This window comes from Streptomyces sp. BK79, from assembly GCF_044142145.1.
Classification (GTDB): Bacteria; Actinomycetota; Actinomycetes; order Streptomycetales; family Streptomycetaceae; genus Streptomyces.
Window position 1 is genome coordinate 1 of record NZ_JBHVOC010000034.1, and the last position, 57,671, is coordinate 57,671.

51 protein-coding genes and 2 pseudogenes (1 of these 53 running past the window's edge) are annotated in these 57,671 nt (G+C 69.1%); 23 read left to right on the top strand and 30 right to left on the bottom strand.

Going from position 1 to position 57,671, the window contains the following annotated elements:
- Positions 1–627 precede the first annotated feature (627 nt).
- Complete coding sequence (locus tag ACFIF2_RS32590; protein ID WP_395576885.1) at positions 628–3,150, top strand: Helicase associated domain protein; 2,523 nt, start codon at positions 628–630, stop codon at positions 3,148–3,150.
- Between the two features lie 228 nt (positions 3,151–3,378).
- On the opposite strand, the gene ACFIF2_RS32595 is transcribed toward ACFIF2_RS32590, so the two are convergent.
- The 4 genes from ACFIF2_RS32595 to ACFIF2_RS32610 all read right to left on the bottom strand — a co-directional run bounded on the left by ACFIF2_RS32595 (position 3,379) and on the right by ACFIF2_RS32610 (position 8,795).
- A complete protein-coding gene (locus ACFIF2_RS32595) occupies positions 3,379–5,082 on the bottom strand; it encodes a hypothetical protein (protein WP_395576886.1) in 1,704 nt (567 codons plus the stop codon).
- Positions 5,083–6,203: 1,121 nt separating this feature from the next.
- A complete protein-coding gene (locus ACFIF2_RS32600; protein ID WP_395576887.1) occupies positions 6,204–6,869 on the bottom strand; it encodes a hypothetical protein in 666 nt (221 codons plus the stop codon).
- Positions 6,866–7,468 (bottom strand): sigma-70 family RNA polymerase sigma factor, encoded by a 603-nt coding sequence (locus tag ACFIF2_RS32605; protein ID WP_395576933.1) that lies wholly within the window; start codon positions 7,466–7,468, stop codon positions 6,866–6,868. The genes ACFIF2_RS32600 and ACFIF2_RS32605 overlap by 4 nt, the downstream gene beginning before the upstream one ends.
- Before the next feature lie 601 nt (positions 7,469–8,069).
- Positions 8,070–8,795 carry a hypothetical protein gene (locus tag ACFIF2_RS32610; protein ID WP_046248943.1) on the bottom strand — a complete coding sequence of 242 codons (726 nt, stop codon included), beginning with the start codon at positions 8,793–8,795 and terminating at the stop codon, positions 8,070–8,072.
- Between the two features lie 110 nt (positions 8,796–8,905).
- Here ACFIF2_RS32610 and ACFIF2_RS32615 point away from each other — a divergent pair, with 110 nt between their 5' ends.
- Both ACFIF2_RS32615 and ACFIF2_RS32620 read left to right on the top strand, forming a co-directional pair.
- The gene (locus ACFIF2_RS32615; RefSeq protein WP_388091327.1) at positions 8,906–9,712 is read left to right on the top strand and encodes a hypothetical protein; all 807 of its coding nucleotides are present in this window, start codon (positions 8,906–8,908) and stop codon (positions 9,710–9,712) included.
- Between the two features lie 10 nt (positions 9,713–9,722).
- Positions 9,723–12,965, top strand: coding sequence for a tetratricopeptide repeat protein (locus ACFIF2_RS32620; RefSeq protein ID WP_395576888.1), 3,243 nt, complete (start codon positions 9,723–9,725; stop codon positions 12,963–12,965).
- 195 nt (positions 12,966–13,160) lie between these two features.
- On the opposite strand, the pseudogene ACFIF2_RS32625 reads toward ACFIF2_RS32620, so the two are convergent.
- Together ACFIF2_RS32625 and ACFIF2_RS32630 are read right to left on the bottom strand one after the other, a co-directional pair.
- Positions 13,161–13,531, bottom strand: a pseudogene (locus ACFIF2_RS32625) (Ku protein); the annotation flags it as partial.
- Between the two features lie 505 nt (positions 13,532–14,036).
- On the bottom strand, positions 14,037–14,861 hold the full coding sequence (locus ACFIF2_RS32630; RefSeq protein ID WP_395576889.1) for a hypothetical protein: 825 nt from the start codon (positions 14,859–14,861) through the stop codon (positions 14,037–14,039).
- A gap of 190 nt (positions 14,862–15,051) precedes the next feature.
- Between ACFIF2_RS32630 and ACFIF2_RS32635 the strand changes: the two genes are divergently transcribed.
- The 5 genes and pseudogenes from ACFIF2_RS32635 (at position 15,052) to ACFIF2_RS32655 (ending at position 20,512) form a co-directional block, all read left to right on the top strand.
- Entirely contained in the window at positions 15,052–15,207 is a 156-nt protein-coding gene (locus tag ACFIF2_RS32635) for a hypothetical protein (protein ID WP_395576890.1), read from the top strand.
- A gap of 398 nt (positions 15,208–15,605) precedes the next feature.
- Positions 15,606–15,780: pseudogene (locus tag ACFIF2_RS32640) on the top strand (hypothetical protein); the annotation flags it as partial.
- Positions 15,781–15,878: 98 nt separating this feature from the next.
- On the top strand, positions 15,879–17,015 hold the full coding sequence (locus tag ACFIF2_RS32645; protein ID WP_046249387.1) for an AAA family ATPase: 1,137 nt from the start codon (positions 15,879–15,881) through the stop codon (positions 17,013–17,015).
- A gap of 27 nt (positions 17,016–17,042) precedes the next feature.
- Positions 17,043–19,262 (top strand): S8 family peptidase, encoded by a 2,220-nt coding sequence (locus ACFIF2_RS32650; protein ID WP_395576891.1) that lies wholly within the window; start codon positions 17,043–17,045, stop codon positions 19,260–19,262.
- 308 nt (positions 19,263–19,570) lie between these two features.
- Positions 19,571–20,512 (top strand): RNA-binding protein, encoded by a 942-nt coding sequence (locus ACFIF2_RS32655; RefSeq protein ID WP_395576892.1) that lies wholly within the window; start codon positions 19,571–19,573, stop codon positions 20,510–20,512.
- Positions 20,513–20,640: 128 nt separating this feature from the next.
- Here ACFIF2_RS32655 and tpg read toward each other — a convergent pair whose 3' ends face one another.
- The 6 genes from tpg to ACFIF2_RS32685 form a co-directional block, all read right to left on the bottom strand.
- A complete protein-coding gene (gene tpg, locus ACFIF2_RS32660; RefSeq protein WP_395576893.1) occupies positions 20,641–21,195 on the bottom strand; it encodes a telomere-protecting terminal protein Tpg in 555 nt (184 codons plus the stop codon).
- A 140-nt stretch (positions 21,196–21,335) separates the two neighbouring features.
- Entirely contained in the window at positions 21,336–22,895 is a 1,560-nt protein-coding gene (locus ACFIF2_RS32665; protein WP_395576894.1) for a hypothetical protein, read from the bottom strand.
- Between the two features lie 125 nt (positions 22,896–23,020).
- Positions 23,021–23,440: a DUF4259 domain-containing protein gene (locus ACFIF2_RS32670; RefSeq protein ID WP_395576895.1), complete on the bottom strand. Its 420-nt coding sequence runs from the start codon at positions 23,438–23,440 to the stop codon at positions 23,021–23,023.
- A 62-nt stretch (positions 23,441–23,502) separates the two neighbouring features.
- Positions 23,503–24,156, bottom strand: coding sequence for a transposase (locus ACFIF2_RS32675; RefSeq protein WP_395576896.1), 654 nt, complete (start codon positions 24,154–24,156; stop codon positions 23,503–23,505).
- Positions 24,146–25,090 carry an ISL3 family transposase gene (locus tag ACFIF2_RS32680; RefSeq protein ID WP_395576897.1) on the bottom strand — a complete coding sequence of 315 codons (945 nt, stop codon included), beginning with the start codon at positions 25,088–25,090 and terminating at the stop codon, positions 24,146–24,148. The genes ACFIF2_RS32675 and ACFIF2_RS32680 overlap by 11 nt, the downstream gene beginning before the upstream one ends.
- A 396-nt stretch (positions 25,091–25,486) precedes the next feature.
- Entirely contained in the window at positions 25,487–26,080 is a 594-nt protein-coding gene (locus ACFIF2_RS32685) for a hypothetical protein (protein WP_395576898.1), read from the bottom strand.
- Between ACFIF2_RS32685 and ACFIF2_RS32690 the strand changes: the two genes are divergently transcribed.
- Positions 26,079–26,303, top strand: coding sequence for a hypothetical protein (locus ACFIF2_RS32690; RefSeq protein ID WP_395576899.1), 225 nt, complete (start codon positions 26,079–26,081; stop codon positions 26,301–26,303). The two genes, ACFIF2_RS32685 and ACFIF2_RS32690, sit on opposite strands and share 2 nt — an antisense overlap.
- 15 nt (positions 26,304–26,318) lie before the next feature.
- Positions 26,319–26,444 (top strand): hypothetical protein, encoded by a 126-nt coding sequence (locus ACFIF2_RS32695; protein WP_395576900.1) that lies wholly within the window; start codon positions 26,319–26,321, stop codon positions 26,442–26,444.
- A 137-nt stretch (positions 26,445–26,581) separates the two neighbouring features.
- On the opposite strand, the gene ACFIF2_RS32700 is transcribed toward ACFIF2_RS32695, so the two are convergent.
- The 5 genes from ACFIF2_RS32700 to ACFIF2_RS32720 all read right to left on the bottom strand — a co-directional run bounded on the left by ACFIF2_RS32700 (position 26,582) and on the right by ACFIF2_RS32720 (position 31,104).
- Positions 26,582–28,618 carry an NACHT domain-containing protein gene (locus tag ACFIF2_RS32700; RefSeq protein ID WP_395576901.1) on the bottom strand — a complete coding sequence of 679 codons (2,037 nt, stop codon included), beginning with the start codon at positions 28,616–28,618 and terminating at the stop codon, positions 26,582–26,584.
- Between the two features lie 401 nt (positions 28,619–29,019).
- Positions 29,020–29,781: a hypothetical protein gene (locus ACFIF2_RS32705; RefSeq protein WP_395576902.1), complete on the bottom strand. Its 762-nt coding sequence runs from the start codon at positions 29,779–29,781 to the stop codon at positions 29,020–29,022.
- Between the two features lie 130 nt (positions 29,782–29,911).
- Positions 29,912–30,097, bottom strand: a complete 186-nt coding sequence (locus tag ACFIF2_RS32710; protein WP_395576934.1) for a DUF3732 domain-containing protein — start codon at positions 30,095–30,097, stop codon at positions 29,912–29,914.
- Positions 30,091–30,291: a hypothetical protein gene (locus ACFIF2_RS32715; protein ID WP_395576903.1), complete on the bottom strand. Its 201-nt coding sequence runs from the start codon at positions 30,289–30,291 to the stop codon at positions 30,091–30,093. Before ACFIF2_RS32715 ends, ACFIF2_RS32710 begins: the two co-directional genes overlap by 7 nt.
- 75 nt (positions 30,292–30,366) lie before the next feature.
- Positions 30,367–31,104 (bottom strand): phosphotransferase, encoded by a 738-nt coding sequence (locus tag ACFIF2_RS32720; RefSeq protein WP_395576904.1) that lies wholly within the window; start codon positions 31,102–31,104, stop codon positions 30,367–30,369.
- Between the two features lie 212 nt (positions 31,105–31,316).
- On the opposite strand from ACFIF2_RS32720, the gene ACFIF2_RS32725 reads away from it, so the two are divergent.
- The 4 genes from ACFIF2_RS32725 (at position 31,317) to ACFIF2_RS32740 (ending at position 35,735) form a co-directional block, all read left to right on the top strand.
- Positions 31,317–33,914 carry a protein kinase gene (locus ACFIF2_RS32725; protein WP_395576905.1) on the top strand — a complete coding sequence of 866 codons (2,598 nt, stop codon included), beginning with the start codon at positions 31,317–31,319 and terminating at the stop codon, positions 33,912–33,914.
- Between the two features lie 182 nt (positions 33,915–34,096).
- A complete protein-coding gene (locus tag ACFIF2_RS32730; RefSeq protein WP_395576906.1) occupies positions 34,097–34,369 on the top strand; it encodes a hypothetical protein in 273 nt (90 codons plus the stop codon).
- A gap of 163 nt (positions 34,370–34,532) precedes the next feature.
- Positions 34,533–35,201 (top strand): HNH endonuclease family protein, encoded by a 669-nt coding sequence (locus ACFIF2_RS32735; RefSeq protein ID WP_395576907.1) that lies wholly within the window; start codon positions 34,533–34,535, stop codon positions 35,199–35,201.
- 189 nt (positions 35,202–35,390) lie between these two features.
- Entirely contained in the window at positions 35,391–35,735 is a 345-nt protein-coding gene (locus tag ACFIF2_RS32740; RefSeq protein ID WP_395576908.1) for a DUF6207 family protein, read from the top strand.
- A gap of 94 nt (positions 35,736–35,829) precedes the next feature.
- Here the strand turns inward: ACFIF2_RS32740 and ACFIF2_RS32745 are convergent, their stop codons facing one another.
- The 4 genes from ACFIF2_RS32745 to ACFIF2_RS32760 form a co-directional block, all read right to left on the bottom strand.
- Positions 35,830–36,060 (bottom strand): helix-turn-helix domain-containing protein, encoded by a 231-nt coding sequence (locus ACFIF2_RS32745; RefSeq protein WP_395576935.1) that lies wholly within the window; start codon positions 36,058–36,060, stop codon positions 35,830–35,832.
- Positions 36,061–36,257: 197 nt separating this feature from the next.
- Positions 36,258–36,524: an RNA polymerase sigma factor gene (locus tag ACFIF2_RS32750; RefSeq protein ID WP_395576909.1), complete on the bottom strand. Its 267-nt coding sequence runs from the start codon at positions 36,522–36,524 to the stop codon at positions 36,258–36,260.
- Complete coding sequence (locus ACFIF2_RS32755) at positions 36,476–36,832, bottom strand: RNA polymerase sigma factor (protein WP_395576910.1); 357 nt, start codon at positions 36,830–36,832, stop codon at positions 36,476–36,478. Before ACFIF2_RS32755 ends, ACFIF2_RS32750 begins: the two co-directional genes overlap by 49 nt.
- Positions 36,833–37,306: 474 nt before the next feature.
- Complete coding sequence (locus tag ACFIF2_RS32760; protein ID WP_395576911.1) at positions 37,307–37,930, bottom strand: GyrI-like domain-containing protein; 624 nt, start codon at positions 37,928–37,930, stop codon at positions 37,307–37,309.
- Positions 37,931–38,044: 114 nt separating this feature from the next.
- Between ACFIF2_RS32760 and ACFIF2_RS32765 the strand changes: the two genes are divergently transcribed.
- Positions 38,045–38,326 (top strand): hypothetical protein, encoded by a 282-nt coding sequence (locus ACFIF2_RS32765; protein ID WP_395576912.1) that lies wholly within the window; start codon positions 38,045–38,047, stop codon positions 38,324–38,326.
- Between the two features lie 16 nt (positions 38,327–38,342).
- On the opposite strand, the gene ACFIF2_RS32770 is transcribed toward ACFIF2_RS32765, so the two are convergent.
- The gene (locus ACFIF2_RS32770; protein WP_395576913.1) at positions 38,343–38,516 is read right to left on the bottom strand and encodes a hypothetical protein; all 174 of its coding nucleotides are present in this window, start codon (positions 38,514–38,516) and stop codon (positions 38,343–38,345) included.
- A gap of 39 nt (positions 38,517–38,555) precedes the next feature.
- Between ACFIF2_RS32770 and ACFIF2_RS32775 the strand changes: the two genes are divergently transcribed.
- Both ACFIF2_RS32775 and ACFIF2_RS32780 read left to right on the top strand, forming a co-directional pair.
- Positions 38,556–38,954, top strand: coding sequence for a DUF6415 family natural product biosynthesis protein (locus tag ACFIF2_RS32775; protein WP_395576914.1), 399 nt, complete (start codon positions 38,556–38,558; stop codon positions 38,952–38,954).
- Between the two features lie 80 nt (positions 38,955–39,034).
- A complete protein-coding gene (locus tag ACFIF2_RS32780) occupies positions 39,035–39,937 on the top strand; it encodes an aminoglycoside phosphotransferase family protein (protein WP_395576915.1) in 903 nt (300 codons plus the stop codon).
- Between the two features lie 735 nt (positions 39,938–40,672).
- On the opposite strand, the gene ACFIF2_RS32785 is transcribed toward ACFIF2_RS32780, so the two are convergent.
- From ACFIF2_RS32785 to ACFIF2_RS32810, 6 genes are all read right to left on the bottom strand, one after another.
- On the bottom strand, positions 40,673–41,401 hold the full coding sequence (locus ACFIF2_RS32785; protein ID WP_395576916.1) for a pyridoxamine 5'-phosphate oxidase family protein: 729 nt from the start codon (positions 41,399–41,401) through the stop codon (positions 40,673–40,675).
- On the bottom strand, positions 41,398–43,455 hold the full coding sequence (locus ACFIF2_RS32790) for an FAD-dependent oxidoreductase (protein ID WP_395576917.1): 2,058 nt from the start codon (positions 43,453–43,455) through the stop codon (positions 41,398–41,400). The genes ACFIF2_RS32785 and ACFIF2_RS32790 overlap by 4 nt, the downstream gene beginning before the upstream one ends.
- Positions 43,448–45,058, bottom strand: a complete 1,611-nt coding sequence (locus ACFIF2_RS32795) for a methionine--tRNA ligase (RefSeq protein WP_395576918.1) — start codon at positions 45,056–45,058, stop codon at positions 43,448–43,450. The genes ACFIF2_RS32790 and ACFIF2_RS32795 overlap by 8 nt, the downstream gene beginning before the upstream one ends.
- On the bottom strand, positions 45,055–45,423 hold the full coding sequence (locus tag ACFIF2_RS32800) for a cupin domain-containing protein (protein WP_395576919.1): 369 nt from the start codon (positions 45,421–45,423) through the stop codon (positions 45,055–45,057). Before ACFIF2_RS32800 ends, ACFIF2_RS32795 begins: the two co-directional genes overlap by 4 nt.
- 229 nt (positions 45,424–45,652) lie before the next feature.
- Positions 45,653–46,999, bottom strand: a complete 1,347-nt coding sequence (locus tag ACFIF2_RS32805) for an APC family permease (RefSeq protein WP_395576920.1) — start codon at positions 46,997–46,999, stop codon at positions 45,653–45,655.
- 377 nt (positions 47,000–47,376) lie between these two features.
- Positions 47,377–48,156, bottom strand: coding sequence for a helix-turn-helix domain-containing protein (locus ACFIF2_RS32810; protein ID WP_395576921.1), 780 nt, complete (start codon positions 48,154–48,156; stop codon positions 47,377–47,379).
- Between the two features lie 239 nt (positions 48,157–48,395).
- On the opposite strand from ACFIF2_RS32810, the gene ACFIF2_RS32815 reads away from it, so the two are divergent.
- The 6 genes from ACFIF2_RS32815 (at position 48,396) to ACFIF2_RS32840 (ending at position 55,376) form a co-directional block, all read left to right on the top strand.
- Entirely contained in the window at positions 48,396–49,088 is a 693-nt protein-coding gene (locus ACFIF2_RS32815; RefSeq protein ID WP_395576922.1) for a DUF4097 family beta strand repeat-containing protein, read from the top strand.
- A 29-nt stretch (positions 49,089–49,117) separates the two neighbouring features.
- Positions 49,118–49,618 carry a GtrA family protein gene (locus ACFIF2_RS32820; protein WP_395576923.1) on the top strand — a complete coding sequence of 167 codons (501 nt, stop codon included), beginning with the start codon at positions 49,118–49,120 and terminating at the stop codon, positions 49,616–49,618.
- 313 nt (positions 49,619–49,931) lie between these two features.
- Positions 49,932–52,202, top strand: coding sequence for an MMPL family transporter (locus tag ACFIF2_RS32825; RefSeq protein WP_395576924.1), 2,271 nt, complete (start codon positions 49,932–49,934; stop codon positions 52,200–52,202).
- Between the two features lie 749 nt (positions 52,203–52,951).
- Positions 52,952–53,623: a DUF4097 family beta strand repeat-containing protein gene (locus ACFIF2_RS32830; RefSeq protein WP_395576925.1), complete on the top strand. Its 672-nt coding sequence runs from the start codon at positions 52,952–52,954 to the stop codon at positions 53,621–53,623.
- A gap of 14 nt (positions 53,624–53,637) precedes the next feature.
- Positions 53,638–54,594, top strand: a complete 957-nt coding sequence (locus ACFIF2_RS32835; RefSeq protein ID WP_395576926.1) for an ATP-binding cassette domain-containing protein — start codon at positions 53,638–53,640, stop codon at positions 54,592–54,594.
- Positions 54,591–55,376 carry an ABC transporter permease gene (locus ACFIF2_RS32840; RefSeq protein WP_200262076.1) on the top strand — a complete coding sequence of 262 codons (786 nt, stop codon included), beginning with the start codon at positions 54,591–54,593 and terminating at the stop codon, positions 55,374–55,376. Before ACFIF2_RS32835 ends, ACFIF2_RS32840 begins: the two co-directional genes overlap by 4 nt.
- 179 nt (positions 55,377–55,555) lie before the next feature.
- Here the strand turns inward: ACFIF2_RS32840 and ahcY are convergent, their stop codons facing one another.
- Both ahcY and metF read right to left on the bottom strand, forming a co-directional pair.
- Positions 55,556–56,959, bottom strand: a complete 1,404-nt coding sequence (gene ahcY / locus ACFIF2_RS32845) for an adenosylhomocysteinase (protein WP_395576927.1) — start codon at positions 56,957–56,959, stop codon at positions 55,556–55,558.
- On the bottom strand, positions 56,949–57,671 hold the 3' portion of the coding sequence (gene metF / locus ACFIF2_RS32850) for a methylenetetrahydrofolate reductase [NAD(P)H] (RefSeq protein ID WP_395576928.1). Its footprint extends 135 nt past the window's final position; the window shows 723 of its 858 coding nt (coding positions 136–858); its start codon lies beyond the right edge, outside the window — the gene reads right to left on this strand; the stop codon is at positions 56,949–56,951. The genes ahcY and metF overlap by 11 nt, the downstream gene beginning before the upstream one ends.

The window sequence follows — 57,671 nt, forward strand, 5'->3', positions numbered from 1 at the left end:
CCGCTCCCGCTCCGCGTGAGCGGATGCGGCTCGCTCCGCTCACCGCCAGGCGGCACGCGCTGCGCGCGCACCGCCAACCGCAGGGCACCCGGGCCGCGTTGCGGCCCGGGACCGGCCTCCGGCCGACCGGTGGCCTCCGCTGCGCTCCAGCCACCCACCATCCCACCGCCTGACCCCACGTCACCCGCCGTACCACGGGGCGCGCCACGCTCCGCGCGGCCCACCCACGGGCCTCACGGCCCGAGCAGTAGCAAAGGGAGGAGGGGTGACGCGGGGTCGGGGCCGGCCACCCGGAGGAGCGGGTGGGTTTGAGGGGGCGTCAAGGTTTCGGATTGGCTTGCTATAAGGCAAGACTAACAGCTTTCAGCCACGTTCGGGGGAATCTCGGCATTCTTTGTGCTTCATTTCTGATAGCGAGATAGACTCTGGACTCAGAGCACACCACCCCGGACCGCTCCGAAGGGTTATCGAGATCCACCCGGCCGCCTTGCCGGTGCTCCGGTGGGGCGGATCGACCAGCCGATCGCTTCAGTCCAACCGTAGCCCTTGCGGCTCCTCTAAGTGCAGGTTTCCCGTTTCCCGCCGCTCGAATCGACCGGACGGCACCGCAGGAGAAGGCAGGCGAATATGTCGAGCACTGACCGCGCTGATCAGCGCGAGGCAGCCCAGCGAGAAGCCATTGACGCGGTCGTGCGCGCCCTCGAATTGCCTGCAAGATCGCTTGTGCCCGAGCGGGGGCTTCGAACGCAGGTGATCATGGCGACCGGGTCCGGGAAGACCCGGGTGGCGGTCCGCAGTGCGGAGGAGCTCCACGCGGGCCGTGTGCTGGTGCTCGTGCCCTCGCTGGACCTGCTCGCCCAGACCGAGGCCGCGTGGCGCGAGGGAGGCCGCCGGGGGCCGATGATCGGGGTGTCCTCGCTGCGCGGTGAGGAAGTGTCCTTCCCCAACACCACGGACGTGGACGAGCTGGTGGAGTGGACGCGGGGCCTGGACAAGGTGACCGTGTACGCCACGTACGCCAGCCTCGGTCTGGGCACGCTGGAGCGGGCGCACGCCGGGGGCCTCGCGGCCTGGGACCTGATCGTCGTGGACGAAGCCCACCGCGTTTCGGGCCGGATCGGGAAGCCGTGGGCGGTCGTCCACGACAACCAGAAGATCCCGTCCCTGCGCCGCCTCTACATGACGGCCACGCCCCGGCTGTGGCAGCTCGGGGACGAGGACGAGGCCGGCGCCCCGGGCGAGCTGGTGGCGAGCATGGAAGACGACCCCGAGGGCCCCTTCGGCAGCCGCTGCTTCACCCTGACCCTCTCGGAGGCCATCGACCGGGGAATCTGTGCCCCGTACCAGGTCGTGTGCGTGGACGTCACCGACACCGCGCTCCAGGCCGCGCAGCTCCTGGGCGCCGAAGGCCGCTCGGCAGAGGTCCGCGGGGCCCGGCTCGCCGCGCTCCAGACCGCCCTGGTGAAGGCGTCGGCCGAGGAGGGCTTCCGCAGGACGCTCGTGTTCCACCACCAGGTCCGCGAGGCCGAGGCGTTCGCGGCCGGCCTTCCGGGCGTCGCCGCGCAGCTGCATGCCTCCGACCCGGAGCTGTACCCGAAGACGATCTGGGCGGACTGGCTGTGCGGCGACCACAAGCCGCTCCACCGGCGCCGGCTGCTGGGCGAGTTCGCGGCCGGGATCGCCACGGACGGCACCGTGGTGGAGAAGTGCTTCCTGTGCTCGGTGAAGGTCCTGGGCGAGGGCGTCGACACCAAGCACTGCGACTCCGTGTACTGGGCGGACGTACGCGGCTCCATGCCGGACCTGGTCCAGGCCGTAGGCCGGGCGCTGCGGATGCAGCCAGGCGAGGGCAAGGTGGCCTCGCTCGTGGTGCCCGTGCTGCTCGGGCCGGGCGAGACGGCGGATAACATGCTCACCTCCAGGGCGTTCGGCGGCCTGGCGAAGCTCCTGGAGGCGCTGCGGGCCCACGACGCCCGGATCGTGGAGACCCTCGCGGAGCGGCAGGCACCGAGCCGCTACAAGCGCGTCAGCAAGGACGACAGCGGGAAGAGCACGGGCGGGAGCGGCGAGGGCTCCGGAGGCGTCAGCGCCCCCGCCAAGGCCCTGCTGAAGTTCTCCACGCCCCGCGACCCGGCCGCCCTCGCGGCGTTCATCAACCTGCGCGTCCTCAACCCCGAGCACGAGCACTGGCGGCGCGGCGTGGAGGCCGCCGTCATCTACGCACGCGAGCACGGCGACTTGAAGGTGCCGTTCACGTTCCGGGTGCCCGCCGTCGAGGACCAGGAGGCGGAGGGCGAGGGGTGGCCGGCCGCGCTCGCAGGGTTCCCGCTGGGGCAGTGGGCCGCCGACGCTCGCCGGTTCTACGCCCGCGGCAACATGGACGAGGACCGCGTCGCGCAGTTGGAGAAACTCGGCATGATCTGGTCGCACTACGACGTCGCGTGGGAGGAGGGCCTGTCCGCCGCGCGCGGGTGGGCGGCCGAACACGGGCACCTCCTGGCCCCGCTGGACGCCACCTACCAGGGATACCGGGTGGGCATCTTCCTGAAGAACGCGCGGGCCGCCGCCAGGAAGGCGCAGGACATCGAGCAGCGGCGTGCCGAGGGGCTCCCGGTGGAATCGTCGGCCGGGGCGCTGTCGGACGAGCGGCGCGAGCAGCTGGAGGAGATCGACGCGTCCTGGTGCCCTTCGTGGCCGGTGACGTGGCAGCGGTGCTTCCACCTGGTACGGATGCATCTGGACGCCGGTGAGGCGCTGCCCACCGAGGCGGGCGACGTCGTGCGCCAGGGCGAGGACCTCGGCCGGTGGGTGCAGTCGGTCCGGCTCGGCTGGGACCAGCTCACCACCGTGCAGCAGTGGATGTGCGAGCAGGTCCTCGGGATCACACCCGCGAGCGAGGACGAGAAGCCGCGCCCGCGCCGTACGCAGGCCGACAAGTGGGCGATGAACTACGAGGCCGCCAAGCAGTTCTACGAGCGCGAGGGCCACCTCCAGGTCCCGCGGAAGTGGGTTGAGCGGATCGTCGGCGAGGACCAGGAGGAACGGGAGCACAAGCTGGGCGCCTGGATCGGGAACCAGCGCTCCCGGGCCGCGACACTGACGCCGGAACGGATGGAGCAGCTGTCCGCCATCGGCATGCGGTGGGCGTAGGGGGTGGGTACGTCGGAGGGCCCCCGGCCGCTGGGCGCGGTCGGGGGCCCTCCGACGTACCAGGGTGGAGCGTGGTCAGTCGTCTCGTCGTACGACGGTGCGCATCGGGTGCGAGCGCAGGATGCGCCTGTTGGCGGGGGGCGCGCCGGGCGAACTGGTGGCGAGCATGGAAGACGAATGGAAGACGATCCGGACGGGCCGTTCGGTAACCGAGCGTTAGTCGGTGAATTAGTCCGCCACTGGGTTTCCGGTGTCTCCCAGTATGGTGCCGCAATTGGGACACTGAACGTAGCCCATGAGTAAGGGTGCCTTTGATAGGTGGATTTCACGAGTGCAGTAGGGACACATAGTTACATTTCCAGGGATTATTTGGTCACTGCCCAAGATCACGGATGTTATGGAGGCTGGATTAGCAGGATCCGCTTCCTGAATCTGCCGTAAACGGTATGCCATAGCAACCTTCTCGGCATCCGCGCGGCGTAGGTTTCGCAGAGCCGCCTCAATAGGCGGTAACTCGGCCATAGGGCGTTTTGTGCAAGCTACGTGGAGTACTCGATTAGCCATGCGTTTGTCCAGTCGCGCCAAAAGTTTCAGCAGCTCCACAGGCGAGCAGCGCTCTCCTGCAGTTTCCAGGACGTGGAGGCCAGCGTCGGGATCGTCGGTCAGCAGAGGTAATGCGACGTCGGCGATATCGGCAGCTGACCGTAGTAGCACGACCCGCTCGGCAATCATTCGTGAGTCCGCAAACCGCCTTTTCCTGCTCATTTCTGCGATCGCCGACGCCGTATCTGCGAGTGGCGATGACAACACCTTTTGGGATACGAACTCGAAAGCCGGATCGCCGAGTTTTTCTCGACGCAGCAAAGCCGCTGTTTGAAGGACATCGGGGAAGGAAAGCTGATGCGCCATGCGTGAGAGCAGCGACTGAAGGGTCACGTCATCTCTGACGGGGTTGTCGGACGCTGCGTAGTTTCGGATACCGGCGACCGCTTCCTCGGGCGTCAGCGTAGGAGGCACCGGCTTGTCCGGAAGGATGTCCGCCACATCATGCGAGGTGAGCGGGTTGTCCACTGAGTTGTCCAGACGTAGCTCGCTGGCGAGCTGATCTAGACGGTCGGCACGGTCATCCAGATGTCGGGCTGCTTTCGAGAGGGCGAGATCGATGTCGTCGCTGCCGGCATTCATGGGTTCCTGCATCACAGGTGCTGCAAAGGGCGGCTCCGAGGCAGCGGCGCCGGATGTTGCGCCACGCAACCGTTCCAGTTCCTCGGTGAGTGCACGGACCTGCTCAGCAGCCTCTTCCGCGAGTTGGTCTGCCTTCTGACGTTCAGCCTTGGCCCGTGCCAGCTCTGTCTCGGCGGTGTCGCGTTGTTGTTCGGTCCTGGCCAAGCGTTCATAGACCTGAGTTGGGTCCGCACGGGCAGGATCGGAAACGCGTCGACGGTCGCGTTCGCGGGCCAGGTTGGTGATGTCTCGTTGCAGTTTGTCCACCATGGACAGCAGGATCAGTACCATCTGGTTGGCGTCATTGCGTTCCCGCTCGAGTTGCTGCTGGCGCTCCAGTGCCCGTAGCAACCGGTCGGATACCTCTATCGAGCGCTGCTGAACAAGCACCAGTTGCGTATCGGGCGGTGCAGACTCTTCGTTCTTCTCCGTACGGGCTTGCAGACGGGTGGCCTGCACCTCGGCAAGCCGCTGCCTTCTGCGCACATCGTTGGGTGAACAGATATCCGCAATGGCTTCGATAAAATCCTGCCGCAGCGCTAGACCCGCCAGTCTTTCCGACAATGCACTACGACTAGGAATGCGCCCGTCCGTGAAGTGCTCGGGTGTCAGCTTGTCACGGATGTCATCCATACGCATGCCGGCTTCGTCCAGCCACTGCCGCAGCAAAGCGGCCGCAGCGTTGTCCTCGGCAGACTGCCCCTTCAACGGCCCCCACGGGCGTGTCCGTCGGCCCACGTCACCCCTCGGCTCTCTCCGAACTGCTCTGACCTTATCCAAGCTTGTCCGGACCGAAGGCCGAACAAGTGGACCAGGTCTGTCACGAACGGAGAACTTGGAGGCGTCGCCAAGCCCAGGAATCAACGACATCGAGCAGGAGACATCCGGTGAACCCCTCTCTGCAGCACGCCCTCGACATCGTCATGCAAGGCATGCTGACGGAGCTGCCTGCACAGTTCGTCACCGCATCCGTAGCAGCAGTTGCCACATGGCTACGCGCTCGGAAGAAGGCAGGGGCCAGACGCCCGCCCCACTCCGGTGCCGACGCAAGGCCGACCTGCTCCATCCCGGCGGAAAACGCAGCAGTCGGCACTGATGAGAAGACGACCCAGTCCCCTCCCTCGGCAGGATCTCAGCTCCCATGACGGCCAGGCAGGGCCGAACCGCAGGTTGCCGCGGACGTCGGTGGGCCCGTCATGCGACGGGCCCACCGCGTTGTCAGTGACGTGTCTGCCACCACAGGATCAGCAGCGTCACGGCGCCACTGCCCAGCTTGTACGCCACCCCCTGGAGGAATTCTCTCGGGAGGTTCCGTCCCTGTTGGCGTACCCATGTGCGCAGGTGAGTGGTGGTTGCAGCACGCGGCCTGTCCCGGCGGCGTGGGTGCTTACGCCGGCGTTTGGCGCTACTGTCGTCCATACGGAGTTCCTCTCGTTGATGGCGTGCGGAACACCGCGCAGGGAGCCCTCCCAACTCAGAGGCCTAGGAAACCTGTTGGGGTGTAGGGCTCCTTCTGCGCGTTCTCAGGGAGTGTAGCCACGGTCACCGACGCACTGGGGCATCCGCGCGTGCGGAGGCAACCAGAGGCAACCAGGGTCAACATCGAGCGTCATCCAGTGACATCGAACGACTCGGCGCCGTCGTTGCAGCGCAGGTCAGAGGGTGCCGAATGGCGCACCGTGTGAGTGTCGTCACGTGTGCTGTCTGCGGTGTGTCTCTGATCTGCTTTTCTCGTCATCCTCGAACTCCTCATCCGCACGGTGAGCGAGACTCCACAGCAGTGGCTTCGGATGGCGTCCGGGATCCGCAGTGTGAGCGAGGGGCCGCGGTCAGCGGCGGGTGAAGTCGTGGAGCCGGTCGGCCAGGCGCCGGTCGGGGCGCTGGACGATGATGCAGGAGCCGGTGTCGGTGGCGGCCAGGCGGTCGATCTCCATCTCCAGGCCGGCGGTGGGGGCGTTGGCGCTGCTGGTGCCGGTGCGTCGGACGTAGGCGGCGACCGCTTCGAGGGTGGCGAGGAAGACGTCGTTGGGGGTGTCGGTGTCGATGACGTCGTCGGTGACGACGTAGAGCCAGTGGCGTGCTTCGCGGGTCTCGCCGAGGGCGAGGTGGTGCAGGTGCAGGCAGTAGGCGGCGGCGCGGTGTCCGGCGCCGGCGGCGAGCTGCCACCAGAACTGGGCGCTCTCGTGGTGGTCGGTGAGGTGGAGGAGGCAGGCGAAGACGAGGGCGCCGTCGACGTCGAGCTGGTCCTCGGTGGCTGCGTCGGGGTCCTGGGCGAGGCGGTCGACGTGGTCGGCGGCGTCGGGCTTGTTGAGGATCCACCGGCAGATCACCGACAGGCGCTGTCCGGCCTGGGCGGCCCGCAGGGTGTCCGGGTGGGGTGCGGTGGCGAGGGCCGCGTCGGTGGCGAGGCGGCGCAGGGCGGCGCCGACGTCGAAGCCGTCGTGGGGTGCGGTGGGGATGCGGGCGTCGGCCAGGAGGTCGTCGATGACGGTCACCGTCCTGCCCCCTTCCTGTTCTTGCTTTCCGGTGCGGGCAGGCCGAGCCGGATGCGGAGGCGTTCCTTGCCCTTGCGGCCGTGATAGTCGACGGTGCGGGTGTCCAGGCCCATGAAGCGGGCGATGCGTTTGGTCGGGTAGCCCAGCAGGTAGCGCAGGGCGATCACGGTGAACTGGCGGGTGGGCAGTTCCAGGATCGCCTCGTACAGGCCGCCGGCCGCCTGGTTGAGTTCGAGCTCGTTGCGGACCGCCTGGAGATTGAGCGCTATGGGCCCGTTGATGAGGAAGGCCGGCGGGCGGCCGTCCTGCGCCAGCCGACGGGTGACGCCGCGGTGCAGCACCGCGAGGGTCTGCTGCTCCAGGTCGCCTTGCTGCAGCAGCGAGTCCCAGCCGCTCAGGATTTCCAGGAACACCTCGTGGACCACCTGTTCGGCTGCGCGCCGGGTGCCGAGGTGGATCTCCGCGAAGTCGTGGAAGAACTCCTGGTGACCGAGGTAGAAGGCCTCGAAGTCCAGAGGCAGGTCGGGAGGGGCCTGGACGGGCTGGCCGTGGCCGCCGTCCTGGGGCGATACGCCAGTGCTGACGTCGCCGTTGCCCATGTAGTCCTCCAGGCGGTGCGAGCACAGGCCCTCTCCGTTGAAGACCGGTGCGCTGGGAACGCAGGCCAACTGACCTACGTGGGAAGCCAGTTGGTTGGCCTCCCTGGCACCACCCTGTCGATTTTCGGGGACGGAAACTCATGCCGCTCCAGGAAAATTACTACGCAGAGATCATCTTCGTAAGCGGAACGTGAGTCCTCTCGTGGTGTACGTGTTCGATGCGTGCCCTGTGAGCTGCACCTTCGCACCCCCGCCTCTGACGGCGCCGGTCAACAGGCGTCCCGTCCGTGGCGTACCTCACACGCACGCCGAAGCTACCCGGGCGCAGGGCAGAGCGATCCCGTCAGCTCCGAGCCGACTGCTGACACAACCGATCGGCCCTCACCCGTTCGAGTGCGCACAAAAGCGAGCCCTGCCCCGGCGCCACCACCAGCCGCGGCCGTCACCACCGCAGGAACGACGGAAGCCCGGCTCCCTCCAGACGAGGAGTCGCTTCCCCTCCGGTCGCCGCACAGGCCAGGCCACCCCCTCATCGCCCCGCTCACACTGCCTGCGCCCGCGGCCAGAGACTCGCCTAAGCAGACGGTTCTGCTGGACGGCTCTATGCACTGAGCGGTGTTTGAGCGGCGTGCGTGACGTCAGCCACGAGCTCGGTCATGTCTGGGCCGTAGGCGTCGGAGTTGGTCACTTTGAGCAGCAGGCAGAAGGAAGAGTTCTTGTGCTTCCGAGCGAGCTGTTCGAGGTGGCGGGCAAGGTAGCGGGTGGCGGCTTGGTTGGTGATGGCTACCTGTCCGCAGAAGAGGAACACCGGCCGGGCACCGGCTTGTGCAACGAGTCGGGCGAGCAGCACGTACTCGCTCGTCCCGATCTCCAGTGGGTACCGTTCCTGCCCTATCTGGAAGACACACTGGTCAGCGGCCTCACTGGGGTCGAGACCAGCATTGACTCTGACTCCCGGCAGCAGGGTCTGCAGGTGCGCTGCCATGCGTTGGTTGGAAACCGGCCCGCCGAGGCAGAACTCCGTGTCCTCGCCAATGCCCTGTCTCACGGACGTATGCGTTACCAACGTGATGCGTGCGCCGCACTCCTTGACCAGCGCTGACAGTTCCGAGAGGGCGTACACGTCGTGGTCCTGCACCGACTGAGGATTCCCGCCGGCCTGCCGGTTGATGACAAGAAGAGCATCTGAGCCATCCGGCAACCCCAAGAACTGCTGTCGTCGCCGGAGCCTGACGCGCCACAGGTACGTGCGAGCGATCCATGCCAACGTCGCGCTGATGCCTGCAGCCACCAGGCCCAGCAACACGTCACGCAAGTCTTCTGTCATGAACACGCATCGTAACGGTCTCCGGAATACCGAACCCTGGCGTCCGTAGAGGGTGAGTGCGCCCGCAGCTTGCCCGGCAGCCGAACGCACCCAGGCGCTGGATCTCGCGCATGCTGTCGAATGCCGGCGAGGGGGTTGAGGTGTTCGTCAAGGAGCACGTTGCCTTCGGGGTCTGTCAGGCTGACCTGTACGGCCCATGGATCAGTGAGCGCGGTGGTTTGCACGTCCAGTACGACCAGGCGGCGGTCGGCGAGGATGCCGCGGGCCCATCTCCGGGCGTGTCCGTGGTCGGCATGCCAGGAGGCGGGCCGACGCATCGCCCGGATGGCATCGTCCAGGCGGGCGTGCTGTTCCCGGAGCGACTGCACGTGCCAGTGTCGGCCGGTGTCGTACTGAGCGTGGACGGTGCCCAGGTAGCGGGTGTCCTCGTACACCGCCCAGGTGGGCCGCTCGGTGTCGCCGGGCCGTACGAAGCGGACGTCGGCGTTTCCTGGTTCAGGCGACAGGTGCGCGAGACAATTCGAAGTGACGGGTCGTCGAATACGTGGCGACCGCTGTGTTGGAGCGAGGGGGGAGCTGCTGTGTCGCAGGCATGGAAGATCACGGTGATCGTGCTGGCGGCGGGTGGCGTGCTGTCCACCCCGCTGATCTGGCTGCTGGACAGCCCGGGGGCGGGGCAACTGGCCGGTGCCACGGTTCAGGCTGCCGTCGGCATCGCGGCGCTGGTCTGGGCCCTGTTTCAGCGTCCGCCCTCTGCCGGGCCGACGGACAAGGCTTCCCGGACTGGGAAGGCCAGCCGCGGCGGCGTCACCGGCATCCGGCGGCCCGGCGCCCGGGGACGTGGCTCGGCCACAGCTGAGCGCACGGGAGAAGCCAGCGGCACGAACTCGGTCTCCGGCATCGACTACTCGAACTAGGCCCAGCGCCATGAGTAAGAAGCCTGAAGCGTCAGTGACCGCCGAGGACACTGGTCGAGCTATGGCCGCCGGCGATGAACCGGCCGTGACCGGCTATCGTGGCCCGGCCCCGGGAAGCACCCCTGGTTCCCCCACCTCCGTCCACCTGTCTCACACCGGAGACGCGACCGCCACCAACGGCGGAACTGCCATCAGCGGCTACGTTCACACGCTGACTGTGCAGCGCGCGCCGCGGGAACCGGCTGCCTGGCCGCACCAGGTAGGCGTGATCCCCTCCGAGGCCAGGTCGTTCCAGCACCGTGCCGAGGCGGACCGGCTACGGACGGCGGTCGAGGGCGGAGGCACCGCCGTCCTCACCCAGGTGCTGACCGGAATGGGCGGGGTCGGCAAGACCCAACTCGCCGCCGACTACGCCCGCGCCGCGTGGAATGACGGCGACCTGGATGTCCTGGTCTGGGTTACCGCGAGCGCCCAGTCGGCCGTGGTGAGCGCATACGCGCAGGCTGGTGTCGAGCTGTGCCGGGCCGACCCCGACGATCCTGAGCGGGCAGCGAAACAGTTTCTGGCCTGGCTGGTTCCCAAGCCCGGGCAACGTCCGTGCCGGTGGCTGATCGTCCTGGACGATGTCGCCGACCCCAGCGACCTCATCGTCCACCCCGACGATCCCGGCACTCGCTACAGCCTGTGGCCTCCCGCCAGCCCGTACGGCCGGGTGTTGCTCACCACCCGCCGCCGCGACGCCGCGCTGTTCGGTGACGGCCGCCGGCGGATCGAGGTGGGCCTGTTCACTCCTGCCGAATCAGTCGCCTACCTCACTTCGGTCCTGCATGCCTGCGGCCGCACCGAGCCCGGCGACCAGCTCACCGCTCTCGCCGCCGACCTCGGGCACCTGCCCCTGGCCCTGGCCCAGGCCGCCGCCTACCTCATCGACTCCGGCGAGAGTGCGGCCACCTACCGCGATCTGCTGGCCGACCGCGCCACGGCCCTCACCGACCTCGCCCCCGACGCCCTGCCCGACGAACAAGCCACCGCACTCTCCGCCGCCTGGTCCCTGTCCATCGACCGCGCCGACACACTGCGCCCCGCCGGCCTGGCCCGACCCATGCTCCACCTGGCCTCCCTCCTTGATGCCAACGGCATCCCCCAGTCCGTCCTGACCAGCCTGCCCGCCCTCACCTACCTCGACCTGCACCGGACCGCTTCGAGCACCGTGCAGGCGCGGCGCCCGAAGTGGTGGCCGAGCCGGCGGCAACGCCCCGCGCCACCAGTCACTACCGACAAAGCAATCGGCGCCCTGCGCGCCCTGGACCGGCTCAGTCTCATCGACCACACACCGCAGACTCCACACCAGGCCGTCCGCGTCCACAGGCTCATCCAGCGCGCCACCCGCGACACGCACACTCCCAACCAGCACGACCAGGCCGCGCGCAGTGCTGCCGATGCCCTGGTCGCGGCCTGGCCCGAGATCGAACGCGATACCGGCCTCGGCCAGGCTCTGCGCACCAATAGCGACGCCCTTACCCATCACGCCGAAGCAGCCCTATACCGGCCCGGCGCACACACAGTGCTGTATCGCCTCGGTCGCAGCCTCGTCCAATCCGGCCAGGTAGCCAGCGCGATCGACCACTTCGAGCACTTGGTCGCGACTACCAACAGCCACCTAGGAGCCGAGCACCCCGACACCCTCATCGCCCGGGGGGACCTCGCTTCCGTTCGGGTAAGTGCAGGGGACGCAGCTGCGGCCGTCGAGGAATTCGCTGATCTCCTGGACCACAAGAGGCGGGTACTCGGCCCCGACCACCCCCACACCCTCACTACCCGGCACAACCTCGCCTCCTCGCGGGGAAGGGCGGGAGACGCGGCCGGAGCGGTGCAGGAATTGGCCAACCTACTGCCCGACCGAGTACGGGTACTCGGCCCCGACCACCCCCAAACCCTCACTACCCGGCAAAACCTCGCCTTCTGGCGGGGAAAAGCGGGGGATGCGGCCGGAACCGTCCAGGCGCTCGCCGAGCTTCTATCCCGCATGACGCGGGTATTCGGCCCCGACCACCCCCACACCCTCATCACCAGGAACAACCTCGCCTCCTGGCGAGGAGAAGCAGGGGATGCGGCCGGAGCGGTGCAGGAATTGGCCAACCTACTGCCCGACCAGGTACGGATACTCGGCCCCGACCACCCAAGCACCCTCCGCACCAGGAACAACCTCGCCTCCTCGCGGGGAGAAGCAGGGGACGTGGCCGGAACCGTCCAAGCGTTCGCCGACCTCCTGCACGACCAACTACGAGTCCTCGGTCCCGACCACCCCCAAACCCTCACCACCCGAAACAACCTCGCCTTCTGGCGAGGAAAGGCAGGGGACATGGCCGGATCCATGCAGGAATGCGCCGACCTCTTGGACCATATGACGCGGGTATTCGGCGCCGACCACCCTGATACTCTCAGCACCCGAAACAACCTCGCCTTTTCGCAGCGAAAGGTAGGGGATGCGGCCGGAGCGGCACAGGCATTCACCGACCTCCTGCACGACCAACTACGAATACTCGGCCCCGACCACCCCGACACCCTCACCACCCGGAGCAACCTCGCCTCTTGCCAGGGAGAAGCAGGGGATGCGGCCGCAGCCGTCCAGGCACTCACCGACCTCCTGCACGACCAACTACGAATACTCGGCCCCGACCACCCCGACACCCTCACCACCCGAAACGACATCGCCTACTGGCGAGGGGAGGCAGGGGATGCGGCCGCAGCCGTCCAGGCACTCACCGACCTCCTGCACGACCAACTACGAATACTCGGCCCCGACCACCCCGACACCCTCACCACCCGAAACAACATCGCCTGCCGGCGGGGAGAAGCAGGGGATGCGGCCGCAGCCGTCCAGGCACTCACCGACCTCCTGCACGACCAACTACAGGTACTCGGGCCCGACCACCGCACCACCCTCAGCACCCGGTACAACATCGCCTATTGGCGAGGACAAGCAGGGGATGCGGCCCGAGCTGTCCAAGCATTCACCGACCTGCTGCCCGACCAACTACGGATACTCGGCCCCGACCACCCCGACACCCTCAGCACCCGATACAACCTCGCCTCCTCGCGAGCCGAAGCGGGGGATGCGGCCGGAGCCGTCCAAGCACTCGCCGACCTCTCGGACCACATGACGCGACTGCTTGGCTTCGACCACCCCGACGTGCAAAGGGTTCGGCGAAGTCTCAACCACTGGCAGAAGCAGGCGCAGAACTTCGGATAACGATCGTTCACGGGATCCCGGGTCGATCGGCCGGACAGAACGGCGGCGGTGCGATGGCAGGCTTCCTCGGTGTTGCCGTACCGGGTCGTCGCCGGCGCTCTGGACGAGCGCGGCCACGATCACGGCCGCGAGGCAACCCGCCAGGCACCGTCGGCCCAATGGCCTGGCCCCCGGCCCTGATGAAGCCCTGCCCCGCCAGGGCTTCGCGGCGACCTGGCCGTCGGGGTGGAGGTAGTAGCCGTCGCCGATCCGGATCGGATCCACGGACTCCAGCGGCACGAACGCCACGATCTCGATCGCCTTCGCCGTCGGCAACGGCAACTCCCGCAGCTCCTCATCCGTCACCGGGACGACCCGCTCCTCGGTGAGCAGGTAACCCTTGCCGATCTCCGACGGGACACCTCGCGGTCCTCCAGCTCACAGATCTTGCGGGTACGAACGCGGCCCATGTCCGACTGGTGATACAAGTGAAACTTGGTCGAGTGGTCCTCGGTGGCGCTGACGACGTGGATCGGCACCGTGACCAGGCCAAAGGAGATGGCGCCGGACCAGATGGTGCGGGGCATGGGGATACCTCCGGGACAGCCCCGAGCACGTCCAGGCTATGTCAGGCCCAACGGAGCAGCACCTCAACCAGGAATGCGGTTCGCGGCCGGATGACCGGCGAACCGCGGCGCGCAGTCCAGCTCCGCTGGTGTCAGGCGCCACGTGCTCTGTGGGCGGGGCTACCCCTGCAACTCCCGAGACGCCGTACGCGGCGGCCGCACGGCTGGGCTGCACGGTGGACCAGGTGGGGTATTGCGCGCGCTGTCAAAGCTGCTGCCAGCGGTACGGCCCGGGTGGAGGGCCGCTGTGCCTGTCCTGTAGGGAGATCGTCGAGCAGGCCCGGATAAAGTCTCCTCGGACGCGGTGAGCTACGCTGGCGCCGGTCCGGCTCCAAGGCTGCGGCGAGCGCCCTTCGACGCCTGCTGAGGAAGACCCAGCACACCGGGTGCTCAACAGTTCGGCGACATCGGGGAGACGGACGGCCGGGAGGTCGATCATCCGCCTCGTCGCCGCCCAGCGCCGACCCTACTGGGCTACGCGGTCCAACTCGCCCAGCATGTCCTCTAGACCGAGGTTGAAGATAGCCCACCCTTGGAAGGCGACGGCGTCGGCCTGCAGCGCCCGTTTTGCCGCAGCGCGCTGGGTGGGGGCACCAGACCGTAGGCGGCGCGCATGCTGATTGAGGTCGTTGAAGGACCCGATGAGTACGTGCCGGTCGATCCTTGCAAGATTTTCGTGTCTCGCTCTCATGACCCGGTGACGCTCGAGAGACATCCACGCCATTCCAGCGCCTTCGACGAGAGGACGGATCTCTCGGTCCAGTTGTTCCCAGAGCAAACCAAGTGAGTCCATCCATACGGCTTGGTCGCGTCCGTCACCAGTAAAGGACTCCCGGAACGCCATGGTCCGTCTCTCCACCTGAGCCGCAGCCGAGAGCCCCTCTCGTTCAAGCGCCTGTATCAGCTCTTCGTTGATGACGAGCAGCTCAGAGACCTTTGAGTCGAAAGTCGGCAGCACCCCCGGGCGCACATGCTTGAAGGCCAAAGCGCGATACGCCTGAGTTGCGAACCTTACTCGGTTCTGTACAGATCGACGCTCGATTGCCTCCGCCTGCATCTCGCTGAGATGCGAGAGCACCACGAGAGCTGTTGGGACACCGAACAGCAGGCTCGCGAAGCTGGACGCGAGATTCGTGAGGAAACTTCGGTTCTCCCACCACTGATGTGCGTCTCCGTAGATGCCCAGCCCAACGGCGGCACAACCAAGAGGAAAGCATAGATAGACCACCCACCGAATGGCTCGCGGAGTGGTCCGCCACCATTGTCGTGATCCTGCGATCCAGCCCTCCACGAGCTCCCTTCCTCTCCCCGACCTGGTCGACGCGACGTTAGCGGATCACAGCATCACCATGCGCTTCATGACTACAAATCGACCGCCAAGAAGCCCGCCGCCGCTGCGGCGGAAGAGTCCGCTGAGGCCGTCCCCGAGACGCCCTGGCCCGTACCGCACGCAAGCCGGCCCCGCCCCGGACGCAGACGTCGTGGCGATGTTCCTCGATCACTACGGCACCCTCGCTAAGGCCGACCGGCAGCTGCAGCGGGCGACCGCACACGGCTGGTACCTGTACCCCGTCCCGCTGCCCCGGTCGGCGGACGACTACCGCACGTACGAAGTCGAGATCACCGGACTAAGTTAGGGCGGGTCCTGACCGACGCCGAGCACGCCCGGTGTAGGGTCTCGCGGCCCGTGGCATACGGACCGGTGTCTTTTGGGCGGCGGGTGTGGCGAGCTCTCTGGGGAGGTTGCTGGTGGTCATGAAGGCGCTCAGTTCGGACCCCCAGGGAACGGAGGCGGCGAAGCCTTCGGCGATGTGAGCGGTGGAGCGTACGGGCTGAGGCAGGTGCCGGTCACGGGTGAAACCGAGCATGCGGGCCATGGCACGCCAGAGCCGGGCGTCGGGGGTGATGCCGACGGCCGCATGGTGGGCGGCGAGGGGGTTGCCGGCCCCGGCGGCGAAGCGCCACCAGTACAGGGCGCTTTCGCGTCGGTCGAGGGTGTAGAGGAGGAGGCAGGCGAAGATCTCGGCGAGGACCGAACGACGGCACCGGCTGGGGCGAGGGCGCCGGTGTGCTGGCCCTCATGCGGCTGTCCGGCGCCCGCCGTGCCGGCCCGTCGCGTCCTCGCGGTGATCCGCGGCTCGGCCGTGAACCAGGACGGTGCGTCCAACGGCCTGACCGCGCCCAATGGCCCCTCCCAGCAGCGGGTCATCGAGTACCGCCCACGCCAGTCATCGCACTAGGGATCGACGCGGACTAAACAGTGGCATGGTGGGCGACCTTTGTCCCAGTACTCGTTATCGTGTCGGCCATGACCAGGACCCTTGAAAGTCGTCGAGCGGACGACACTACCGATCTTGAGCGCGATTTAGTCCACCTTGCGCGCGTGGCGCTGGCGGGCCGCGGTCAGGATGTCCGGATGCTGCTTCAGCGCATGGCCAGGCGCTACGGCCGCGGCAACGAGGCGGTTGGCAAGGCTCTGCAGGACCTGCTGCGTGACGCTCCGAGCGTCGATGCCCCCTTGCGCGGCCTGGGTAACACCGCTCCCGTTCCGCTGGACATGGACAGCCGTGTTCCTTTGATTCGCCCCGATCATCTGATGCCCACGATCACTCCGGTTCTGACTCAAGACGTCCGTGAGGCCGTGGAGCAGCTCTGCGACGAGCACCTCGGTCGTGACCGGCTCCTCTCAGCCGGGTTGACCCCGAGCAGGAGCGCGCTCTTCGTCGGCCCCCCGGGAGTCGGCAAGACCTTGGTCGCTCGCTGGATCGCCAGCCGCCTCAACCTGCCGTTGCTGGTCCTCGATCTTTCCTCGGTCATGAGCAGCTACCTGGGGCGCACGGGTGGCAACATCCGAAAGGTCCTGGATTACGCCAAAGCGAGCCCTTCCATCCTCTTGCTGGATGAGCTCGACACTGTGGCCAAGCGTCGGGATGACAGCGCTGAGGTCGGCGAACTCAAGCGGCTGGTGACCGTCCTCCTGCAGGAGATCGATGACTGGCCGGCGACGTCACTTCTGCTTGCAGCCACCAATCATGGTGATCTCCTGGATCCCGCCGTGTGGCGACGCTTCGAAGCGGTGATCGACTTCCCGCTCCCGGACGCCTCACAGCTACGCGAGGCCCTGGATCAGTACTGCGAAGGTGAGGCGCCTGCGGACGTCCTGACGGTCATCGCCCGTGCTCTCGCGGCTCAGGGCGCGTCCTATTCGGAAGCTCATCGCGTGATGACCACTGCGCGCCGACGGGCAGCGCTGGCCGACCAACCTGTCGGAGAGACGCTTCTGAGCGTGTGCAGCGAGCAGTTGAGGCAATTGCCCTTTGCAGAAAGGGTGCGCTTGGCGGTGGACCTGGTGCAATCTGATCACATGTCGCAACGGCGCGTGCACGAGCTGTCAGGGATCAGCAGGGACACCATTCGCAAACGCGTGCGGCAGCAGGAGTCATAGGGATAGTTCTCGTGGGGGGAGCGTCTGATGCCCGGACCGCACAACTTTCTGCTCGGCCACGGCGAGAGGCTGGTTGAACCCGTCACCTTGCCAGCTGGTGGCGGCCCGACTGAGCTGCCCTACACCCAAGAGGAAGCACGCTTACGGTTACGCCCCCAAGTACGGGACGCGGTGCGCCGGTTCGCGCAACTACCGGCCGGAGCCTGTCCTGACGGACAGGTGGTCGGGGTCCTCACGATGCACCCTCAGTTCATCGCCAAGAGCTACCACCCTGCGCAGCTACTCACCGACCTGGGCCTGGCCTATGTCGGCGCCCGCAACGCCATCGTCAGGCCCGAGAAGTGGACCAAGAGGGAACCACCAGCTCCCTCAGAGACCGCAGAGCTGTTCGTGGCAGGTCGGCGAGCCGCATTCACGTTGTGGAACCAGCGCATGCAGGCCGGGCTCCTCCCCGGGGGCGATCAGCTGCGGACGGTCGAGGCTTTCCGAGCGCCGACAGTGCAGGAGCGCCAGCGCAATCTCGCCCGCCTGTCGGCGGAATCGCCGCTGGTGGAGGTGGGACTGCACCTGCCACCCCGCCTGCGGGAAAAGATCCTCACAGGCTTCGCCGCCTACGTGGAGTCCTTGGGAGGGACCGCAGAAGTCGGTCATGCACTACAAGCGCCAGGGGTCGGATTCGTGCCTGTCCGGCTCGCGCCCGAGGCGATGGACCAGCTCTCCCAGTTCACTTTCATGCGCGTCGTCCGTCCGATGCCCAGACTCCGAGCATTCCACCCGGTGGAGCGTGCCACCACGGCACCAGGGCTCAAAGCGCCTTCCCTTCCCTACGAAGGCGCTGTCGATCCCGACGTGAAGATCGCAGTCCTCGACGGAGGTCTCGAAGCTGGCGGGCCCATGGCTCCCTGGGCACGCCCCCGTGAGCTTCCAGGAACCTGCGGAGCCACCCGTGAGTACCTCGACCACGGACACAACGTCACCTCCGCCGCACTGTTCGGCCCCCTCATCCCGGGTCAGTCCGCCCCTCGCCCCTTCGGAACCGTCGATCACTTCCGCGTGGTCGACGAGGAGCCGGAGGACGACCTCGCGCTCTACCGGACCCTGGACCGCATCGACAAAGTGCTGCAGGACAATCCCCATCAGCTCATCAACCTCAGCCTCGGTCCCGATCTGCCCATCGAGGATGACGAGATCCATCCCTGGACCGCTCTGCTCGACTCGTGGCTGTCGGACGGCCAGCGACTGCTGACCATCGCGGCAGGCAACAACGGCAATCTGGACCGCGCGTCCGGGAACGCCCGCGTGCAGGTCCCCTCGGACAGCGTCAACGCCCTGTCCGTCGGAGCCGCCGACTCCACCCGGCCCTCATGGCGACGGGCCCAGTACAGCGCACTGGGCCCGGGGCGCTGCCCCGGCATGGTCAAACCCGACGTCGTCAGCTTCGGCGGAGACCACAAGGAACCGTTCTTCTTCGCCGCACTGCATGGCCAGGACGCCCCCTCCATGTCGCTCGGAACCAGTTTCGCCGCGCCAAGCGCCCTGCGCATGGCAGCCGGCATCCGCGCTCACTTCGGTCCCGTCCTCAGCCCTCTCGCCCTGAAAGCACTTCTCATCCACTGCGCCGAGGACAACCCCCAGGACACCTCCGAACGCGGCTGGGGCCGTCTTCCGGGAGAGCTCGAGCACTACGTGATCTGCCCGCCTCACACCGCCCGCGTGGTCTATCAGGGAAAGGTGCCACCCAAGCAGACCGTCCGGATGTTCCTGCCCCTCCCAGAAACCGTGACAACCGGCGATGTGCAGGTCACAGCGACCTACTGCATCGCCTGCCCCACCGACCCACGGGCCCCTCGCAACTACACCACCAGTGCCTTCGAGCCCACCTTCCGGCCGAACATGGAACGGCTCAGCCCATCCGGCAAGGTGCCCAAGTCAGAACCGTTCTTCCAAGCCCGCGACTACATGAGCGAACAAGAACTCCGCTCTGACGCCCATAAATGGGAGACCGTCAAGCACAAAACAAATGTCTTCAAAGCAGAACGGCTGAAGCGGCCGGCCTTCGACGTCCGCCACGTCTTCCGACTCGACGACCTCCCGCCAGACACCAACCCAGAAGTCGCCTACGCCCTGGTCATCACCCTGAAGGCTCCCGCCGTACCAGACCTCTACGACCAGGTCGTCCGCACCTACGCTGCCCGACTCGAAATCCTTCAACCCCGCATCGACATCCCCATCACCATCCGACCCTAGAAGGCTCAAGGGCAATAGGACCTCTGTCCCACCGCCTTCGGGAGCTCGACCTGTAGCTGGCAGCTGTGGTCGGGTAGCCGGGTCACGGCAACGTGATCCTGCTACCCGCAGACATGAGCCGAAGCTCAGGAGTTGTCACCAGCGGGACCGGCTGAGCTGGTGAATGAGGACGATCGAGGCATCCGACTTGTCACAGGCGCTCATTCGGCAATCTTTCTGTCACCCGGGCTGTGCAGCGGGAAACTGGGAACTGCGAGTTCGGCTCGGGACCTACGCTGGCGCTACCTTCCATCTTGTCTAGGAGTAGCGTGCCGCCTGCCTTCGTTCACCGGATCACGAAGTACGACCCCGCCGACCGTGACGAGCACGGCAGCTACCGGGGCGCGGAGGAGGCGGTCAGTGACCACGGGCCAGTCGAGGCCGCGTACCTGGAGGCAATCTCCGCGTTCGCGGAAGCTGCGGGCATCGACCGGCTCGAAATCCGTGAGCCCTCCGTCACCGGGCTCGTCCACTTCGGTGCCCAGCCGGTGGTCGAGGGACACGGTCTTAGCGGTCTCTTCCCGGCTGACCTCACCGGTTACCACGACGGGGCCGAGGTCTCCTTGGCGGTGGCCCTGGAGCTGATCCGCGTCATGCTCCGTGAGCAGGGCGCCTGGTGTCGGCTGGAGGCGGGAGATGTTTTTACCGTGCACGTCGGATGGGACCAGTACGTGTACGTGGGCAGCGACCGACCCTGCACGGACGCCGTGGCCCGTACGCGGGAACTCGGCCTCTTCGCGGAACCGCTGGTGGCTTCCCCCTACGCCGCGGAACCAGAGGTGACAAAAGCTGCCGACGAAGACTTCTGGGCTTCGGTACGCACCGAGCTGGCGACGCGACAGGGCCTGCTCCTGGAGGAAACCCACATCGCCAACGCCACACGCTGGCACCGTCTCACCACGGAAAACCTCAACACGGTGCGCGCCGGTCTCGGCCCTCGCGCCCTGCTGACCGTCTGGCCCGACCTACAATCCGACGTCGGCGCGGTCCTGACCGCACTGCCGTCCGAATGGCACATCGAGTTCGTCTGGGAGACGAAGGACGGAACGATCAGAGACGTGACCGTCGATGAGACCCAGTACCAGGAACTCGCTGCCCTGGTAGCCGACGCGCGAGCGGCCTGCGCCCTGTCCCTCTACACCGACGAACGCAGTCCGCTGCTCCAAGCCGTTCTGCCCGACAGCGACGGTGTGCTGCGCGCACGATGGTGACCCGGTGCCAAGCGACTGGCCAAGGCGACGACACCCCATAACGCCGCCGGTGACAACCAGCCTGCCTACGTGACAACTATCCTGCTTCGGCTCACAGGCGGTCAGCCTGTCTGCGGGCGGCACCGTTCCTAGAGCTCAAACTGCACATGCTCGAGGTCCGTGAACTGGACCTCCAGGCCTGCGGCGCGGCGGCCGCCGTCGCGGAAGTAGACCTCACCGAGTGCTTCGGCCGCGAGGTCGCGCAGCTGCCGCTCATCAGCGCCGGCGTCTTGGGCGTCGAACAGGCGGGCGGCGTGGTGAGGCGGCAGGGCAAGGGTGAGATGCCGGACGCGGGCGTCGTCGGTGGTGCCGACCGGCGCGGTGAAGCCCAAGCGCGCGCGGGTGTCAATGATGATGCCCGCGGTGGTGGCAGCCTGGCGGCGGGCCCGCTCGCGGACGCGAGGTTGCCAGCGCTGACGCACGGCATCCTCCAGGCGCTGCGCGAGGTCGGCACGGGGCCGGCGGATCTGGTCTTTCACGTACCGCTCGACGGTGCGTTGCGAAATGCTCAGCAGGCCGGCCGCGGCGCGGGTGCCTTTGAGCTGCTTGACCAGGTAGCGCATCTGCGCGCCGGCCGACTTGGGTATGGGGCGGGTGAAGGCCCGCTGTACGGCGCGCTCGATGCCATCGTCGATGATGCCCACGGGTGTCTCCGTTCATGATCGGCTGTGGGGGCCGCTGCCGGGCGATCACGCACACCGGCGGGGATCCGCCCGGAGGCGGGATGCAGGGCCCAGACAGTGGTTAGGGGCAGTTGGCGGGTGGGCTCTCCTGAAGGGGCCTGTCAGAAGGGAGCGGGTCCCTGCGCCGCTGCCGCCGGGGTCTGCGTGAAGTCGGCCATCCAGGGATGGGCTGCCAGGAGCTCGGCGCGCAGGCGGGCGTCCTCCGCGGCGTCGGCGGTGACCTGGTCGGGCTCGAGGTCGGAAACGGCCGAGGCCTCCATGGCTGCGCGATGGATTCGGCGCCGCCGCTGTGCCTCCGCGTGCAGTGCTTCGCGCTCTGCCGTTGCCGGGTCGGCTTCCTGCTGCTGCGGGGCCTGCCCGGAGAGGCTGGCCGCGAGGGCTGCGAAGGCAGCCGCAGCTTCCTCCGTGCATCGCTGGCACACACCGACAGCGGGGACGGCACCTGGGAACGGACGGCCGCAGTCGACGCACTCGGGCGTCCGGGGCTTCTTCTTGCCGCTCTTGCCCATGGGGGGCGTCTTCCCAGCGAGACGGTCCGCCCGCCGGCTCTCCCGCCGCTCCGAGCACGCCCGGCAGTCCTCGCCGGTGTCGACCATGGTGCCGTCCTCGCAAGACAGGTCCGCGCAGTACGGCGTGGGGGCGAGCAGCTCCAGGGCAACGCCGATCGCCGACCGCAGCTCACCGTTGTGGAGCGCGGGCTCGTACCCATACGCCGTCCAGCGGCGGGCGATCCGCTCCTGCAGCTGGTCCACCGTGCGGGACTCCAAAGCCTCCAGGACGGCGGCGCGGTTCCGCTTCGGGATGTGCCCGTACGGCAGCTTGGCGACCAGCACCGGCGGCAACAGTGCCTCCACGGCATGCACCGCTGCTGTCTGCTCCCGGGTTAGTGCAGAGTCGTCCGCATCCCGCTGCCCCGGCACGCCGGCCTCGAGGCCTTCCTTCGACGACGAGCCATCCTTGCCCGCCGCGGCGGAGCCGCTACGCCGTCGAGCGCTACTACCTGAGGTTGAAGTGCTACGCACGCCACCGGCGCTACGCGCCGAAGGCGCTGGTTCCCCTGTGGACGACGGATCTGGAACAACGGCTCTAGATAGGGCGTCACCCATGACGCCACCGGTCACGTCACCCATGACGCCACCCGTAGCGTCACCCATGACGCTACCCCCCTCGGAAGTAGCACCCTCGGGGGTGGCGTCACTCATGACGCCACCCCCCTTCTTCGCTGCCTTCGGCTTCTTCCGGCGGGCCCGCTCCTTGCGCCGCTGCTCCTCCCGCTTGCCTTCCTGAACCCGCAGCCTCTCCTCGTAGGCAGCCCTCCAGCCCGCCAGGTCGAAGCCCGGGGCGTGCTCGCTCACCCACGCGTCGACGTCCAGGCCGGGGACCGTGTGGCCGTATCGGGCGACCAGCTGCGGCGGGGTGCCCGCTGGCGGTGTGACGCCGTGGATCAGCCACGCGTCGTGGATCTCGTACAGGTTGGCGTCGTTCTCGTCGGGCTTACCCTCCACCTTGCGCCGGTGGACGGTTACGAGACCGATCTCCTTCTCCAGGTAGTCCGCGGCCCGGTCCACGGTCTGCTTCGAGCAGTCCAGACACCCGGCCAGCGCCTCCCGGCACGGATAGCCCTGACCGGTGTCACGAGAGCCGACGTCCGCGAAGGTCACCAGCAGCTGATGGCTTCGTTCACCTTCAGTGACAGCGTTTGCCGACCAGTTTGAGCGGCGGTTAGCGATCTCTGGGACGATGAATGTTCACGAGTTTTGGCTCTGGTCCAATTCTTGTGGCGCGGTTACTGATCGCGACCGATCGGTCCCAGGGCCTCCGCGATCCGTTGGACTTCGTGGCGCCACTGAGCGGCGTCGTCACTGTCCACCCAGCCGGTCAGCAGTTCCGATCCGTCTTGGAGTACACACTGCAGAGCGAGCACGGCTGACGAGCGGAGAGCCAACGGAAGCTGCGGCAGAGGTTCTCTGGGTCCGTCATCAGGGTCGATTACAATCCCGCTGCCTGGGATTGTGCTGGCAACGAGAGCCGCGGCGGCCACCGCTTCGGTGCCGTCGCCGCCATCCACGCGTGCTCCGGGATCCGTGACTCGCTGGAATGCTTGCTCGAGCACTTCGATGACCTTCTGAGAAGTCAGTCCCTCGAGTTCATCGACGAAGTCGGCAGCGAGATCGCTGTCGAATGGGCCTGTTCCCCACGTTCCCATGCACGGCTCCGGGTATCGCTCTCGCGGACGAAGCCAGCATTCCAGCAGACACTGACAAACGCTCAGGTGGCCAGGAGGACTCGTTTGCGAAGCAAGGCGAACCCCGCGCGGCCGAACATCTGGCGCTTGAGCATTTTGATCCGGTTGACATGGCCCTCCACGACGCCGGAGCTCCAGGGGAGGGTGAGACCGGCGGTGACGGCGTCGAGGTCGCGCAGGAGGTGCTGAGCGAAGTGGCGGAGGCTGGGCAGTTCGGGAGTGGCGCTGGCTGCTTCGATCCATTCGGGGAGTCGGTCGCCTTGCAGGTGAGTGAGCATGTGGGCGAAGGAGCGCACGTGCTCGGCGAGTGCTGACAGTTTGGGGCAGTTGGCCAAGGCGGCTTTGAGGTGGATCCGGTCGATTTCGGGTAGCGCATCGGGGTGCGTGAGGATCCAGCGCGTGACGGCGCGGGCCGATGGCGGTCGGGGGCCGACCGGTTGGGGCTTGCCGCGAAGGGTCCTGCTGACGTAGTCGCGGACGCCGGCGTAGCCGCGGGGATAGCCCTGTTCCTTGATCTCCTCCCACAGTTTCCAGGCGTTGGTGCAGCCTTCCTGCCAGCGCTGGTCGAGGTAGGGCTTGTAGTCGTCGAGCCTGGTCGCACGGTTTTGCCACTGACCGGTGAACATTTCCTCCGGGGTGGTGGCGCGGGAGAAGCGTAAGATCGTGTTAAGTGTCATGCCGAGCTGCCGGGCGACGGACCGCTTGCTGTGACCGGCGGCGAGGAGAGCATGGATGGTGGCGTGCTTGGCGCGGGTGCGTTCGGCGAACCGGCCAAGGTGATGACGCGGCCGGCTCCGGCTCCTCCTGGGGTTCCTCCGGCTGTTCCGGCGTGGGGCGCAAGCAGCTGCGGTGCCGGTAGACGCACTTCTCGGCGGCTTCACCCAGGTTGTGCCAGAGGTGCCATCGGTCAGCGACCTGGAGGGCCTGCGGGGCGCCGCGGGTGGCGCCTTCGGCGAAGAAGGGGGCCCGGTCACGGCAGATGATCTCGATGCCGGGCCGCTCGGCGAGCCAGGCCGCGAGCGTGTCTGCCTCCCGGTCGGGAAGGAGATCGATCGGGCGACGTGTTTCGATGTCGACGAGCACGGTTCCGTAGATACGGCCCTTGCGCTGGGCGTATTCGTCCACGCCGACCACGCGCGGTGTGGTGGTGACGGGGTCCGGAAGCGAGGCGATCAGCCTCAGCAGGGTGTTCCTACTGACCGGGACTTGGAAGGCATCCGTCATGCGGGCGCCCGCCCGGCCTGCGAGCGCGAGACCGACCGACACCAGCGTCGATCGCAACCGCTCGGTCTGTCGTCCGAACCGACGTGTGAGCCCAGGGACTTGCTCAGCAAAGGTCTTGCGCGTGCAGGAGTCCTCCGCGCAGACGAACCGCCGCACTCGTAACGACACCACGACCAGCTTGCCCGCTGTCGGCAGATCACGAGGAAACCGCAGGTAGGAGCCATGTATTCGCCCAGACCAGCATCCGCACTCCGGACAGGCCGCCCGTCCTGCGGTCGTACGAGCCTCAACCCGGACGACTGTGTCGGACACCTCGACCGACTCCAACAACACGCCCTCGACCGAGGAGAACAGCAGCTCATCCAGCTGCGGAAGCACTTCATTCACGGCGAAGGACTGTCGACTACACCACCGTCCAGTCGGGCGATTTTCGGGCGACCTCAACTGCCATCACACGAAGATCAACAGTTACCCTGCGTGCACAACCACACGAAGTGGACCAGAGCCACTACTGCTCGATAAAGCCAGCATGCGCTGGGTGTAGTTCTGGATACCTGGGGGGAGCCGGGTGGGTGCAAATACCGCCAGGCAGGCGGGCATGCACTCACCCGCCCTCCGCAGCCCGACCCTCAAGATCAGCGTGCCTCTTCCACGGGTATACGGCGGGGGGACTGGCCGTGTGCAGAGGCCGGTGGCGGCGATGCGCTCTGCCAGCTGCACGGCAGAGGTCGTGGCTGGCGGCGGTATCGAGCGAGGGTAAAGGGTAGCCCCGCCCCTCAGTGGTCAGGTTCCGCGTTGGCGCAGCCTCTCATTGGCCGCCCGTCTCCAGTCTTCCTCGGCTGGTTCAGGTGGGGCGACTGGTTGCTGAGTCTGTGCGGATTGCCGCATGGAGTGCCCGTAGTGGTCGTTGTGCCGGTGGATCAGGTCGGGCTCGCGTTGCCCCGGCCATACCTGCAAGAGGAAAACCTCCACGGGCTCTGTGATGTGGGCGTCGTGTGCTCGGTCACGGCCGCGGGCGTGAACGCGGGCACGGTAAGCCCCGGGCCCGAACGGTGTCAGCACTGGCAGTTCGGGAAGGGCATCCATTATGGCGGTGACTCTCATGTCACCCGTGAGGGATTCGATGCTGTGGTCCACCACCTCGTCCCACGCCTCGGCAGGCTCGGGAAGTGGGATGGCGCTGTGGTAGATCTCCACGGTCACATCGACGGGGCCGCTGTTCACGCCCGCGAGGACGACAGCGAGCCCTGGCTTGGAGAAGATCAGTCCGTTCTCCGGGTGGAAGGAGGGCTGCGTGTACTGCCCTGCGTCCGCCAGGTGGAAGGCGTGGTACTCCACCTGTACCTGACCGGACGCCCTCGCAACGGGTTCACTCATGGCCGGCATCGTAAGCGCTGCCTCCTCAGGCGACGATCCATACGCGGAAAGCATCCCGCTCGATGACCCGGTTCTCGATGTAGAAGCGGTTCAGCAGACTACCTGCGCTGCTGTTCTGTCCCGCTGGGGCCAGCTCACGACCGTGCAGCAGTGGATGTGCGAGCAGGTCCTCGGGATCGAGCCCGCGTCCGAGGACGAGAAGCCGAAGCCGCGCCGTACGTAGGCCGACAAATGGGCGATGAACTACCAGGCCGCCCGCCAGTTCTACGAACGCGAGGGGCACCTCCAAGTCCCCAGGAAGCACGTCGAACGGCCCGTCGACGGCGAGGGCCAGGAGGAGCGAGAGCACAAGCTGGGGGCCTGAATCGGGAACCAGCGCAGCCGGGCCGCGACACTGACACCGGAACGAATGGAGCAGCTGTCCGCCATCGGAATGCGCTGGACATAGCCGGACAACCACAACGGTGCCGAACGGGTGTTCCTGTCCGGCCCCGTTGTGGTTCAGGGAGGAGGGTGCTGGGCGAGCCATTGCTGGAGTTCGCGGTGGCGGAACTGGTAAGCGGCGCCGCTGTAGCGCAGTAGGCCGGCCGGGACGGCCCAGTCCATGAAGCGGGCAAGCCGGAACGGAAGGCGGCCCCGTGAGCACAGCAGGAAGACTCCATACCGCCGTGTCGCCCCAAGGCCGACCGTGAGCGCGAACGCGAGCGTGAGCCCGAGCGCGAACGAGACCGGGAACGCAATGGGGAGCCAAAACCCGCCCCATACCCAGGGCACGGCCACGAGCCCGACCACGAGCCCGTGGACCATGTCGTCGCGGACGATTTTCCCTGGGTTGGCTGCTGGTGTCGGTTCTCTGCTGAGGCTGGATCGGAGCGCGTCCATGACCCCGTATCCGAGCCATCCGAGAACCCCGAATATGGAGCCGTGACTGAGCCCGACGTCGAGCCCTTCGGCGAGTCCCCCGTCGAGTTGCCCGTCGAGCCTCGCGTCGAGCGCGACCCAGAGCCCGGTCACAGTCGCGAGCGCGAACCCGAATCCGAGGCCGCGGGTGAGCCAGCGGGTGAGCCAGCGGGTGAGGCCACGTAGAAGCCCCCTGAGTCTTGTTCCTTCGTGGTTGTCCTTGCGGATGCTGGGAAGGCGGCGGGGCTCTGCAGCCCGGAGTGCAAATGCACCTGCCGCAAGGATCATGATCACCTGGAGGCGTGAGGAGAAGTCGATGTACCCGGTCAAGGGAAAGAGCACGGCCAGAGGCAGGAGGAGGACTGTGAGGGCGGTCAGGAGAGCGTCGGTGATGCGGACGCGGGTGCGGCCGGCGAGGGGCCAGAGGCGGTGGAGGGTGAGGTCGGTGGCGGGGTTGCGAGTGGTGGTGCCGTCGAGGTGGTGGGTGAGGTGGTGGAGCCAGCGGTGGACCTGGTCGGGCGTGTAGTGGCGGGGGTTGGATGTGTTGGCGGTGGCGGTTTCGGTGGCGGCCGGGATGTAGCGGGCGAGGAGGTCCTGGTCGAGGGCGTGCGTGGTGGGGTGGTCCAGGAGTTCGGCCGGGTTGCCGGTGCGGTGGTAGACAGTGGCGGTCAGGCACAGTCGCCATGGGGTGGACAAGGTGGCTGCGAGGGGGCCGGTGGGGTGGGCCTGCAGGTAGTCGAGGAGGGGCTGCCAGCGGGGAGGGTCGAGTGCTCGGTCGCGTAGGTAGGTGATGGCCTGCTGGGTGTTGACGGGGGCGATGGCGATGCGGGCGGCGTCGATCAGCTGGAGCGCGGGGGCGAGAGAGTCGTAGTGCTGGGTGCGGCAGGTCAGGACGAGCGGTCCGGCGTCCAGGCCTTCCTGGTAGGCGTTGAGGGCTTCCAGAGCGGCGAGGGCCCGCGGTGGTTGGGGGTCGGGGGTTCCGTCGTCGCGGACGGGATCCATTTCGTCCAGTCCGTCCAGGACGGGCAGCACCATGCCCTGGTCGACCAGTGAGGCGGCCCGGTCGCGGGGCCAGTCGTAGGCGTCCACCAGGCGCTGGACCAGCAAGGTGGCCAGTGGCTGGCTGGTGTCCCACTGCGCGAGGGGGATGCGGACGGGCACCGGATCGTCGTCGGCGCGCTCTTTCAGGAGGGCGAGCATCAGCTCCAGGGCCAGGACCGTCTTGCCCGCTCCGCCCGCCCCGGTGATGACCAGACGTCGGGGCCGGGTGGCTCGGTAGTAGTCAAGAACGTTGGGCAGGTCAGCGGCGGCGGGCTCGTCGGTGAAGGTACTCCCGGCCGGTGGAGCGATGGCGGCGCGGCCTGCTGCGGGGTGGAGGACGTAGGCGAGATTGATGCGCCGCCTGTCCGCGCCAAGCAACTGCCGCCGCACCGTACTCTCGCCCGTCTGGACCTGCCGCTCGAGTGTCTTGGCGCGGCTTCGGGCGAGTTCACCGTCGTTGCCCTCGATCGGTTTGCGCAGCGCCATGCCGGCCAGTGCCGCACCGACGACACCCGCAAGGAGCGACAGAAGGGTCGCTTTGTCGACGGGTTTGGAATTGTCATTGATGTTCCGCACGGCGAAGACTGCGCTCGCCACGATCGCCACCCCGAACACGCAACCGACAAACTGCCACATACGCCGATGACGGCGTCCCCCGAGTCCAGCCATACCCCGATCATGCCGCTACCCCCGCCAACCGAAAGCCCGTTTGGCCTTTCGCGATTCCCCGAGACAGGAGAACGCCGCTGCCGGCAGCCTGGCGGCCTGCACAACCACCCATACGCGAGCCGGACCGGGCCGCCGACCGGGCCCGGCAAGAGCGCGAGAAGCCGCTGGGTCGCGACTCCCTCCTGGTACTTGAGACGCAGACCTGTTCGACAGAGCAAGGCCCGGACTCGTCGTCCGGGCCTTCGCCATGTCCCACAGCTTTGAACGGGTGGGGCGCCGATGGTCTGTAGTACGTGGACGCGCAACGACATCGACGGCAGGCTGTTCGGTCAAGCCGGGATCTCGCCTTCGAGGATCGCGGTGACTTTATGGCTCATGAACTCCATCCACTCGTCTCGGTCGTGTCCGTTCAGCGGATGTAGCACTGCGGGAAGCGGCGCTCGGCACAGCGATCGGAGATCGGCTGCCGTTCTGTCCTCGCCGTACTGCAGCCAGTGGTCGACAACAGCCCATCCTTGCTTTTCCACAACCGATTGATCGGCATGCTGCGCGGTCCCCCGGCCGCTGGGCGTGAGGGCCCAGGCCAGAGGGCGGAAGTAGACCTCCGAGAAGACGTCGTAGTGCTCTACGTGCCGGATGACCCGGACAGCGTTGTACATTCCCGCCAAGCGGGTCCGCCGGTCCAGGCACACGGCCAGGCGCAGACTGGCGCCGTCAGGCATCGTGATGCGGTCGCGACGGCTGCGGAGGTCCTCGGCAAGCCCTCGGAACATCACCCTCAGATGTGGGCTGGTGGCGAACATGCCGATAAGGATGGACCGGGCCACACGGGCCGGCGCCAAACGCACAGGCGGCAGGTAGAGACGCTGTTGCAGGTTCACGCGTGCCAGCATGGCGTTGCTGAAGTCCGCGTAGGCGGCGTCGTAGTGGGCGCCGGCCATGTTGTTGCACTCGCTGCACAGGCCGTGGAACCACATGCCGCCCTGTGCGATGCGCCCATGGCCTAGGACTCGGTCCTTCAGGCGCACGTTGGCACTGACCACCCGTTCCTTGTTGCCGGCGGCCTGGGGAGGCACGTGGGCCTTGGTCATTTTGCGAACGTCGCCGCAGAGACCGCACGGGCGGCTACCTGCGCTACGCAGGTCAATTCCCAGAGTTCCAGGCGGTCTTCTGTCAGGCACGTGGAAAGCCTAGCCGGGGCATCGGACAGAGCCGGAACGATTAGTCAGCTTCTTCCTCGATCCACTCGGCTGGTATGAGTGCTTGATTGTTGTCATAGCGCCATCGCTGAGCCACGTACGGTCCGAAGTCGGGGTGGTCGAGGTCGGCGTGTTCCATGACGATGACTTGGAACTGGCCTTCCAGCAGGCGCAGCGTCTGATGGATCGCTTGGAAGATGTTCAGCAGTGCCCCGGCGCCGGGGCAGCCGAGGCGCGCTCGTCGGCGAGCTGCTCACTCACCCGGTCAAGGACACGTTCGGCGGTGGCGAGCTCGTCCCGCTCGGCCCGCACCTCCGCCAACTGCTTGGCTAGCTGCTTTTCGAGTTCGTCCAGTTCCGCACGACGCGCGGTGATCCGTTTCAGCAGTTCGGGATCCAGCATGCGTCGGATCGTAGAAGGCCGTCCGACCGCCACGGGAAGGAACCAGCGAACCCACCGCGACCGTTACTCACGCGCTCACCGCACTGAGCGTTCCAGCGCACTCCGATGATCGGAAACCCACCGGTAGGCCGCCCGGACGTGCCTTACCGCCCCTGCGTCACGGAGCCGGGCCATGGCGACGTCACCGGCATCAGCCTGGGACTCGATGCCCCGCCAACACCGGTCCTGCCACCACAAGATCGTGGACACGAGACGTTGCCGGTCCGCCAACTCGTAACTGTCAACGATCAGCCTCAACCGCCGGGCAGCCTCCTCGACATCGGTGACTGAAGGGCCCAGATCGAGGTACTGCCAGCAGACAAGAGCGATGTCATGGATCCGCGCGCCCGGCGCCGCGAGGTCCCAGTCGATGAATGCCGCTGGTCGAAGCTCCCTACCGGACAGCTGATAGACCGTGTTCTTGGGCGACAGGTCGTTGTGGCACACGACCTCTTGGTCACCGGCCAGCGGAGTGCCGGCCGTCAGGTCGTGGAACTCACGCACGAGCCGGGCGACCGTCGCCAGACTCTCGTCAGATGAGACAGCAGCAGGTTGACGCGGCTCCCACGCCACATGCCCCTCGAGGTAACTGAGAACCTCTCGGCCCTCGTCGTCCACACCGAGATACCGCGGAGCACCACTCCAGCCACGTGCTTCAAGCAACCTCAGCAGATCACCTACGAACCTCGTGCGAGCCAAGGCAGGACGGCGCACCGTGTCGCCGACACGAACGACCGCATTGACGAAACCTCCGGGCAAGGGCGACTCAGGCATCCGTCCACCCTGCCTGATCGATACCTCGAACTGCCATTGACTTGTCCTGATGCTTGATCCGCCCCGGCGCACACCTCCCGCCGCCCGCCCACCACAGGGCAGAACCGGACGGGGTCGGGCCGGCGTCCGAGTGGGTAGATCCGCAGACGGGCCCCGGCGAGGGGACCCGGCTCGGATCCCGGGCGGCGGCACGGACTGCGGGAGGCAGCGGCGTGGAGGATCTGCGGCCGGAGGACCCACGACGGATCGGCGCGTACCGGCTGCTGCGACGGCTGGGCGGCGGCGGCATGGGACAGGTCTTCCTCGGGCGCTCGCGGGGCGGCCGGGCGGTGGCGGTCAAGGTCGTGCGGCCGGACCTGGCGGACCAGCGAGAGTTCAGGCGGCGCTTCGGGCGCGAGGTGGAGGCCGCGCGGAGGGTCGGCGGCTTCTACACGGCGCACGTCCTGGACGCGGACCCCGAGGCCGATCCGCCGTGGCTGGCCACCGCATACATCCCCGGCCCGTCCCTGCAGCAGGCGATCACGGACCAGGGGCCGCTGCCGGAGACCTCGCTGGGACAGCTCGCCGCGGGCCTCGCGGAAGGACTCGCCGCCGTCCACGCCTGCGGCATGGTCCACCGGGACCTGAAACCGGGGAACGTGCTCCTTGCCGAGGACGGCCCGCGACTGATCGACTTCGGCATCGCCCGGGCCGCGGACGACACCCTGCTGACCGGTACCGGGGAGGTCATCGGCACTCCCGGCTTCATTGCCCCGGAGTACCTGATGGGGGACCGGGCCGGACCGCCCTCCGACGTGTTCGCGCTGGGCGCGGTGCTCGCCTACGCGGCGACCGGCCGCCCGCCCTTCGGCGGTGGAGCCGCCCAGGCGGTGAACTACCGGGCGGTGCACGAGGAACCGGACCTGTCCCAACTGCCCGCCGCCTACGCCCGTCTGGTCGCGGACTGCCTGGTGAAGGACGCCGCCCGGCGGCCGGGCGTCGAGGAGATCATCGACCGTGTGCCCGCCTGGGACGCGGACGCGCCCACGTGGCTCCCGCCGCGGGTCGCCACGATGATCGACGAGGCGCGTCCCCCGGACTCCGCCGGCACCGCCGTCGCCTTCTTCTCGGGCCCGGACATCCCGGTACCGCGGGGCTGGTCGGACGCCGGAATCCGGGCCCGGGAGCAGGCGCGTGCCGAGGCGGAGTCGGCCCGGGCCCGCCGACGCCTGTCGCGGCTGCTCCGCGCGGCCGAGACGGTGGGCCGGGGCATCACCGACCCCGGCACGCGCTCCCGCGCCCTCGCCCGCGTCGCGGCGGCCACCGCCCCCGTCGACGCGGAGCACGGGAGGTCACTCGCCCGGCTGGCCCTGCGGTCCGCGGCCGAGGCGAGCGAGGGCCTGGACCGGATACGGGCGCTCGCCGATGTCGCGAAGACGCTGGCGGCGACCGACGAGCACCACGCCCGGGAGGCAGCGGAAGAGGGCCTCGCCCTGGCGAACGCCGTGCGCGGGCTGCTCCGCGGCGCGGAACGCCGGGAGGCGCTGGCCGCCGCCGCCCCGGGCCTCGCCGCCGTGGACCCGGCACACGCGGAGTCGGTCGCCACCACCGTGGGAGAGGGGGAGACGCTGGCCGAGGTGGCCGAGGTGATGGCCGTTCGCGAGCCGGGGCGGGCGGAGCGGATCGCCAGCGGACTCGAGCCCGACCAGGCCGACGACGTATGGAGAGCCGTCGCCCGAGCGCTGGCCCCGAAGGACCCGCGGCGGGCGGAGCGCGTCGCACGCCGACTCACAGGCCGCTGGGCCGACCTCGATCGGTACGTCCTGAACGACATCGCCCAGGCGCTGGCGGCCACGGACCCCGAGGCCGCCGTGCGGATCGCCTGCGAAGGGGTCGTCGTCCATCCCGACACCCTCGCCAGGACGGTGGTCGAGGCGGCCACGTCGGCCGGTCCCGCCAGGGCCGAACGTCTCGTGCGCGCCATCCCCGACGCCTCCCTGCGGGACAGCGCCCTGCAGGTGCTGATCGAGAAGACGGCCGTGGCGGACCCGGATCGCGCCGAGCAGCTCGCACGGGGCATCGCCGACGAGGAGGAACGCGCGGAAGCCCTCGCAGACGTCTTCTATGCCCTCCTCCACACCGACTTCCCTCGCGCCCAGCGCGCGGCCCGCGGCATCCCTCCGGGGCAGCCCTGCACCCGAGTGTTCGTCCTGGCCACCATGGCCGAGAGCCTGGCCTCGTACGACCCCGGGTGCGCGCAGAGGTTGCTCCACGAGGCGGAGACGATCGCGGTCGGCCTGGACGATCCGGACGAGCACGCGGCCGCCATGACGCAGCTGGTCGACGTGCGGGCCCGGGCCGACCTCGACAGGGCCGTCCACCTGGCCCGACTGGCCCGGCAACCGGAGCAGCGGGTCGAGATCCTGTCGGCCGTCGCCGCCTCCCTTGCCGCAGTCGCCCCCGACCGCGCGAAGGCCCTGCTCGCGGAGGCCGAACGGGCCGCGCGGGACCTGCCGGATGCGGGAGCAGGTCACATCCTGACCTACGATCTGGCGCGGCGCCTGGCCGACTTCGCCCCCGAGGTGGTGCCGCAGGTCGCAGCCGACGCCGTCCGTGTCGAGCGTGAGGCGGACGGCAACCGGGGCGACAGGTACAACGTGCACGCCATGGACGCCCTCGTCTGCCTGGCGGAAGTCGACCCCCGCCGGGCCGCGGACCTCACGGTGGAGCACGGCCGCCTGGCCAAGAGCCCCGCCGACGCGCTGGCAGACCTTGTGGAGGCACTGGCCGGGCAGTCCGGCTGGGAACTGAAGCGCCTGGAGACCCCCTAGCTGGTCCAAGGCAGGCGGACCGCTTCGATCTCAGGGTCCGCGAGCAGCGCCTCGACGAGCGGGTGGGGGCCGCAGACCTTGGTAATCGACACGCAAAGGACGTTCCTGGGGTGATCTCCGGCTATGGAGGTCACCCCAGGCCGCGTTCATGTGTACGCCGACAGACAGGGCCTCAACCAGCGGTGGACCGGGCCGCCATCCCGCTGCCGGAGACCTTCACCGATCTGCTCGCCCGACTGGTGACAGAGATCGAAACGGTGGCGAAAACCTCACCGCTGGCAGCACTGCGAGCAGCGCGCCGGCTCGACGTGACCGCCGCACAGACCGCGTACTGGCCCGCCCACGAAGCCCGCCAGGACACGTCTCTCGAACAGGCCGCCACCGCACTCGGCCTGAATGAAGACACAGCACGCAAGCTGATGGCCCACTTCGGCGGCTGGAGCCCCTACCGCTGACATCCCAAGGCCGGAACGTCGCTCAAGGCCCCCTCCGGTGCAAGGGCGGGGCCCTCCCCTCGGTTTCATCCCTCGATCCGGTGGCCGTGGCGCCGGTCCCGGGTATGTCGGTGCCGGCCGTTGGTAGCAAGGCGTGACCAGCCGGTTCTTCGAGGGGACTTCCGTGCGCCGTACCGCCGTGCTCGCCGCCGCCGTGACCGCTCTGCTCCTTCCCGCCACCGCCCACACTGCTCCCAGTCGGGCCGCGGCCCCCGGGGACACCGTGACCCTGACCGTGAGCGAGGCCCTCGACGCGCTCGACATCGCGCCCGAGGACACCACCGAGTACAAGCGCAGCTACTTCAAGCACTGGATCGACGCCGACCGCGACGGGTGCAACACCCGCCAGGAGGTCCTGCTGGAAGAAGCCGTCGAAGCACCCGAGCAGGGCGCCGGCTGCAAGCTCACCGGGGGCCGCTGGTACAGCGCCTACGACGACACCTACATCAACGACCCCAGCGGCACGGACGCCGACCACCGCGTGCCGCTCAAGGAAGCCTGGGACAGCGGCGCCGCCGACTGGACCCCCGCAGAACGGCAGGACTTCGCCAACGACCTCGGCGACCCCCGCTCCCTGGTCATGGTCTCCGCGCGCAGCAACCGCTCCAAGGGCGAGAAGGACCCCGCCCAGTGGCAGCCCCCGGCCGCCGGAAACCGGTGCGAGTACAATACGCTGTGGGTGGTGGTGAAGACCCGGTTCCGTCTGTCCGTGGACCCCGCGGAGAAGACCGCGCTGGCCAGCGAACTGGCCGACTGCCCGGACGACGTGTTCATCGTCGAGCTGGCCCGGTAGCCGCCCGGCGGTCTCGTGCCAGCAGCAACGGCGGCAGACACCCACCCCGCTAGTCGTCCTTCCGAAAGTCCGGGCCCGGTTTCCGTTCGCCCACCTCATCACCCAGCGTTCACGACCATTGGCGCCCCGATCGGGTGACAGACCAGGGTCCGGCGAACTGCCAGCCCACTCCGGGGCGTGACAGCGGGCATGAGATCGATCAGCGAGGCACACGTGGCGCGGCCGGGTCTGGCCGTGGTGGAGATCGCCGCCTTGGACGACGCGACCGCTTTCGCCGTCCAGGAACTGCTTGCTGTCCAGTGCGCGATCGCCGCGGCAGAACGCACGGTGCACGAGCCCGGCGAACCCGGCGTACGGCTACGGCTCTTCCTCGACCTCCACCCCGACAACGACCAGGACAACCCCGTCAGCGACGGCGCACCGACGGGCACCACGTTGGCGGACACAGGCCCGGCCCGCCCCGGGGAAGGCCTCCATCGTGACGATGTGGACCCTGCCCGAGCCGATGCTCACCACCGCCGTGGACAGCCCTGACCTGCCCACCGGACACGGCGGAGATCAAGTGGCGGGAATGATCCACCGCCAGCCAGGGCCTTCGCCCAGGCTGCTACGGGACATGGAGGTAGGTCTACGCACCGTCGCTCGGTCGTTCGCCGCCGACTTCCACGCCTAGGTAGCTCTCGCGCAGGTACTCGTGGACCGCTTGCTCCGGGACCCGGAAAGCCCGGCCGACGCGTATGGCAGGGAGGTGGCCGCTGTGGACCAGCCGGTAGACCGTCATCTTGGAGACGCGCATCACGGAGGCGACTTCCGCGACGGTCAGGAACACGACCTCGTTCAGGGGGCGCTGCCTGGCCAGCCTGCTCGGTGGCGGGGGCGCCGGGGTGTCCTCCCATGGGGCAGGAGTGTCATCTGCGGGCTCGCCCAGCGTGCGCAGAAGCTGCTCCTTGCGCCGTGCCAGGTTCTCCCGGTCGACTTCTACGACTCCCGCCGTCTGGTCCATTAGGTGACCAAACAGGGTGTCGGTGTCGATGGAGCGGCTCCGCTCGTTGTCCGTCATGCCTGCTCCTCCTTTTGTTCGCGTGGCGGGAGTGCCTCGGCTTCTCCGGTGCCCACGGGCTTAACAGCCTCACGCAGCAGGGCACGAGCCTTGGATATGTGCTTGCGGACTCCGGATGGCTGCAGGTCCAGTAGGTAGGCGATCCGGACCGCGGAGTACTGCTCGATGAAGAACAACACGGCGATCTGCCGACGTCGTTCTGGAAGGCTGCAGATCACCTCCAAGCAGCGTTCGAGGTCAGCACGTGCAAGGACCACATCCACGAGATCGGGTCCCCGACCGGCGTACTTTTCTCGCTCCTCCGTGTCGAGTCGCTCCAGTTTGCGGGACGGCGGATGCCGTCGACCCACTTGTGGTGAACCACGCTGCGCAGCCAGTTGCGGCGCTCGTCATCGGTGCGGTCGACGAGTGAGTTCCACTGGACCGCAGCGGCGAGGAACGCCGTCTGCACGAGGTCCTCGGCTGCGGACTGGTCCTCTCCGGTCCGGACCATGGCGTAGCGCACCAGCCACTCGGCTTCCAGCTCCCATAACGCTGCGATCTGCCGCCTCGTCTCAGGGGGGAGTCGCATCCCTCCTTGACTCACACCGGTCCCCCATCGTGGTCCGTGGCTTCTCCTACCTGCACCCGCATGGCAGGCCCCCCTCGTCCTCGTTCCTGCACCACCACCGTCCCGGCGGGCGCGTTGCGCACCAGGGCGATCAGGGTTGCTCTCCGCTGCCATTCCGCCACCAGAGCGGACATGCCCACAAGGACGGCAACGAGACAGATCCCCAACTAGACCCTGGGCTGCGATAGGACCATCCACAGCCCGACTGTCCAGCGCCCCAGAAGAGTGTTCACGTCATGGAGTCGCACGAGGGGCCAAAAGCGCTGCCCGTCCGCATCAAGATTTTTCCGGAGAGACCCGCGGCATCAGCCAGACGCTGAGGTAACCGGCTCCCTTACGACCTTGGGGGCAATTGAGGTCCGGCAAGCTGGGCGGGGGCTGGTGGGCGGTTCAACAGATGTCGCGCGATTGGGCAGAGCGGCGACAGTCGGGGAGCTACGGGGCGAGGTCCTCGACCGGCTGACGCAGGATGGTCTTCAGCTTCTCGGGAGCGGTCTTGCGCGGATCGCTGAGGTAGATCTCGTGGTGCAGGCCCGTTGGCCGCAAGCCGTTAGCGGCGAGGTAGGTGTGGTGGAGTTCATGCAGCACGGGTGCCTCGTCGTCGTAGGAGCCGATGTGGAGCACTTGGGCGCTGGGGCCTTCGTGGAAGGTGAGGTGTCGGACCTGAGAGATCGTGGGAAGTTCCTTCTTGGCCAGCGCGGTCTGCTTGGCGTCCTCGATCAGCTCCTTGGTGATCCAGGTGGGCATGGTGATGAGCATGGTCCACTTCCAGCAGTCCTTGGCCCGGGTGGTGAAGGCTTCGGGCGTATCCGCCCACCACAGCCCTTCCAACGGAGCGACGACGAAATCACCGCCCACCGTGCGCTTGCTGACGAACTTGAGGGTGTAGGCGACCGCGTAGAGGGCCTCGACCGCGCGTGCGTAGGCGGGCGCCGTGTTGGGGTTACCTATGCCGTCGATGGCGATGAACTGCTGCTCGGGAACGTCCACGACGGCCCACGCCGTGTTCTTGGGCGCGTAGAACTCTTTCCGCTCCCGCTTGACGTCGTACGGAGCCATGGGTGTCTCGCTTCTCCTGGATGAGGCGTATCGCCCGGTGATACCCGCGTACGGCCTTGGGGCATTCGTCCCGGGCTGACGGGTTGTCAGTGGTAGGCGGCACGATCGGGAGATGTGACGTCTTCCCTGAATCGTGCCGCCCTGTCCCATCCTGCCTTCACCGGGATTTCCCGCCAACACTTCGCCGAGCTCGTCTTCGAGCTTGCGCCGCGTTGGGAGGCGTCCCGGGAATCCGACCGCACCGAACGCCGCGGTGGCCAGCGTCGGCGGGCGGCTGGTGCGGGCCGCAAGGCCAAGCTCGTGTTCACCGACCGGCTGCTTCTCACCCTCATCTGTCTGCGGCTGCGTACCCACTGGGCGTCAGTCAACGACACACATCAACCAACGATCCGATGATCTCGAAGGAAACGGCCTAGCCCGCGGTCCCGGCTGCTACGACCAGGGCCTCAGCGGCGAGCAGACCGAGCTTGTGGGAGGCGAGGGGGCTGTCACCCGTCAGGAGCTTCCGGTCCGGGCTGGAGGCCACCCGTACTCCGCGCGAGCTGCTGACCGGCCAGGAGGTCGGCCGCCACCTGCGCGAGGTCATCTGGATGTCGACGGTCGTCCGCTCCCGCGGGGTACGGCGGTGACCGCCACGGCGTCGAAGTCGGCCGCGCCGATAGACGTCGAGACCGTTCACGCCACGGACGACAGGCTGTTGTGGGGGGTCGACATCTCCGGGGGCGAGGGGGAGTACCTCGCCGGCCTGGTGCGCGGGCACGTCGGGCTGCTGGTGAAAGAGGTAACCCCGCTGGTGCCCCGGCTGCGCGGCCACCAGCGATACGTCGCCCGGTGGGTCCTCGTGCAGAGCCGGCGCATGCTCCGCACGTCCCGAGGCAACGCCTCCCCCGAGCAGCTGCGGGACCTGGCGACGCAGTGCCGCGCCCTGCTCGTCCTCCACGAGTTCGCCTCGGGATGGGTAACCGTCGATAATCCTGAGTGCTGTGTTGGGTGGTTCGACGAGACCACCCTTCACTCTCTGTGACGATTGAAATGTTGCGGGACGTGCACGAACCGTGGTCTTAGGATGCGCGAAATATGCAACCACCACCCGCGGGAGACAAGTTGAGAGAGCTGATCTGCGTCGCACCAGAGGTCCGGGACCGGCTCGTCGTTCGGTTCGGAGCTGAGGTGCTGGCCTGGTGTGATGAGTTGCCGGCTCTCGTGGACGAACTCGCTGCCCGCTGGAATCTGGAGCCTGTCGCGGCAGGCGGAGGAGGCACCTCGCGGGTGTTCCGATGCTTCAAGCGGGACACTGGCACCCCGGCGTGGCTGAAACTCACGCCGGAGCCCGGGATTGCCCGGGAGGAAGCCGAAGCTCTGCGGGCCTGGGCGAAGACGCCGTCGGTTGTCACGCTGCTGGCACAAGACCTGACCGCCGGGGCCCTGCTTCTGGAGGACGTGGAGCCGGGCGTGCAGGTGAGCCAGCGTGCATGGAATCTGACCGAGGTTGCGGCGCTACTGCGGGACCTGCGGGACCCTGCTCTCGCGCCGGGCGAGCACTCGGTACTGCGGCGTCTCTCACACCGCGTCGACTTCGTATTCGACTTGACCGACCGCAGGCTGGCAGCGCGCGACGTGAACGATCCGGCTGCCTCGAAGGTGCTTCGGCAGGCGCGGGCGGCAGCCCTGGAACTTGCAGGCAATGGGCCTGTGGGACTCGTGCATGGTGATCTCCACCCGGCCAACGTCCTGTCTGGTCCGGGCGCCCGCATGGTGGCGATTGACCCGAGGCCGACGTGGGGCGACCCGGACTTCGACGCTGTGGACTGGGTGTTCGAAGGAGTTGAAGATCCATCCGCGCTGGAGCAGAGGGTCGAGGAGCTGGCGGCGCTGGTTCCTGACATGTCTCCTCGTCGTGTGATGGGTTGGTGCCGTGCCCTGGCCGCCCTCATCGCGGTCCCCAGAATGTGTGCGGGGCGGGACGACTCAGAGACTCAGTTCCTCATGACTCTGGCCGACAGCTGAGTGCTCGGTCGGCCTCAAACGATCTCGTGCCACGGTGCCTGTCAGCCGCTGTGATCGCCCGGAGCGTAGCTTTTCCAGGGGCTCCGACGTCGGCGGCGCTGCGGGTGGTGCTCTTGTCGTGGTAGCCGAGTGCCTGGGCGATGACGGGGGCGGGGGTCTGAAGGACGAGCTGGCGGATAGCGGAGGTCCGGCCCTTCTCGGCCGGGATGCCGAGTTCACGGGGGGGGCGTCACGCAGGGTAGCGGGGTTCATGGGCTGGCTCGCGCGGCGGCCGGGGAAGAGCCAGGGCGAGTTCTGATTGATGGCGGGGGTGCTGGCGGGCAGGGCCTGGAGGTAGCTGAGCAGGAGGTCGGCCACGGGCTCAGGAACTGGGGTGGGCGGGTCGCCGAGCCGGAGTGCGACGTGCTGGCCCTCGCGAAGGACGTCGTCGACTGTCATGCGGACGATCCGGCTGACCGGCTGGGCGAACAGCAGGACCAGACACGCGGCGACCCGAACGTTTCATCAGGATCGAGGCCTTCGACACTGACGCTGCGGGCACCGCCACCGAGTTGCTGCGCTTCGGGCACCCCTGGGCCGCTGTCCACGCCATCCATGCCCCCGGGCGCTTCTTCTCACCCGGGCCCCCAAGGTTTCAGGCCGTTCACCCCGGTCAGTAGACGTCAGCCGTCCGCGGCCCCGTCGGCGTCATCGACACGGCCGTCGCTTTGCCGCAGACCCGACGCGCGCTGCGCGTCAGGAGTTCTCCTGGGGTTCGGGTCCGCTGGGCGGGGTGGGGAAGACGTCGGTGCCGGTGGTCTTGGTGATGTGGGGAGGGAGAGGGATACCGGTGCGCAGGGCGGGGTCGGGTACCGGGGGTCCCCAGAGTGTGGTGACGGGGAGTACGCCGGCCCAGACGTCCAGGCCGGCGTCGGGGCTGTCGCCGTCGTCGGGCGGGCCGGTGCGTACCTTCACGGACGCCTCCGCCAGGTCGAGGGCCAGCAGTGTGGTGGCCGCGAGTTCCTTGCGGCTGGGTGTGCGGGCGTAGTCCCACTGTCCGGGCACGCACTGCTCCGTCAGTACGCGCAGGCCTTCGAGTTTCTCGTCGGGGTCGGTGACCACGCGTGGGGTGGCGTAGATCATGGCGCAGCGGTAGTTGACGCCGTGCTCGAAGACGGAGCGGGCCAGGACGATTCCGTCGAGCTGGGTCACGGTCACGCAGACCGTGGCGTCGGGTGCCTGGACGAGGCTGCGGCCGGCCACGGACCCGTGGACGTAGAGGGTGTCGGCGGTGGCGCCGTACGCGGTGGGGACGGCCATGGGGGTGCCGTCGACCACCACGGCCAGGTGGCACAGGAACCCAGCGGCCAGGACGGCGTCCAGGTCCGAGCGTCGGGTACGGCCCTTCTCGCGCATGCGGCGCAGTCGGGTCCGGTCGGTGACGGGGAGGCTGGGGGTGGGGGTGGTGTGGGTGTCGGGTGTCATGGGAGCACTTTCTCGTGTGCCTCCAGCAGGGCCAGGGTGTCGATGGTGGCCTGTGCCGCGGCCGCGGGTGCGGTCTTGAAACCGGCGCCCGACCAGGCGGTGGCCATGACCAGGGGGGAATCGTCCGGTTCGGCGCCCAGGACGGGTCCTTCGTCGCTGTAGAGGTCGACGCCGTACCGGCCGCCGAGACAGGCCGCCCCGGCGATCCACGGCCAGCGCCGGCTCACTCCGGTCCTGATGTGCTCGATCTGGTCGGTGGTCAGTTCGTCGCCGCCGTCGGCCGGTACGTCCCACTCCTCGACCGGCCGTCCGGCGAGGAAGCCTCCGGTGGCGGGGCCGTCCGGCTGGGGGCGGCCCCACATGCCGGTGACGAGGTCGCTGACCGCGGGCAGCCGGCGGCCGGCCCGGTCGAAGTAGGCGTAGCGGATGCGTTTGGTGCGCACGCGGGGCCGGGGGCCGGGGTGGGGGGACGTGGGCCCGGCCGACAGCCGGTGACCGGCTATGGCGGGTGTGCCGGCGCCGGCGGCGAGGACCGCGACGCGGGCGGTGACGGTGCCGGAGTCCAGGGTCACGCGTACGCCGTCCGGGCTCGTGATGACCTCCTGGACCGTGCCGGGCAGTGCGGTGGCCCCGTCGCGCAGGGCCAGGTCGAGGTGGGTGCGGGCCACGGTGGGGGGATGGGTGTGGCCGCCGGCGGGTTCCCAGAGGGCTCCCGCGAGGTCGTCGACCGTCATGTCCGGGAAGCGGTCGTGCACCTGGTCGGGGCTCAGCAGGTGGACTTCGATGCCGGCGGCGGTCAGTTCCGCCGCTCCGGCGCGTGCTTCGGCGAGGTCGTCGGCGCCCAGCAGGACCAGCGATCCGGTGCGGTGGAAGGGGAAGCCCGGCCCGTCGGTGGTGGGGTGGGTGCGGGACCACAGGAGGGTGGTGCTGCGGATCGCCAGCGCCCGTTGTACGGGGTCGGGTTCGTAGGCCCGTACCAGTCCGCCGGAGAAGTCGGTGGCCCCGGGGCGTTGGGCGCAGGGCAGGGTGACGGCGACACGGCGTCCGGCCGCCGCCAGTGTCGCGGCGGTCGCGGAGCCGACGACGCCCGCGCCGATCACGACGACGTCGTAGTCGGGGGTGTGGGGGGTGGGGTGGTGCCGTGGTAGGGCGGGCGGGGCGGGTGGGACGGGGGCCACCTCCCAGCCGTCACCCGGGGCGGACGTCACCGGGTCGCCGTCCGGGGTGAAGTCGAAGCCGGCGGTGGTGCGCAGGGTAGTCAGCAGACCGTCGCCCCCGCCGGATACCGGGCGCGTGCGCAGGGCCGTGGCCAGGGCGGTGAAGGCCGCCGTGACGCGGGCCGGGGCGCCGCCGCGCAGGCGGGCCACGCGTGCTCCGCGTCCCGCCGGGCCGGCCAGTTCGGCGAACTCGTCGACCGCGCAGTCGTCCGTGACGTACAGCTGTCCGGTGAAACCCGTCTCGCGCAGGTGCCGGACGGTGCGGGCGGCGCCGAAGTGGGTGCCGCACACCACGATCGCCGCCTCGGGGGGTGGCGGCCCCTCGTCGGTGGCCGGTCGTTCGACGGACAGGCCGGGCGGGTGTCCGGGGAGGTCGGTGAAGACGGCGGCCAGTCGGGCGCCGTACTCGCTGCCGTCGTCGGTGACCAGCAGCCGGCGATGTCCCCGCGCGGCGGCGTCCGCGCACAGGGCGGGTGCCTGGCCGTGGTCGGTGGGGCACCAGCGCAGCGCACCGCCTCCGCTGCCGTCGAGCAGGCCCGGCGCGGTCGCCAGCGGGAGCACCACGGGCAGGCCGGCCGCCCGGTACAGGGGCAGTGCCGCCCGGGCGCCCATGCTGTTGAAGTGCCCGATGACGGCGTCGTAGCCGCCGCGGGCGACGACGGCGGCGGCCACGGTGGCGCCGGCCGCGGTGTCGCCCCGGTCGTCATGGAAGTCCCAGCGCAGCCAGGAGTGCGTCTGCCGGGCGGCGGCGTGCCGCAGCAGCTCGCCCCAGGCGGCCCGGGGGCCGCTGAAGGGGCCGACGACCGCGACCCGGGCCGGGCGTACGTCGTCACGCACCGAAGATCTCCTTGGCCTGCGCCGGTGTGCCGAGGACGGTGCCGGGGGCCGGGGGCACGAGGGCGTCCTCGTGGACGCGCCGGCCGGGAGCGAGCCCGAGCAGGGCGGCCAACCGGGCCGAGCCGTGCGGCAGGGCGGGCGCTGCCCACGCCGACAGGGCGGCGGCGACGGCCAGTTGCCCGGCCAGGGCGGCTCGGTGGGCAGTTTCACCGCGCGGCCGGTCCCGCTCGTGGGCGCTGACGTGGCCGAAGACGGCGGCGCCCGCGACGATCTCGTCGAGCAGGGCGATCGCCCGGCGGGTGTCGAAGCCGTCGACTCCGTAGGCCTCCCGCAGGGCGGTGACGTCCTGGCGCAGCCGGGTGCTGAGGCGGTCCCAGAGTTGTCCGCGGGGGGCCTCGGCAGGGGCGCGGCCGTCGCACTCGTCGGCCACGGCGGTGAACAGGGCGAGGAGCCAGTCGTTCCAGTCGCGTGTGAGGTGGTCGCGGCTGCGGGCGAGGGCGGTGAGGCTGAAGCTGGTCTGACGTCCTTCGGGGCGGTCCGCCAGGACGTGGTAGCGCAGCACGTCGGGGCTGGTGCGGGCGAGTTCCTCGTGGGCCCACACCGCGTGCTGCCGGCTGGTGGAGAACTTCAGGCCCTCCAGCCGGTAGAACTCGTTGACGACGAAGGCGCGGGGCAGCGGAATGCTCCGGTCGTAGGCCGTGAACGCCGCCGGGAAGAGCAGGGCGTGGAAGTAGCCGTTGTCGATGCCGAAGAACTGCACGGGCGCGGGCGGTGTGGCGGGGAGGTGGCCGCGTGCCTGGGAGTACTCCCGCAGGTAGCCGGGGGCCATCTCGAACCACACGTAGATCCGCTGGTCCCGCAGTCCCTCGACCGGGACGGGGATCCCCCAGTCGCCCGGGTGGCTGACCGCGATCTCGGGCAGACCGTCGGCGGCCATCCGCTCGCACAGCGCCCTGAGGTGCGGCGGCATGTCCACGCGCTCCCAGAAGGCGGCCAGGTCGTCCGTGAAGGCGGCCAGCGGGAAGTAGAGGCGGCGGCAGTCGCGCAGTGCGGGCCGCTCGCCGCACAGGGTGCAGTGGGGGTCGAGCAGGTCGGCGCAGTCGTTGGGCCGGCCGCACGGCTCGCAGGCGTTGCCGTTGGAGCGGGAGCCGCAGTGCGGGCAGTCGCCCACCACGTACGCCTCGTACAGCCAGCGCTCGCACGGCTCGCAGTACGGCAGGGGCCGGGTGCGGGCCACCAGGTGGCCGGCGTCGTACAGCCGCTGGAGGAACTCCTGCACGAACTCGGTGTAGCCGGGGTCGGTGCGCGGGTGCACGAGCTGGTCGAAGTCGACGCCGGCGGTGCGCCAGACGTGCTCGATCGTCTCGGTGTGGCCGTCGGCGACGTCCTCGCCGCTGCGCCCGCCGTCCTTCGCGCCGCGGACGGGGACGTAGGTCTGGTGGTCGTCGAGTCCCGTGGTGTAGAGGACGTCGTGGCCCTCGGCGCCGAGGAAGCGGCGCAGTACGTCACCGGCGACGTAGGGGCCGGCGAGGTGGCCGATGTGCAGGGGGCCGTTGGGGGTGGGAGGGGTGGCGGTGATCCAGGAGGGGGGCGTGGTGGTCATGCCGCACCGTCCTGACGGTCCTGGGCCGGCTCGTGCAGGGGCCAGTACAGGGAGACCCATGTCAGCCTGTCGTCACGGCTGTTGTGGACGACGTGCTCCTGGTTGCGCGGGAGGACGACGACGTCGCCGGGCTCGAAGGTCTCGGTCTCGCCGGCCAGGGTGACGCTGCCGGAGCCCGACAGGATGATCATGACCTCGTCCTGGTCGTGGCAGTCGGGGTCGGAGTCGGCGCCGCCGTCGAGGAAGCACGCCATGGCACCCACGGGCGGCTCTTCGGCAGCCCCGGGCCAGGGGATGATGCGCTGACAGGCCATGCCGAACTCCCGTTCGGCCTGGGTTTCATGGATACGGAACTTGGTGACCACGCTCTGACCTCGGTCTGGTGTGTGGTGGGACGGGTGGGCGCGCCTGGGGGTGGTGGCGGGGAGGGGGCCGGGCGGGCGGGTGGGTGCGTGGGGGCGGCCCGGCACGGAGAGTAAGTTCTGGCCCTTGTGGGGCGGTTGAGGCGGGTGGCGCGGTGGACGTCCTCGTCGGCGGCGCGGTGGGGCACGCCGGGTGCGGCGTGGTGGGTCACGCCGAGGTGCGCGCGGTGGGTCACGCCGGGGTGCGGCGGGGGGCGCGCAGGACGCCCAGGAGCGTGCAGACGGTGGCGGCGAGTGCGGCCAGGAGCAGGCCGATGCCGCCGAAGCACAGGAACGCCAGGGCGATGAGCGAGGTGAGCAGGCCGACGTTGCGGATCGCCCGCGGGGCCCGCGCGCGGATGGCGGCGGCCGCGGCGGCGACGTACAGCATCAGGAAGGAGCTGCTGGTCATGGCGAGGATGACGGTGTCGTCGAGTCCGGTGACGGACAGGCCGCCCAGCACCGCCGTGTAGGACACGGTGAGGACGGCGAGGACGCGGAGGGGGGCGCCTTGGGCACGTTCCGCGGCGGGCGTGACCGTCAGGGAGCGGGGCAGCAGGCCGTCCCTGGCGCCGGCCGCCATGAGACGCGACGCGCCCAGCACCCAGGCGTTGGTGGCGACCATCGCCAGTCCGAGCGCCACCAGGGCGCCGACGACCCTTCCGGTGTGGCCGAGGGGCGCTTCGAGGAGGGCGGTGACGACCATCGTGCCGTCCGAGGGGACGGCGAGGTAGGCGGCGGTCACCGACAGGTAGAGCAGGCCGATCACCGGGACGGCCCAGCGCACGGCGCGGCGGTAGCTGCGGGCGGGGTCGGCCACCTCGTCGGCGAGGGTGGAGACGTTCTCCCAGCCGAGGAAGGAGAAGAACGCGGTGACCACGGCGGCCCCCACGCCGCCCCAGCCGTGGGGGACGAACGGGTCGTAGCGGGCGGCCTCCATGTGCGGGGCGGCCAGGGCCACCGCCAGACCGAGGCCGGTCAGCAGCACCACCAGGCAGATCGCCTGGACCCGCGCCCCGGTGTGCAGGCCCAGGGTGTTGAAGAGGACCGAGAGGGCCATGAAGGCCGCCGCCACCGCGTACACCGGGCCGTCGGGGTGGCCGGTCAGGTCCAGGAAGTAGCGCGCGGAGATGATGCCCATGATCGGGTTGCCGATCACGTAGGTGGTGATCAGCAGCAGCCCCGCGGCATGAGCGGCCCGTTCGCCGAAGCCGAGGCGGACCACGACCGTCAGCCCCGAGGCGTCGGGGCGCCAGGCGGACATCTCGGCGAAGAACTTCGCGAAGGGGTAGGAGGCGGCGGCCAGCACCGCCCAGGCGAGCAGGGATGCGGGGCCGGCCTGCTGGGCCGTCACGCCGGGGACGTAGAGGATGCCCGTGCCGACGAGGCTGGTGATGTAGAAGATCACCAGTGCGCGTACGCCGAGGCCGGTCCGCCGGGGTGGTGGGGGCGGAGCGGTCGGCGTGGTCGGCGCCGTCGGCTCGGTGGCCTTCCCGACTGGAGCTGTGTCGCCCGCGGGCAGCCCTGGTCCACGAGACACGGTGGTCGTTCCCCCTCGTCCGGAGTGGTGGCTCGGCGCACCGGTCCCCGGTCGTGTACGTCGGTGCGCGCCGTGTCCCGCAGGGTAGGTCGCCGCACTCGTGGGCCGGTCGAGCCGTCCCGGCCGCTCCCGGGGGCGAGGCGAGGCCGGGGCGGGCTTCCAGGGTTCCGCGACGCGCTTGCAGCGAGGCTTCAGCGGGTCTGTGGTGAGCCTCCGGTGGGCCCTGGGACGGTGCACGGCGATCGTGCGCGTCGGGTGCGCGTGCGTGTCGCGGGCAGGCGCACCGGGGCGTCGGCCGTCAGGCGGGCCCGTGCCCGCAGGGGCCGTAGGGGCCGCAGGGGGCCGCCGGTGAAGGGTGGGGGCGGGTGGGACGTGGCTCAGGCGGCGCCGTCCGAGGCCGTCCCGGACGTGAGGTGCTCGGGCTTGCTGTACTCGGGCTCGGTGCGCCCGGGCTTGGTGTAGAGGACGTCGCGGGCCTGTTCCGCGGCGCGGGCGGTGCTCTCGGAGACGAAGTCCAGGAAACGGGCGATGTTCTCCAGGCGGGCGCCGGCCGGGGTGTGGGAGCCGAGGACGCCGACGCCCTGCCGGGCGGTCTCGACGACCTGGGCGATGGACCGGGCGCTGGCCATCATCGACTGGTACCAGACGTCGTCGTCGACCACGTAGCGCTCGCGGCGGCGTTCGTCGCGTTCGCGGCGGACGAAGCCCTGGCTCTCCAGGAACGCGATCGCCTTGGACACGGACGCCGGGCTGACCTGGAGGCGCTGGGCGAGGTCGGAGGCGGTGAGGCTGCCCGAGTCGGTGAGGCAGAGGCAGGCCAGCACCCGGGCCATCATCTTGGGCATGCCGGAGGCCATGACGACGGTGGTGAACACCTCCTCGTACTCGCGCACCGCCTCGGCGTCGCGCCCGTGGGGCTGCGCCGGCGTCCTGGAGTCGCGGGGGGCGGTCTGCCGGCGGCGGTGGGCGCGGTGTTCGGTGGCGCGGTGGGCCAGGTCGGCGCGGTAGGAGGTGGGGCCGCCGTTGCGCATCACCTCGCGCGTGATGGTCGAGGTGGGGCGGTCCAGGCGCCTGGCGATCTCGGCGTAGGCGAGGCCGTCGGCCAGTCCCAGCGCGATCTGCTGGCGTTCCTGCTGGGTGAGCCTGCCTCCCGGCATCGCGGTCTCCTCACGTGTTCCGTGGTGTCTGCCACCATCGCGTCTTCCACCATAGCGTTCAATCACACTCTATTGCAACGAAGGAGATCCAGGGAGTTGCATTAGCTTTAGCGCCATTGCAACGTTTTCTCGGCTCTCACCTGCGTAAATGTCGAACCTATGCGACGAGCATGTTGCCAGATCCATGAACGCAACGTAGCGTTTCCATCATCAGAAACAACGAACCGAAGGAGTGCACGATGCAGCTGGACAAGAGCGCGACGCAGAGGTTCGACACCCCCGCCCCCGTCGCGGCCGTCATCGACATCCCCGCCGGGCACATCCGGTTCATCGCCGCCGACCGCACCGACACCACCGTCGAGATCCTGCCCGCCAACGCGTCCAAGAGCCGCGACGTGAAGGCGGCGGAGCAGACCACGGTCGCCTACGCCGACGGTGTCCTGCGCGTCGAGGCCCCGGCGGCCAGGAACCGGCTCATGGGTCCTTCCGGAGTCATCGAGGTGACCGTCCAGCTGCCCACCGGATCCCACGTCGAGGCGAAGGCCGCCAGCGCCGAACTGCGGGGCGTCGGACGCCTCGGCGACGTCGTCCTGGAGGCCGCGCAGGGCACGGTCAAGCTCGACGAGACCGCGAACGCCCGCCTCGCCCTCGCCGCCGGCGACGTCACCGTCCACCGCCTCAACGGCCCCGCCGAGATCAGCACCCAGAAGGGCGACCTCCGCGTCACCGAAGCCGTACGCGGCACCGTCACCCTGCGCACCGAGCACGGCGACATCACCGTCGGCGCCGCCCGCGGCACCTCCGCCACCCTCGACGCCGGCACCACCTACGGCCGTATCCAGAACAGCCTCAACAACACCGACGGACCCGACGCCGCCCTCACCATCCACGCCACCACCGCCTACGGCGACATCACCGCCCGCAGCCTGTAGCAGCCCCCGACACCAGGAAGGACACCACCATGAAGCCGCTGCCCGGAGAGAGGTGCGAGGTGGCGGCTTCGGCCGGTCCCGGGCCGGTCGCCTCGTTCGTACGGTTCGTGATCTCCGGCGGCGGTGTCGGAGTCCTCTCCAGCTTCGCGGTACCGCTGCTGGCCGTGACGATGCCCTGGGCGGTCTCGAACGCCGTCGTCACCATCGTCTCCACCCTGCTGTGCACGGAGCTCCACGCCCGCTTCACCTTCGCCAAGGGGCGCGGCGCCGGATGGCGGGAGCACTGGCAGTCCGCGGGCTCGGCCACCGCCGCCTTCCTCGCGACCGGCATCGCCGTCCACGTCCTGCACCTGGTGCAGCCCTCCGCCGGCCTGCCGACCGAGCAGCTCGTCTATCTCGGCGCCTCGGGTCTCGCCGGCGCGGGCCGCTTCCTCGTCCTGCGCCTGTACGTCTTCGCCGGCCGCCCCGCCCGTGCCGTACGGCCCTCGGCGCGGCGGGGAGCGGCGTCCCCCGTTCTCGCGGCGGCGTAGGCGCGTACGCGAAGTCCCGGACCCGCGAAGTCCCGGACCCGCGAAGTCTCGTAGCGCGAAGCCCGTACCGGCGAAGTCCCGTACGGCCAACGGCCGGAACCGGTCCGTTCGCTCGACGTCCGCTCGAGGGTCAGTCCTTCTCCCGTGGAGGATCCGGCCTCGCGGCTCCCTGCTGGGTCAACGTGTCCGTGTGACGGAGCCGTCCGCCCGGCCGTCATGCCCGTACGGCAACGGCCGGCCGCACGCGTTCCAACGTCACGCCTCTCATCACCCTGCTCATCACCCCCCTCATCCGATGGAAGTGCGGTTTCCCGTGGCTACCTTCCTGTACGCACTCGGCCGCTTCGCCTTCCGGCGTCGCGGCCTCGTCACCCTGCTGTGGGTACTGATCGTCTGCGGCGTCGGTGCCGCGGCCGCGTCCGCGCCCGCACCGCCCACCGACCGGTTCTCGATGCCGGGCACCGAGTCGCAGAAGGCGTTCGACCTGCTCGAGGAGAAGTTCCCGGACTCCGGCACCGACGGCGCCACCGCCCGTGTGGTGGTCCGCGTGCCCGAGGGCGGGAGCATCGAGGCCGAGAAGGCGGCGATCGGCGCGCTCGTCGGCGAACTCGGCAAGGCCCCGCAGGTGGCGGGCGTCGCCGACCCGTTCACGGCCGGCTCGGTCAGCGAGGACGGTCGTACCGCCTACACCGTGGTGACCTACGAGGTCGCCGCGCCCGACCTCAGCGACGAGGCCCGTGACGCGCTCACCGCGGCCACCGACCGGGCCCGCGAGGGCGGTCTGACCGTCGAGGCGGGCGGGGACGCGGTCATGGTCGAGCAGACCATGTCCGGCACCGGTGAGCAGATCGGCGTGCTGATCTCGGCCGTCGTCCTGTTCCTCACCTTCGGCTCGCTGATCGCCGCCGGCATGCCGCTGCTCACGGCCCTGATCGGCGTCGCCGTCGGCACCTCCGCCATCGCCGCGCTCGGCAGCGCCCTCGGGCTGTCCGCCACGACCGGGACGCTGGCGATGATGATCGGCCTCGCGGTCGGCATCGACTACGCCCTGTTCGTCGTCTCCCGCTACCGGGCCGAGATCGCCGAGGGCCGCGCCCCCCAGGAGGCGGCGGGCGTCGCGACCGGCACGGCCGGTTCGGCCGTCGTCTTCGCCGGGCTCACGGTCATCATCGCGCTGGCCGGCCTCGCGGTCGTCGACATCCCGATCCTCACCAAGATGGGCCTCGCCGCGGCGGGTACGGTCGCCGTCGCCGTACTGATCGCGGTCACCTTCGTGCCCGCCCTGCTCGGCTTCGCGCCGCGCCGGGTGCTGCGGGTCGCGGACCGGCGGCTCGTGCAGGCCAAGAAGCCGCTGTCGGCGCGCAAGCTGCGCAGGAGCGAGAAGAAGGCCGCCAAGCTGGCCGCGCGGACCAAGCCGAACCTGTCCACCCGCTGGGCCTCGTTCGTGGTGCGCCGCCCGGTCGTCGTGCTCGTCGTCGCGGTGGCCGGCCTCGGCGCGCTCGCCCTGCCCGCCACCAAGCTGGAGCTCGGCCTGCCCGGCGAGGGCACGATGGCGGCCGACACCACCCAGCGCAAGGCGTACGACCTGCTGTCCGACTCCTTCGGCCCCGGCTTCAACGGCCCGCTGACGGTGACCGTCGAGGGCGAGGACGCGGCCGCCGCCGGCGACAAGGTCGGCGAGGAGCTGAAGAAGACCCCGGGCGTCGCCTCGGTCTCCAAGGCCAACGCCAACAAGGCGGGCGACACCGCCATCCTCAGCGTCGTCCCCGAGACCGGCCCGACCGACGCCAGGACCGAACAGCTCGTCAAGGACATCCGCGCGCGGGCCGCTTCGCTCGGGGCGTCCGCGGGTGCCACCGAGATCCTGGTGACCGGCCAGACCGCGCTGTTCATCGACTTCTCGCAGACCCTGTCCGACGCGCTGCTGCCCTATCTGGCCCTGGTGGTCGGCCTGGCCTTCCTGCTGCTGCTCCTGGTGTTCCGCTCGCTCCTGGTCCCGTTGAAGGCCGCGCTCGGCTTCCTGCTCTCGGTGAGCGCGGCCCTGGGCGCGCTGGTCGCGGTGTTCCAGTGGGGGTGGGCCGCCGACTTCTTCGGCATCGAGCAGACCGGTCCCATCATGACGACGATGCCGATCTTCATGATCGGTGTGGTCTTCGGCCTCGCCATGGACTACGAGGTCTTCCTGGTCACGCGGATGCGTGAGGCGTACGTCCACGGCGTCCGGGCCAAGGAGGCCGTCGTCTCCGGCTTCCACCACAGCGGGCGGGTGGTCGCCGCCGCCGCGGTCATCATGATCAGCGTCTTCTCGGGCTTCGTCGTGGAGGACGAGGACCTGGTCGCGATGATGGGCTTCGGCCTCGCCTCGGCCGTCCTGTTCGACGCCTTCGTGGTGCGGATGGCGATCGTGCCCGCCGTGCACTCGCTGCTCGGCGACGCCGCCTGGTGGCTGCCGAAGTGGCTCGGCCGGGTGCTGCCCAACGTGGACGTCGAGGGCGAGCGGTTGCAGCGGCGGCTGCCGTCCGGTCCGCCGTCGTCGCCCGCGCCGCGGAGCGCGCCGGAGCACGAGAGGGACCTCGTGCACTGAGACGGTGCGCGGGGTGAACGGCGGCGGCCCGGTGCGACCTCGACGAGGTCGCACCGGGCCGCCGCCGTCCGCGTGCGGGTCCGATTCCGGTTCTGGGGGACACCGGGGCGCCGCGGGCACCCGAGGGGCCACGAACGCCGGTGCCCGCAGGGCCGCTTGAGATCTGGTCGAGGTCCGGCCGAGGCCGATGGTCCCGGCCGCGGGCCTCCGGTTCACTGATCCCATGGCGACCCCGACTTCCGGCACCGGTCGCGTCCCGCAGCCGTCGCGGCGCGAAGGGCCCGCGCCGCGCGGCGCCGTCCCCCACCGGTACGCCGATCCCCCCACCGCCCGGCCGCCCGGCGCCCTCGCCCCGTGCCGGCCCCTGCCGTACGCCGTCCGGTCCCTGCCGTATGCCGTCCGTGCCCTCCCGTACGCCGCGCACGCCGAAGCCCTGGGCCGGCGCCGCACCCTCACCCACCCGGTCCGGCTCTCTCCGGGTGGGCCCTTCTGCCCGCATCGCGGTCCCCTGCGTGCTCCTGGTGGCCCCGGTGGCCCCGATATAGCGTTCACTCTCATTCATTGCAACGGATCCGAGGAGCGCCGTTGCATTAAGTCTAATTCCATTGCAATGATTTACCCGAATCTACCTGCAGTTATGGCGACTTCAAGCAACAACCATGTTGCCGATTCCATGAATGCAACGTAGCGTTTCCATCATCAGAAACATCGGGTCGCAAGAGCGCACGATGCAGAAGAAGGAGTGCACGATGCAGAAGTTCGACACCCCCCTCCCCGTCGCGGCCGTCCTCGACATCCCCGCGGGACGCGTCCGGTTCATCGCCGCCGAACAGACCGACACCACCGTCGAGGTCCTGCCCGCCGACGCCTCCAAGAGCCGCGACGTGAAGGCGGCGGAGCAGACCACGGTCACCTGCACCGACGGCACCCTGCGCATCGACGCCTCCACCGCGAAGAACCAGGCCCTGGGCTCCTCCGGCACCGTCGAGGTGACCGTCCACCTGCCCGCCGGCTCCCGCGTCGAGGCGAAGGCCGCCGACATCCAGCTGCACGGCACCGGTCGGCTCGGCCACGTCGCGCTCGACAGCGCCCGGGCCTCCGTCGAACTCGCCGAAGCCGAGGGCGCCCGGCTCGCCCTCGCCGTCGGCGACGTCACCGTCCACCGCCTCAACGGCCCCGCCGAGATCAGCACCCAGAAGGGCGACCTCCGCGTCACCGAAGCCGTGCACGGCACCGTCACCCTGCGCACCGAGCACGGCGACATCACCGTCGGCGCCGCCCGCGGCACCTCCGCCACCCTCGACGCCGGCACCACGCACGGCCGTATCGACAACAGCCTCAACAACACCGACGGACCCGACGCCGCCCTCACCATCCACGCCACCACCGCCTACGGCGACATCACCGCCCGCAGCCTGTAGAAGGAGCTCTCCTCATGACCAAGCCGGCCATCGCAGCGAACGGGCTGCGCAAGTCGTACGGCGACAAGACCGTGCTCGACGGCGTCGACCTGATCGTCCCCGAGGGAACGATCTTCTCCCTGCTCGGTCCGAACGGGGCCGGCAAGACCACCACCGTGCAGATCCTCTCCACCCTCATCTCCGCCGGCGGCGGGCAGGCCCAGGTCGCGGGCCACGACGTCGCCGCCGACCCGCAGGGAGTGCGTGCCGCGATCGGTGTCACCGGGCAGTTCTCGGCGGTGGACGGTCTGATCACCGGTGAGGAGAACATGCTCCTCATGGCGGACCTGCACCACCTGTCGAAGCAGGAGGGGCGGCGGGTGACGGCCGAACTGCTGGAGCGCTTCGACCTGGTGGAGGCGGCGAAGAAGCCCGCCTCGACCTACTCGGGCGGTATGAAGCGCCGTCTGGACATCGCGATGACGCTGGTCGGCGGCCCGCGGATCATCTTCCTGGACGAGCCCACCACCGGCCTGGACCCGCGTTCCCGGCACAACATGTGGGGCATCATCCGCGAGCTGGTCTCCGACGGCGTGACCGTCTTCCTCACCACGCAGTACCTGGAGGAGGCCGACGAACTCGCCGACCGCATCGCCGTCCTGAACGACGGAAAGATCGCCGCCGAGGGCACCGCCGCCGAACTCAAGCGCCTCGTCCCCGGCGGCCACGTCCGGCTCCGCTTCACCGACCCGGTCTCCTACCAGGCCGCCGCCCTCGCGCTGAACCAGGCGACCCGCGACGACGACGCCCTCGCCCTGCAGATCCCGAGCGACGGCAGCCAGCGCGAGCTGCGCTCCATCCTCGACTGGCTGGACTCCGCCGGCATCGAGGCCGACGAACTGACCGTGCACACCCCCGACCTCGACGACGTGTTCTTCGCCCTGACCAGCGGCGCCGGCGTCCCCACCCAGCCGAAGGAGGCTGTCCGATGAGCTCCGTGTCCCTCGCCGTGCGCGACTCGAACACGATGCTGCGCCGCAACCTGCTCCACGCGCGCCGCTACCCGTCGCTCACCCTGAACCTGCTGCTCACGCCGATCATGCTGCTCCTGCTGTTCGTCTACATCTTCGGCGACACCATGAGCGCGGGCATCGGCGGCGGCGGCCGCTCCGCCTACATCGCCTACATCGTCCCCGGTCTGCTGCTGATGACCATCGGCTCCACCGTCATCGGCACCGCGGTCTCCGTCTCCAACGACATGACCGAGGGCATCATCGCCCGCTTCCGCACCATGGCCATCCACCGGCCCTCGATCCTCGTCGGGCACGTCGCCGGCAGCGTCCTGCAGTCGATCCTGAGCGTGGTCCTCGTCGGCGCCGTCGGCGTGGCCATCGGCTTCCGGTCCACCGACGCCACCGCCCTGGAGTGGCTGGCCGCCTTCGGACTGCTCGCCCTCTTCACGCTGGCGCTCACCTGGATCGCGGTGGGCATGGGCCTGGTCAGCCCCAACGCCGAGGCCGCCAGCAACAACGCCATGCCGCTGATCCTGCTGCCGCTGCTGTCCAGCGCCTTCGTGCCGGTCGACTCGATGCCGGGCTGGTTCCAGCCGGTCGCCGAGTACCAGCCCTTCACGCCGGCCATCGAGACCCTGCGCGGCCTGCTCCTGGGCACCGAGATCGGCCACAACGGCTGGCTCGCCGTCGTCTGGTGCCTGGCCCTGTCCGTCCTCGGCTACTTCTGGTCCACCTCGACCTTCAACCGCGACGGGAAGTAATCCGCCCCGCGACAGCGCGGGCCACCGCCCGCGCCCCCGGTCGACGACCGCACTCGACAACCGCACACGACGCGCCCCGCTCCACGATCCGCGAAGGCCCGCCGCCGCTGTCTCCGGACAGCCGCGACGGGCCTTCGCTCGGTGTCGTCAGTAGCGGTGGTCGTCAGTAGCGGTGGTCGTCAGTAGCGGTAGTGGTCCGGCTTGTACGGGCCCTCGGGCTCGACGCCGATGTACGCCGCCTGCTCCGGGCGGAGCGTGGTGAGCTTGACGCCGAGGGCGTCGAGGTGGAGGCGGGCGACCTTCTCGTCGAGGTGCTTGGGCAACACGTGGACGCCCGTCTCGTACGCGTCGGGCTTGGTGAACAGCTCAATCTGGGCCAGGGTCTGGTCCGCGAACGAGTTGGACATCACGAACGACGGGTGGCCGGTGGCGTTGCCGAGGTTCAGCAGGCGGCCCTCGGACAGCACGATGATCTTCTTGCCGTCGGGGAAGGTCCAGGTGTGGACCTGCGGTTTCACCTCGTCCTTGACGATGCCGGGGACCTTCGCCAGGCCGGCCATGTCGATCTCGTTGTCGAAGTGGCCGATGTTCCCGACGATCGCCTGGTGCTTCATCCTGGCCATGTCCGAGGCCATGACGACGTCCTTGTTGCCGGTGGTCGTGATGAAGATGTCGGCCTGGTCGACGACCTCGTCCAGCGTGGTGACCTGGTAGCCGTCCATCGCCGCCTGGAGCGCGCAGATCGGGTCGATCTCGGTGACGATCACGCGGGCGCCCTGGCCGCGCAGCGACTCCGCGCAGCCCTTGCCCACGTCGCCGTAACCGCAGACGACCGCGGTCTTGCCGCCGATCAGCACGTCCGTGGCCCGGTTGATGCCGTCGATCAGGGAGTGGCGGCAGCCGTACTTGTTGTCGAACTTCGACTTCGTCACCGCGTCGTTCACGTTGATCACCGGGAACAGGAGCGACCCCTCGCGGTGCATCTCGTACAGGCGGTGGACGCCGGTCGTGGTCTCCTCCGTCACCCCGCGGATCTGCGCGGCGATGCCGGTCCAGTCGAGCGTGCTCTCCTTCAGCAGGGCGGCCACGGCCGCCAGTTCCTCGTTGTCGGCCGGGGGCAGCTCGCCGGTCTTGAGGTACTCGACGCCCTGGTGGACGAGGGTGGTGGCGTCACCGCCGTCGTCCAGGATCATGTTCGGGCCGCCGGTGGGGCTGTCGGGCCAGGTCAGGGCCTGCTCCGTGCACCACCAGTACTCCTGGAGCGTCTCGCCCTTCCAGGCGAAGACCGGGATGCCGGCGGCGGCTATGGCGGCGGCCGCGTGGTCCTGGGTGGAGAAGATGTTGCAGGACGCCCAGCGGACCTCGGCGCCCAGGGCGACCAGGGTCTCGATGAGGACGGCGGTCTGCACCGTCATGTGCAGGGACCCGGTGATGCGGGCGCCGGCCAGCGGCCGGGCCTCGGCGTACTCCTCGCGGATCGCCATCAGTCCGGGCATCTCGTGCTCGGCGAGGGTGATCTCCTTGCGGCCGAACTCGGCCAGCGACAGGTCGGCGACCTTGAAATCCGCGAACTCAGGCGACACGAATGCTCCTTGAACTGATGACGTTACGGTGGATGTCCAGGGCCGCGGTGGACCTGTTCAGGGTGATGTAGTGCAGTCCGGGCGCGCCTTCCGCGAGGAGGCGTTCGGCCATGGCGGTGGCGTACTCGACGCCGATGCGGTGGCCCGCGGCGCGATCGTCGCGGGCGGCCTCCAGACGGTGGGCCAGGTCCTCGGGGAAGGCGGCGTCGCTCAGCTCGGCGAAGCGGCGGATCTGGCGTACGTCGGTGGCGGGCATGATCTCGGGGACGATCGGGATGTCGCAGCCGGCGGCGGCCACCCGGTCGCGCAGCCGCAGGTAGTCCTCGACGTGGAAGAACATCTGCGTGATGGCGTAGTCGGCGCCGGCGCGGCACTTGGCCACGAAGTGCCGGATGTCGGTGTCCCAGTCGGGCGAGCGGGGGTGCCGCTCGGGGAAGGCGGCGACGCCGATGGTGAAGTCGCCCAGGGAGCGGACGAGTTCGACCAGCTGGTAGGCGTGGGTGAAGCCGTCCGGGTGCGGCACCCACGGTCCTCGGGGGTCGCCGGGGGGATCGCCGCGCAGGACGAGGACGTCCTTGATGCCGGCGTCCGCGTAGGCGCCGATGATCTGGCGCAGCTCGGCGACCGAGTGGCCCACGGCGGTGAGGTGCGCGACGGGGCGCAGGGTCGTCTCCGCCACGATGCGCCGGGTGACCTCGATGGTCCGGGTGCG

Coding starts and splice junctions, on each gene's coding strand:
- ACFIF2_RS32645 (WP_046249387.1), top strand. CDS start 15,879: ATGACCAGGACCCTTGAAAGTCGTCGAGCGGACGACACTACCGATCTT.
- ACFIF2_RS32820 (WP_395576923.1), top strand. CDS start 49,118: ATGAAGCCGCTGCCCGGAGAGAGGTGCGAGGTGGCGGCTTCGGCCGGT.
- ACFIF2_RS32720 (WP_395576904.1), bottom strand. CDS start 31,104: ATGCCTGAGTCGCCCTTGCCCGGAGGTTTCGTCAATGCGGTCGTTCGT.
- ACFIF2_RS32830 (WP_395576925.1), top strand. CDS start 52,952: ATGCAGAAGTTCGACACCCCCCTCCCCGTCGCGGCCGTCCTCGACATC.
- ACFIF2_RS32760 (WP_395576911.1), bottom strand. CDS start 37,930: ATGGCTCCGTACGACGTCAAGCGGGAGCGGAAAGAGTTCTACGCGCCC.
- ACFIF2_RS32815 (WP_395576922.1), top strand. CDS start 48,396: ATGCAGCTGGACAAGAGCGCGACGCAGAGGTTCGACACCCCCGCCCCC.
- ACFIF2_RS32835 (WP_395576926.1), top strand. CDS start 53,638: ATGACCAAGCCGGCCATCGCAGCGAACGGGCTGCGCAAGTCGTACGGC.
- ACFIF2_RS32620 (WP_395576888.1), top strand. CDS start 9,723: ATGAGTAAGAAGCCTGAAGCGTCAGTGACCGCCGAGGACACTGGTCGA.
- ACFIF2_RS32675 (WP_395576896.1), bottom strand. CDS start 24,156: ATGACACTTAACACGATCTTACGCTTCTCCCGCGCCACCACCCCGGAG.
- ACFIF2_RS32590 (WP_395576885.1), top strand. CDS start 628: ATGTCGAGCACTGACCGCGCTGATCAGCGCGAGGCAGCCCAGCGAGAA.
- ACFIF2_RS32685 (WP_395576898.1), bottom strand. CDS start 26,080: ATGAGTGAACCCGTTGCGAGGGCGTCCGGTCAGGTACAGGTGGAGTAC.
- ACFIF2_RS32810 (WP_395576921.1), bottom strand. CDS start 48,156: ATGCCGGGAGGCAGGCTCACCCAGCAGGAACGCCAGCAGATCGCGCTG.
- ACFIF2_RS32715 (WP_395576903.1), bottom strand. CDS start 30,291: ATGCTGGATCCCGAACTGCTGAAACGGATCACCGCGCGTCGTGCGGAA.
- ACFIF2_RS32610 (WP_046248943.1), bottom strand. CDS start 8,795: ATGACAGAAGACTTGCGTGACGTGTTGCTGGGCCTGGTGGCTGCAGGC.
- ACFIF2_RS32770 (WP_395576913.1), bottom strand. CDS start 38,516: ATGACCTCGCGCAGGTGGCGGCCGACCTCCTGGCCGGTCAGCAGCTCG.
- ACFIF2_RS32605 (WP_395576933.1), bottom strand. CDS start 7,468: ATGGGCAACGGCGACGTCAGCACTGGCGTATCGCCCCAGGACGGCGGC.
- ACFIF2_RS32705 (WP_395576902.1), bottom strand. CDS start 29,781: ATGACCAAGGCCCACGTGCCTCCCCAGGCCGCCGGCAACAAGGAACGG.
- ACFIF2_RS32740 (WP_395576908.1), top strand. CDS start 35,391: ATGAGATCGATCAGCGAGGCACACGTGGCGCGGCCGGGTCTGGCCGTG.
- ACFIF2_RS32840 (WP_200262076.1), top strand. CDS start 54,591: ATGAGCTCCGTGTCCCTCGCCGTGCGCGACTCGAACACGATGCTGCGC.
- ACFIF2_RS32615 (WP_388091327.1), top strand. CDS start 8,906: ATGCTGTCGAATGCCGGCGAGGGGGTTGAGGTGTTCGTCAAGGAGCAC.
- ACFIF2_RS32690 (WP_395576899.1), top strand. CDS start 26,079: ATGGCCGGCATCGTAAGCGCTGCCTCCTCAGGCGACGATCCATACGCG.
- ACFIF2_RS32755 (WP_395576910.1), bottom strand. CDS start 36,832: ATGCGACTCCCCCCTGAGACGAGGCGGCAGATCGCAGCGTTATGGGAG.
- ACFIF2_RS32670 (WP_395576895.1), bottom strand. CDS start 23,440: ATGGGAACGTGGGGAACAGGCCCATTCGACAGCGATCTCGCTGCCGAC.
- ACFIF2_RS32795 (WP_395576918.1), bottom strand. CDS start 45,058: ATGACCACCACGCCCCCCTCCTGGATCACCGCCACCCCTCCCACCCCC.
- ACFIF2_RS32650 (WP_395576891.1), top strand. CDS start 17,043: ATGCCCGGACCGCACAACTTTCTGCTCGGCCACGGCGAGAGGCTGGTT.
- ACFIF2_RS32785 (WP_395576916.1), bottom strand. CDS start 41,401: ATGACACCCGACACCCACACCACCCCCACCCCCAGCCTCCCCGTCACC.
- ACFIF2_RS32695 (WP_395576900.1), top strand. CDS start 26,319: ATGAACTACCAGGCCGCCCGCCAGTTCTACGAACGCGAGGGGCACCTC.